This window comes from Bradyrhizobium sp. SMVTL-02 (assembly GCF_051853005.1).
Taxonomy (GTDB): domain Bacteria; phylum Pseudomonadota; class Alphaproteobacteria; order Rhizobiales; family Xanthobacteraceae; genus Bradyrhizobium.
Map to the genome: position 1 here is coordinate 1,585,536 of NZ_CP182469.1, position 56,090 is coordinate 1,641,625.

The following is a 56,090-nucleotide window of genomic DNA, read 5'->3' on the forward strand; positions in this document are numbered from 1 at the left end:
GCATACGGATCGTGACATGTCATTTGCAACGCGGGACGGTCGCGATTGGAAACCCGAGTACCTGATTTCCATTGATCCCAAGAAGTGCATCGGCTGCGGCCGTTGCTACAAAGTGTGCGGGCGCGAGGTTATGATGCTGAAGGGCATCAACGAGGCCGGCGAGATCGTCGATCTAGAAGACGATGATGACGAGATCGAAAAGAAGGTCATGGTGCTGAAGGATGATGGAGCGTGCATCGGCTGTGGCGCCTGTGCACGGGTGTGCCCGGCTAGCTGCCAGACCCACGCTCCAGCCCCTTGAATGTAGCCCTCGCAACAGGCGAAGTGATGATAGCTTGGGCTTTCCGAAGTGGGTCAAGCGCTGTTAGGGCGGAAGGCTATTAGCGGCAGTACGAGTGACATTCTCTCCCGCCGCCAGAGCGGCTTGGATCAATCTAACGAAGGGCGGGGATCGGCGCCGTTGTCCGCGGCGATTCGGTGGAGGAAACTCGGCGCTTGGGTAGTTGATGCCAAGCTTCGAGGCATTTCAACTCCAGCTACTCGATTCCCTGTTCACGGGCCTTCGTCATCGCAGCAATGCGAAACCGCTCGTGGATAGCGACGGGATTGCCGAGCACATCGGCCTCCGCCTTGTTGAAAGCGGCGAGAACGATCTCCGCTTCCGCGCGTGTCAGCGGGACGCGGCCAGCCATGTGGGTGGCCTCCGGTACCGTGGCCAAAATCGTTCGGCGATATGGGTGATGCTTGACTTCGATGAGTTCGCTAGCTTCGAGCCTGCCTCCAAGGATAATTGCGAGCCCCACAACTTCGAGCTTGCGGCCGTCCTGAGTGGTCTTAATCAGTGTTGCCATTTTTATTCGGTCTCCTGCGCGGCAAACTAGATATAGCCACTCGATTCCAGAGGTCGCCTCAAGCACGCTCAGAGTTGAAAGCGCCGTGAGACGACTGGGTTGGAAGCGTGAGGTGTCTCGGGGCAGATCCCCAATGTGAAGTTCCCTTGAGCCGCAGCAAAATCGGGTAGCTTTGATGAGGAGCACCAACGCGAATCCCGTCTCATCAAACCGACCCCGTTTTGGCGCCGTGCCCCATCTTCGGACTCACTCCTCCGACGCGGCAGGAACACCGGCGTGGCGAAGCCTGGACGTTGACGGGCATTGTCGTTGTCGGGCCACTCCAGCCGTCCTCAGTGATGATTGAAAGACCCTATTCCGCACCAGGGCCTCTTGCATACAAGAAGACATCGCAATTTCCGTCTCGCACTTGGCTGGCACAGCGTAAAATGCCATCGTCGCGCGAACGAGCTTGGCCGCACGAGAGCAGCGAAGAAATGTCACGCGAAACGCTAGACAGGACGGTTCTCGTTGCGATTCTTCACGGGCTTCATCTTCGCGAGACCTTCCTCGTATGAGATCTCGGCATAACCGGCGTCGATATTTTTGGCGGCATCGAGCAGATAATCGAGCTTGCCTCCAGTATCCAGCTTCTTAATGTCGTTCTTGTCGACACTGGCGAGATCCATCATCTCCTTCCAGACCGTCGATTCGTCACATGGCAGCACGCGGAATGCGATATCGTCGATTTTGGTGCGATATTTCGCCAATAAGTCGATGTTGTTGCAGAAAATGAAATAGCTACCCGTTTGGCTCAATGCGCCATCCAGCACTTTTGCCACATCGGCAAGATAAGCAAAAGAATGCAGGTAGCCGGCCAAGACCGGGATCGTTGTCTCTCCGTTGTTTGCGATAGTCAATACTTGCTCGAGCGAATAGTCGGGCGGACGCTTCTCGTCGGCAAGCTGAGCTTGGAATTTTAGGGCGATATCGCCGCGGAAGCCGAAGCGGCCGGGCTTTGTGGTTTCCCCTTTAAACACCGCGTTTAGTAGACGGCCTTCCTTGTCGAGCCGACCGAAAGCGGTGTTGTCAATGGACGTCATGAACCCTCCTATCGTTTGATGTGGCCGGTGCAGATGCCGCGCCGCGTGAAATCGCCTTGCCGTGCATGCAAATTGTTTGCCGGCTCCCCACGTGTGCAGCGAGCACGAAAAACGCAGCCTTTCATCTGTGGTTAGGCGTGTTTGCCGGGTCGCGGCAGAGCTGTCCCAGTCTGCAAAGTCTCGTGTCGGAAGCCCTACACACCTTGAGCCGCGATCAGCCGGCAAAAGACGAGCGCAGTCAGGAGTACGTTTCTTGGCATGGGACTTGCCAATAATTTCGCTAAATCAGCGCAGAGGGAAAGCGATGATCGATCTGACAGAGACCGCGCAAAATGCGGTGAAGAGCGCGATCTGCACGGCAGCTCAGCCGGTGACCGGCTTGCGGATAATGGTCGAAGGGGGCGGCTGCGCCGGGTTCAAATACACGATGGGGCTTGCCGAGGCACCGAAGCCCGACGACACTGTGATCGAGCGGGGCGGCATCAAGCTGTTTATCGCTAAGGACAGTTGCGCGCAGCTTGCCGGAACCACGATCGATTTCGTGGTGTCGCTCAAGAGCTCCGGTTTCACCTTTGACAATCCAAACGCAAAATCGAACTGCTCATGTGGAAGGTCATTTAGCTAGGGCCGATTTGCGAGGAAGACTGCGCAGGGAGCCGACAAATGCGCATGGAAACTGAACAATCCAAACAACTGAGAGCTGACGAGCCTTGCGGGCGTGAGCGGATCGTCCGTGCCGTGCTCGACGAAATCCGGCCTAACCTGAAGCGTGACGGCGGAGATTGCGAGCTTATCGGGATCGAGGGCAATAAGATCATGGTCAAGCTCACAGGTGCTTGCGTGTTCTGCAAGCTCGCAAATGTGACCCTGGAAGGCATTCGGGCGCGATTGATCGAACGGCTAGGCGAGTTCGTTCGTCTGGTCCCTGTCGCGGGATCTGCCAGAAATCAAAACTAAGGAAGACGAAGCGTGCGACCGATCTATCTCGACAACAATGCAACGACACGCACGGATCCCTCTGTCGTCGCGGCGATGCTCCCGTTTTTTTCTGAGCAGTTCGGCAATGCCTCCTCAGCGCATGCGGTGGGCAGGAAAGTCACGGAAAGCATGAGGTCGGCTCGCCGGAGCGTGCAGACGCTGATCGGTGCCGCCTTTGATCACGAGATCGTCTTTACTTCAGGCGGTACCGAATCGGACAATACCGCGATCCTCTCGGCGCTTGCTGTGCAGGAGGAACGCGACGAGATCGTCACCACGGCTGTGGAACATCCAGCGGTCCTCTCGCTTGCAGATGAGCTCGGCCGTCGCGGCAACAAGTGTCATCTAATTCCTGTCGATCGCACCGGCCGACTGGACATTGATGCTTATCGCCGTGCGTTGTCTCCGCGTACCGCGGTTGCTTCGGTTATGTGGGCCAATAATGAGACCGGCACGATCTTTCCGATTGAGGTCCTCGCCAAGATGGCGCGCTCTATCGGCGCGCTCTTCCACACTGATGCGGTGCAGGCTGTGGGTCGAATTCCAATCGACGTGACATCGACCGAGGTGGACATGCTGTCGCTTTCTGGTCACAAGCTGCACGGTCCTAAGGGGATTGGCGCGCTCTATGTGCGCAAAGATACAAAATTTAGGCGGCTGATCTTTGGCGGACCTCAGGAGCGTCGCCGACGTTCTGGCACCGAGAATGTGCCCGGCATCGTTGGGCTGGGTAAGGCTGCGGAACTCGTCGCGGTGGAGCTCGGACGGGAGCGGATCGAAATTGCCGCGCTGCGCGATCGATTGGAGCGGGGAGTCCTTGCTCTCGGCAACTGCGTGGTGCTTGGCGACCAAGAGAACCGCTTGCCAAACACATCAAGCATTGCCTTTGAACATATGGACGCTGAAGCAATCACTCATCATTTGAATCGCGCTGGCGTTGCCGTGTCACTGGGATCAGCCTGCAGATCCGGTTCTATGGCGCCATCGCATGTGCTGCGCGCGATGAACGTACCACCGAGCCGGTTGCGCGGCGCGATCCGCTTCTCACTGTCTCGCGAGACCACCAGAGAGGAGGTCGATCATGCCGTTGTCGCGCTCCGAAAGATTATTACGAAACTGAGAGAGGCATCTCCTGGGTGGTTGGAACGTGCAAGAGGCAACTCTCAATGCAATGAGTCTATTGGATGAAAGTAATTATTCGTCGTTCCCCCGAAATTGGTCTTTCGATTTACGTCCCCAAGAAGGATCTTGAAGAGGCGATTGTTGAATCCGAGTACGAGACGCTGTGGGGCGGCTGGATCAGAATTGCCAATGGCTGGGTGCTCGATCTGCCGCAGATGAAGAGCGATACAACGTTGCCGATTACGGTCAACGCAAAGAAGCGTGGCGAGGACCGAGAGGAAGCATGAACGTTCCCGATTCATGCGTCGAGTTCGTTCATCTCCCGGCTGCCAAAGCCACGCTCCGCGAGGTCAGCAAGGGGCTCCGTAGCGGCAATGTTGTTCCCTATCTCGGGGCCGGCTTAGCGGAGTTGTCGAACCCGATCGTGCCGATGAATCCGGAGGACCTAGCGGCATTCTTCGCTGCCAAGGTGGCGTTGCCAAGGCGCGCGCGAGGGAACGCCTGGGCATCCGCGCAGTACATCGAAAGCACAAGGCACCGTACGACGCTGACAGCGATGATGGCGGCCGCCTTTAGCAGTTCGGTCGAACCAACGCAGCTGCACCAATATATTGCAATGCTTCGGCTGCCGCTTATCGTCGACAGCTGGTACGATGACGCGATGAGAAATGCCCTGGCTGGGCATAGCAATTGGGGCGAGATTCAAGGAATCAGCCGCGCCGGTCTCAATGAGTATCGCTGGTATCGCTTCTATGATGCTGCAGGTGCCGCAGTCGATTGCTCTTCGGCAAGAAACTGGCAAACCATCCTCTACAAGCCGCACGGCAGCGTCGCCCCGGCCAAGAATTTTCTCGTCTCAGATGCCGATTATGTTGAGGTGCTAACCGAAATCGACATACAGACGCCGATTCCGGACGAGGTGATGGTCCGCCGGACCGGCCGCAGTTTCCTATTTCTTGGCTGCCGCTTCAATGACCAGCTTCTGCGGACCTATGCGCGACAGGTGTCAAAGCGTTCATCCGATGTACACTATGCGGTCGTCGAGCCTGGCACGCTCTCCAAGAACGAATGCCGTTTCCTGCTCGAGCAGGGCGTGACGCCAATCGCAATTCCGCTCGTTCAGGCGGTGGAGATCCTCTCGGCCAGTTAGTGGACGCATCGCCGCTATTATTGTTTCAAAAGTTCGCAACGAAGCGCCGCGCATCGCGGCCACGTGGTGAGGCATCCTTTCAGCAAAAATAGAGGCGAATGAGAGCATGGCTCGTCGCATCTCTGCTCGTGCCCGCCGCAAGTTGTGTTCGCCACAAAGCATGTCGGCTTTCCAACATGCCTCGGCAACACTCTATCCATTCTTCGTATAACTCATTGAACACGGCCACAAAAATCGCCTGCCGTGCCATGGCACACCGGTTGCTAAGACTTGGAAAGGTCAAGCTTTTCAAGCCGGAAGGGAGAACTGGGCATATGGATGCTCCAAGGCAACCGGAAGCATCGAGCAGCGCTAACGAGATCGGCGAGATCACGCAACCGATTGCCGAGCAAAAGGGCTGCGGCACGAGTAGCCGCAGCGGCACCGCTGGTTGCAGTTCGCGAGCGGACCGTGGCGATATGCTAGCCGAGACATGGGAGAAAGTAAAAAAGCACCCATGCTACAGTGAGCAAGCGCATCATCACTACGCCCGCATGCATGTTGGCGTCGCACCGGCCTGTAATATCCAGTGCAATTATTGCAACCGCAAATATGATTGTGCCAATGAATCGCGCCCCGGTGTAATCAGCGAGAGGCTGACGCCCGAGCAGGCCGCTAGGAAGGTAGTGGCGGTTGCTTCTACCATTCCGCAGATGACCGTGGTCGGAATCGCCGGTCCTGGCGACCCGCTCGCCAACCCCGAAAGGACCTTCAAGACGTTCGAGCTTGTACATGAGGTAGCACCCGACCTCAAGCTGTGTCTGTCAACGAACGGTCTGGCGTTACCCGATCACATCGACATCATCGAAAAACGAAACGTCGATCACGTCACAATTACGATCAATATGGTCGACCCCAAAATCGGCGCAGAGATCTATCCCTGGATCTTCTACAAGCACAAACGCTACACCGGCATCCAAGCTGCAAAAATCCTCAGCGATCGCCAGCTCGAGGGACTGGCCATGCTCGCTGAGCGCGGCATCCTCTGCAAAATCAACTCGGTCATGATCCCCGGGATAAATGATCAGCACCTCATCGAGGTCAACAAAGCGGTGAAACGGCGCGGTGCTTTCCTGCACAACATCGTGCCGTTGATTTCCTCGCCCGAACACGGAACCGTTTTCGGGCTGAATGGCCAGCGTGGCCCAACCCCGCGGGAGCTGAAGGCGCTGCAGGATAGCTGCGAGGGTGAGATGCACATGATGCGCCATTGCCGTCAATGCCGAGCCGACGCGGTCGGCCTTCTGGGGGAAGACCGCAGGGCGGAGTTCACCACGGAGAAAATTATGCAGATGGATGTCAAATACGATGTCGAGAGCCGCCAGGGTTATCAGGCCAAGATCGAGGAGGAGCGCTCCGCAACGACCATTGTCGAGCACGCAGACCTTGCGAAACGCGCAGATAACGGTAGCGATATTAAAGTGCTGGTGGCAGTCGCGACCAAGGGCTCAGGTCTGATCAACGAGCACTTTGGTCATGCCAAGGAATTCCAAGTCTATGAGGTCTCCACGGGCGGCGCGAAATTCGTCGGCTATCGCCCCGTCGATCTGTACTGCCAAGGCGGCTACGCAGAGGAAAGAAGCCTCGAAACGATCATCCGCAGCATCAACGATTGCCGAGCGGTATTCATCGCCAAGATCGGCGGCTGCCCCAGGGCCGAATTGACCAGGGCCGGCGTCGAGCCGGTCGATCTATACGCTTATGAGCCAATCGATAAGTCGACGAGCGATTGGTTTGTAGCCTATCTCGATCGCCTCAACAGCGGCGCGATCAAACATGAAGAGCACGGCGATCCAGCGATCTGCCGAAGCACGCTGATCTCCGCGGCGTGAGATCGGAGAAATAATGCCATTCAAGATCATTGCATCTCAGTGCACGGGCTGCTCGGCATGCGAACCAGAATGTCCGAACGTCGCAATCGCAGAGAAGGGCGGGACGTTTGTGATTGATCCCCAAAAATGTACCGAATGCATCGGCCATTTCGATGAGCCGCAATGCTTGGCGGTCTGTCCAGTCGACAACACTTGTGTCATCGACACCGCGTTTGCGCGCTACCAGGTGCCCGCATGAGCAGGAGACAGGATATGAAGCGCAGGATTGTTAAAGCTATAGTACGGGCTGTCCGCATAATTCTCCAGTCCGACGGCCTCGCCGGCTGCGACTCCTGCCTTGCGATTAGCCCTGGCGGATGTTCCGGGCTCGCCTGTCAAATGAGCTTGCTCCAAAAGCCGCGGATCTTTGACCCTGGGGCCGAGCGCGAACACGTCAGACCCCTCAAGCGCCGGAACGGACGGCTGCCGCGGCGCGGCGGTGCGACCCCGATGAGCTGAAGCGGACTTGGCCGGTACCACTCAAGCGCAAGGAAGTCTCCAGCGCGAACAATTGATTAGAAGAGTCTGCCAGCGATGCCAGATGCTCCGTTCAGCCCACAATCCGAAATCAATGAGGCGCTTCTCACCAGCACCTTGCTCGGACATGGGTTGCCTAGCGAAGCTGAGCATCACTTGTGGGAGGCCAGCCTCTTCTATCATCTCGATGACATTGCCGAAAACCACTTGCGCCAGGCGGAAGCGCTCGCGCCAGGGCACGCGGCAGTCCTGATTGGCCTCTTTCGATTTTATTTCTACAAGGCGCGTCTTGGCGAGGCGCTGCAGGTCGCTCAGCGCTGCATAACTAAGGCGGCGGAGGTGAATAGTCTTTCGTCCGACTGGCGGCTGGTGCGAGCCGGTGACGCGGAGTTCGGCCGACATGAAAGCATTCTGCCGCGCTTCTTTTTATTTTCACTGAAAGGATATGCCTATTTACAAATGCGCCTCGGTCAAATCGAGGAGGGGCGGACAGCTGTTCAAAAGCTTCTTGAGCTCGATCCCAGCGATAAGATTGGTGCCAAGGTTCTCCTGCATGTGCTCGAACGCATGGGGCAATACGATGAGTGGTGACATCGACGAGGCCCGAAATTGGCAGGACGACCCGGTTGATTGTACGTGCTGCGCGCATGTCGATCTGAAGACCTCTGGCCGCTGTCAGCCAAAACAGGCTTGCGTCAACGACCGCTATGCTCAACGGATTGATCGTTTCTTCGACTGGAATCCAGAACTTGCGGACAGCTACCTCGCTCACCCGTATTTTGAGGTGCGCGCGATAGCGGCGAAACTGGCCAGCCTCGTTCTTTTGCCTCCATTACTCGCCGATGAGGATGGAACTGTGCGTTCAAGCGCTGTCCGTCGCCTACCCGGACGCGACGTCCTGCAACTGCGCAATGATCCCTGTGATGAAGTCAGGATGAGGGTCGCAACTCGGCTCGAAGGAGACGAACTACTGCTGATGGCTTCGGATAACTACTATTACGTCCGCCTTGTGGTAGCGCGGCGGATCGCGCCATCGCTGCTCGGCGGTTTGATCCACGATGAGGAAGCCGAGGTTCGCCGTGTGGTAGCACGGCGCATTCCGGAAGAATGGCTGCTTCGCATGGTCGATGACCGTGACGCGTCGGTGCGGCTGACGATAGCCCAACGGCTGTCTGCGCAGTTATTGTCGCTTCTGCGCCACGACCAAGACTGGCGTATCAGGCACGAGGTGGCGAGTCGGATCGCAACCTCTGAGCTCATAGGCCTTATCGATGACCCATACAGCCTAGTGCGGGACGTCGCGCGCTCCCGGCTTGTCCTCGAGGCAGAACGAGGACCGCGGGCATCAGCATGAGCAGTGGGGTTCCTGATAACGACCTGGTCGAGCTGATCAGCGCACCCGCTTTCGACTTCGGCGAGAAGGTGCGGGCCAATCGCACCATCCGCAATGACGGCACATATGCCGGTAAAGAAATCGGCGACGTCCTGGCCAAGAAGGGCGAGGTCGGCTACGTCGTATCCATCGGCACCTTCCTGCAGCAGTTCTACATCTACGGAGTCGAATTCATCGAAAGCGGCAACAGAGTTGGCATGAAGCGCAAGGAGCTCGATCGGGTCGTGACAGGCGGCGAAGGCCTGCTGTCGCGCAAGAGCTAAATCACAATGATCGAAGCCGAACCGCCAAAATATCAGCGAGGCCAGCGCGTTAAGGCGATGTTCGATCTCGTCAATGACGGGTCCTTTTCAGATGCTCCAGCTGAAGGGGTCCTGGTCAGTCTCGGCGCAATCGGCGAGATCGTCCGAGTTCGCCGGCACACTGAGGCGAACCTGCCGATCTATCTCGTCGAGTTCGGTAACAAATTGGTCGTCGGCTGCCTCGAAAGAGAAATCGGCCTGATCGAGGAAGAGGACGCATGATCGTCGACTTAGGCATAAATTCAGCGCGACCGGCGCACCCTAATGAGGTTGATCGCAGGCGAATCGAGCGCGCGCTGAAGTCTAGAGAGCGCTACCGGTATGTTTCAGCGAGTATCACAGCAGTTGGCGGCGGCTACTTGGTCGAAAGCCCATGCTGCTCGCGAAACATCGACTTCCAAGGGGGCCTCATTGAAGTGGCCCTGCTGCACCACGACAGCGCAAGCGCCTGCTGGCAGGTGTTCCGAAAGGATCATAAACAATGCGTCTGGAAGCTGCACTCGACGCACCGGCGCTTGGCAGCGGTTACCGATCTCTTGAATGCGGATCCAGAACGTGAGTTCTGGCAATAAGGAGCCGATCGATGGCTTTGGGGGCAGGTGAAATCGCGAAGATCGAGCAGGAACTCGCGTCATTCGATGATGTATCTCAAGCCTGCGCAGCTTTGCGACAGAGATACCCGCATTTGGCTTGGATCCGCTGCGACTCGTCCGACCTCACCGAAACACCCTTTTGTAGCATCAGGCAATTCGACGTGCATTTACTCGATAGCGCTGATCTTTGTATGCGGATCACGGACGATCCGACGCGCGCGACCGGCATCGTTCTGGCCACGAAGGTGGCCGGGCCGTGACCGGATCGCGCCTCGCGTACTGCGACATTAGAGACGAAGCGCTGGGTTCAAAGGGACTTGGTTGCCTGTTTCCGTTGTCATTACCCTGGCCGAAATCGCGGCAGTCGACCGCGTTTTGCACTCACAAATGCTCTTCAATGGCGCGGTCACCGATACCGAGGGGCACCACCATTGGCCTTCTCGTCGGATGACCGCCGCTGGAGTTGGTTTGGCGCTTGCATGGAGCCGTGCGAGAGCAGGAGTGAACGACCATCATGATGGCTAGACCGGCGATTGAGGCTTTGATCCGCGAAGCGTTTCCGGACGCGGATGTGATTGTGACTGAGGTCGCAGGTACTGGGCGCCATTGCGGGGCACGAATCGTGTCGCAGGTCTTTCTCGGCAAGAGTCGCATCGAACAGCATCAGATGATCTATGACGCGCTAAAGGGAAAGATAACCGACATGGTCCAGGCGCTCGTGCTCGAAACCGCCGTTCCAAAGAGCTACTTGCAAGGAAAGGATCAATGAGCAATTTAACCGAAAAATGCATAAGCACGTTGGTGCTGGAGAGGCCATCACAACGGTTTCGAACCGGCCGATTATCCTGCCGCTCTACGTTAATACGGGAACTCTCGGTGACTGCGAGATTGCTCGTAAGATGCCCAGAGAGGGGAAAGCTCGCCACTTCTGACGATGGTGGAATTATGGTGACAGCAGTATGAGCAGCAATATGAAAGAGTTTGAAATCCCGCAGCTCTACCGCCATCACGTTTTTGCCTGTCATACTGAGCGCCCGCCCGACCATCCACATGGCAGCTGTGGGGCGGCGGGCGGTGGACCGTTGTGGGAGCGGCTGGGCAAAGCGATCGAGACGAGAGGCCTCACCGATGTCGGCTTCACGACAGCTGGCTGTCTCGGCTTCTGCAGCTCCGGTCCACTGATGGTCGTCTATCCTGACGGTGTCTGGTATCGTCCGCGCACCCCGGAAGACATTGACGAGATTGTTGACTCCCATCTGAAAAATGGCCACCGCGTCGACCGCCTCGTGATCGTGCTCACGCGAAGTTAGCAGTCCCACCCGTGTGGTATGAAGGCGACGCCGCTGAGTTGGCGGGGGAGGAGCCCCCCTCTTCGCACCTCAGCGGCGACGGCTTGTTGTGACCGATGCCGCATTGTTCCGCTGTCCAGAAATGCTGCTTTCATTCGGTCTTACAAGGCGGCAACGCCTCTGTACGTGTGCAGCCCTGAAATTCCTGCCTCGCGCTTGCGCCTAGGAGCGACAGTACCGGCTCCCGGTCAAATCCGGCACATTTCAGATTATTGGCCGCGATCAGTGGACGCCGGATCAGCAACCGGTCCTCAAGCATTAAAGTGATCGCGTCCATTGCATTGATCGCCGCCGGGTCAACCGCACCAGATTTCACCCGCGGCGCGACGGGATTGAACCATGAACGAACGGGCAGGTTATTAAAAAAAGGAAGCAGAGTTGGCGCGGTCCAGAGCTCGGTCATCAAGTTCTTTGCAATGACCTGATGACCCGCCGACTCCAGGGCACGAATCTGGCGCGCGTTCGTGCTGCAACCGGGCTTCTCCCAAAACAGAACAGTAGCCATGCCGAAATCCCTATTCCGTTGCGCTGAGCTAGATCAATGGCGCTGTTATCCATCCTTTTGCGGACGCGCCAGGTTTGCGGTCATTACCACCGCTGTTATGTCCCACTGGGATCATCGCGTCGTGTTTGTCTAGGCGATCAAAAATGAGACATCTTCGACACTCGGCGAATTGACCGATTGGGCCAAGTCTGGCCGCTTTTCAGCCGAGAGCGCCAAGGAGCGCGATACGGGGCTGAGCGAGTTGGCGGCGCTAAACTTGGCTTGAGATGCCAAACTGCAATGCCGCGCGCGTTGATCTTGTGCCCGGCGACGACGAGGCGCACCGCCGGTCAACTGCTTTGGTTGCCTCGAGACCGATCTGCATGTTGCCGTTTCCTATAATCCTCGCTGGACAGGCAAGTTTTGTTCCGCATTAAGGTTTGGTTCGCATCAGAATTCCACCTTATGCGATCGGCTTTGTCCTGCTTCTACCTTCTACGGGATCAGCCGGTCGGCGGCGCCTGGCCGCCCGGAACTCGACGGTTCTTTGAGCGCGATCAGCATCTAACTGACGCGCCGCGAATGGCACGCCAGTTGCAAACCGGATGCTGCAGCATCGAGTGAGGGCTTGGCATACCGGCGCCTCTGCCGAAACCTCGCGAGCTAGGCCGGCATCGAAGCTGAGAGCTTAACGCGATGGAGTTGTTGGTGAGTGTAGAAGATAGGCCAATCGGTGCGATGTCAGCTCCGTCAGGCTGCTTCCGCGTGGACGGACGGCAGGCCGGAATTGAATTCTACAACGTTCTAACTGGCTGCGATCCGGCGGACGCTGACGTAAGAGACGACCGAGAGTTTGACCGGCATGTGCTCGCCTCCGTCCTTAGTGCCGCTGTGATGGACGGCGGACCACTCCCCGACCGAGCGGGCCTGACCGCGGAGGACCTCAACGAACTGCTCGCGCAATGTTTCTCATCGCCGCGCGTATGCACTGTCGTTTCAATGGAAAATGCCGGTTCAACCAGCGATGAGGAGATCATGGTGCGTGACCTTCTGCTTGCACAGCGATCGACGGAAGGCGAGATCAGCCGCTGGTTGGCGGCCATGATCGCACGGCGAGCGATGGAGCCGAATCATTTGTGGGAAGATCTCGGATTGCGCGAGCGGCCCGAGTTATCGCGCCTATTGGCGCGCCACTTTGCGCCGTTGGCAGCGCAAAATACCAAAAACATGCGCTGGAAGCGTTTCTTTTATCGCAGATTGTGCGAGGACGATGGATTGGTCATGTGCACGACGCCTGTGTGTACGCAATGCAATGATTTCAATGACTGTTTCGGTGAGGAGGGGGGCGAGAGCCGGATGGCGCAGCGCCGCCGCGACTATCTGCGCGGAGTCGAAGTCATGTCGCAGCCGCTATCAATTCGCAAGGGCGAGTGATTATGGACGGGCTCGCCAACAATCTCGAAGGAGCCCGGAAGGCTGCACAGCCTGAACTCGCGCGACGGCATTGCGCCGGATATTCGGCAAAATCGTGCATGCACCGACTGCGTGAGGCGGGTATGCGGCCGACGCGCCGGCGCGTACAGCTGGCTCAGTTACTCTTCGCAAGGGGCCACCGCCACGTCACCGCCGAAATGCTCTTCAATGAGGCGATCGAAGCCCACATCGAAGTCGCGGTGGCGACGGTATACAACACACTAAGCCAGTTCACGCAAGCTGGCTTGTTGCGCCGAATCATGCCCAACCGTTCAAGATCGTTTTTTGATACTGACACCCGCATACATCCGCATTTCTATCTCGTCGGCGAGGACACCTTGATCGATATCCCCGAAAAGCTTCTGTTCGAGCAGGTGCCGCGGGCCTTACCGGGGTATGAGATTTCACGGCTCGACATCATCGTCCACATCCGCCGTAGGGGCCCGGACATCTGATGCGTCGAACCCGGTACATTGTCGGATTTGCGACCTAGCAGTTGCTGCCCCTAAGTACTTCAATTGCAGGAGTTCTGCGTCATCCATCCCGCTGGCACAGCCGTTGCTCACGATAGAGCGGGGAGGCGGAATCTGCGCATGGCTTTTGGAACGACCGTATCTGGCAGGTTGCAGACAAGACAGATAGTCCTAAACGACACTACGTTGCGCGACGGTGAGCAGGCTCCTGGCGTGGCCTTCACTACAGCGGAAAAGCTATCCATTGCACGTGTACTAGCAAAGGCCGGGATCACTGAGATTGAGGCCGGCACGCCGGCGATGGGCCATGAAGAAGTAAGCGCGATCCGCGCAATTGTCGAAGCCGGCTTGGCCGCGACAATCATTGGCTGGTGCAGGCTGAAAACGTCAGATGTCGACGCCGCAATCGATTCCGGCGTCACCATGGTGAATGTCTCGGTTCCATCCTCCGACCTGCAACTAGCTGCCAAGCTCGGCATCGGTCGAGGAGCCGTGCTCGAGCAGTTGAAGCGGGTCGCGGGCTACGCTCGCGGCAGGGGGCTCGATGTTGCAGTCGGAGGCGAAGACTCCTCGCGAGCAGATGCCGACTTCCTGGTCGAGCTGATCGCTGCGGCAAAAAGTGCTGGCGCCCGACGCTTTCGTGTCGCCGATACGCTCAGCGTGCTCGATCCCGATGCAAGCTTTGCGTTGGTATCGGAGCTGTGTGCAACCACCGATCTCGAGATCGAATTCCACGGCCACGACGATCTGGGCCTCGCGACGGCTAACACGCTCGCTGCCATCAAGGCCGGCGCAACTCATGCCTCAGTTACCGTGATCGGTCTCGGCGAGCGTGCTGGCAATGCGCCGCTAGAAGAAATCGCTGTCGCGCTTAAACAGCTGTATGGATGTGATACAGGCGTCGTGCTTTCGGAACTCGAGAATGTTGCGGCCCTCGTCGCGGGGGCCGCCGCCCGCACCATTCCGCTCAATAAGGCGATCGTCGGCGAGCATGTCTTTACCCACGAATCCGGCATCCATGTCGATGGTCTGCGGAAGGATCAGCGCAGCTATCAGGCACTCGATCCACGACTGCTCGGTCGCTCAAACCGCTTTGTGATCGGTAAACACTCAGGGCTCTCTGCGATCACCGCGCTGCTGTCCGAATTACAGCTTTCGGTCAGCGACGAGGATATTAGGACGATCCTTGCGCGCGTCCGGAGGCATGCCGTCGAGCACAAGGGCGGGGTTGCGCCCGAGACTCTTATGACGATCTGGCGCGAGGTTCGCGAGCGCTCGATGCTCAACGGAACGTAAGGTCGGCATGTCCCAAAATCCGCCATCAGTTCTTGAGGTAAGCCAGCACGCCAGGTTATTCGTCTTGATGACGAGCATGCTGGCCATACCCGGCATTGCGCAATGCTAGATATGCGGAGGAAAACGATGGCAAGCGGAATCCTGTTTCAATTGAACAAGGCCGCTGCGGCCGAAGAGTTTTTTGAACTTCTGGGTGTCAAGTACGATCCTAAGATCGTCAATGTGGCGCGGCTCCACATCCTGCGGCGCATGGGGCAGTATCTCGCAGACGAAGACTTGACTGCTGCAACCGATGCGGAAGTCGCAGAACGTTGTAAAGCCGTGCTGGAACGGGCCTACGCCGATTTCGTGACCTCCTCTCCAATCGATCAACGTGTGTTCAAAGTCCTCAAGGATGCTGTTGTACCACGGCCGAAGAAAAGGCCCCTCGTGCAATTGGACGACTTGAAGTGACGGCACTTTACCTCACCTCGCGTTCGTTCGCTGCTTCCTCCCTTCATCCCGGGAGGGCAGGCATGCGGAGCGCGGGAGCCCAGATTCGATCAAAAGGTGTTGTGGTTGCGAACATTCGGTTTGCGACATCATGCTGAGACTTCTTGTCGTGAATAAGTTCGGCTGCGACGACCATCGGAATGGTTCTGGTCCTCTGTTCGATTTCCGACGCGTGGCGGGCTTATCTTTGTCAGGCATCGGGCCGCTGTCGGACGAAGGGCGTGCCGCAGATTTAGTAAGTCTTTGTATTAACGCGAATGCGATTGCGCGCTCGGTTGGTACGACACTTGCTGTATCGCAGCAAAGCCTTGGAGAAGCGCATGCACATCGTAGTCTGCACTAAGCAAGTTCCTGTTTTCGCGCAGATGCGAGTGCACCGTGTGAACAAGATTGTCACGCGACAGACGGTAAGGCCCAACCTCCAAGACCCGTTTGCACTGGAATGCGGTCTCTGTCGCTCGGCGTCAGTGCCGCATGCCTATTTGGGCCTCGGTCACGCAGCAAGGCTTTTCTAATCGAAGTTCGGCAAGCAACCCGGCCGCGGCGCTTAGAGGGGTGATTGATCCTCGCTGGCCAGAGGAACTCGAAAGCCGGTCTCGGGTGTTGGCGCGTGGCTAGTACAGCAAGGAAAACCGATACATGAGCACCACCTCCAAAAGCCGCGCTCCGGCTGCTGCTTCTGGCCGCGCCGCTACCAAAAAGGAGTTGCCCGAGCGCTTTAAGGCCTACAAGCACGTCTGGGTCTTCATAGAGCAGGAACGCGGAATCGTGCACCCGGTGTCGTGGGAACTCATGGGGGCCGGCCGTAGGCTTGCCGACAAGCTCAAGGTGGATCTCGCGGCAGTCATCATCGGACCAGAAGGCGAGGCGACACAGCAGGCGGTTGCCGAGTCTTTCTGTTATGGTGCTAACCTCGTTTACATGGTCTCCGATAATCTGTTATCCGACTATCGCAACGAATCCTACACGAAGGCTCTGACCGACCTCGTTAACGGCTACAAGCCGGAGATCTTGCTCTTGGGCGCCACTACGCTCGGCCGGGATCTCGCAGGCTCCGTCGCAACCACGCTGCTCACGGGACTTACTGCGGATTGCACGGAGCTCGACGTCGACGCCGACGGATCGCTCGCTGCGACGCGACCTACCTTCGGTGGCTCTCTACTCTGCACGATCTATACGCTGAACTTCCGTCCCCAGATGGCGACCGTCCGCCCACGCGTGATGCCGATGCCAAAGCGCATCGCGCGCCCGGCCGGTCGCATTATCACGCACTCACTCGGTCTGGTCGAACACGACATCGTCACAAAAGTTCTCGATTTCCTGCCCGACCGCAACTCAGCAAAATCCAACCTCGCTTATGCAGACGCTGTCGTAGCGGGCGGCCTTGGGCTCGGATCAGCCGAGAATTTTCAGCTGGTACATCAACTGGCGACCGCGCTTGGTGCCGAATACGGCAGTTCGCGGCCACTGGTGCAGAAGGGCTGGGTCACCTCCGATCGCCAAATTGGTCAGACGGGCAAGACGATCCGACCAAAACTCTATATCGCCGCCGGCATCTCGGGAGCGATCCAGCACCGAGTTGGCGTCGAGGGGGCCGATCTTATTGTTGCTATCAACACTGATAAGAACGCGCCAATTTTTGACTTTGCTCATATAGGCATTGTTACCGATGCCATTCATTTCTTGCCGCCCCTCATCGCTGCCTTCCGCGAGCGGCTGTCGCCGCATTCCCGCGATCGGATAGCAGGTTAAAGGAGTAAGACCATGATCGAGGAAAAATTCGATGCCATCGTGGTTGGCGCAGGCATGGCCGGCAATGCGGCCGCGCTCACCATGGCCGAGGGTGGCATGAAGGTGCTGCAGCTCGAACGCGGTGAGTATTCGGGCTCTAAGAATGTGCAGGGGGCGATCCTCTATGCCGACATGCTCGAGAAGCTGGTCCCCAATTTCCGTGAAGACGCTCCGCTTGAGCGACACTTGGTCGAGCAGCGCTTCTGGATGATGGATGACCGCTCGCACACCGGCTTGCATTACCGATCCGAGGATTTCAACGAGGAGAAACCGAACCGTTACACCATTATCCGAGCCCAGTTCGACAAATGGTTTTCGCAGAAGGTTCGCGAAGCCGGGGTCACAGTATTATGCGAGACCACGGTCACCGACCTTGCACGAGGCGCTTCTGGCAAGGTCATCGGCGTCAAGACCGATCGCCGCGATGGGGAGATCCACGGCGAGGTCGTTGTGTTGGCGGAGGGCGTGAACGGGATGCTCGGTACGCGGGCTGGCCTGCGTGAGCGACCGAAGCCCGAGAAGGTTGCGCTTGCAGTTAAGGAAATGCACTTCTTGCCGCGCGAGACCATTGAGGCGCGTTTCAATCTCAGGGGTGACGAAGGCGTAGTGATTGAGGCCGTAGGCACCATTTCTCGCGGCATGACCGGCATGGGCTTCATTTACGCCAACAAGGAATGCATCTCACTGGGTATCGGCTGCCTAGTCGCCGATTTCCAGCGCACCGGCGAGACGCCTTACGGCCTGCTCGATCGTTTCAAGCGTCATCCTTCGGTCGCCCCATTGATAGAAGGCTCGGAGGTGAAAGAATACTCCGCGCATCTTATTCCAGAGGGAGGCTTCAAAGCGATACCGCAACTCTACGGCAAGGGCTGGGTAGTGATCGGCGACGCCGCTCAACTTAACAACACAATTCATCGGGAAGGATCAAACCTCGCGATGACCTCGGGCCGGATCGCGGCGGAAGCAATTCTTAAGATTAAGTCGCGGAATCAACCGATGATCCCGCAGAACCTCTCGCTGTACAAGAAGAAGCTCGATGAGTCCTTCGTGATCAAGGATCTAAGGAAGTACAAGGATATGCCGGCGCTGATGCACACTCACTCGCAAAACTTCTTCCTGACCTATCCGCAGCTCGTCTCCAAGGCTATGCAGAATTTTCTGCGTGTCGATGGCACGCCTAAGATCGACAAGGAAAAGCTCACACTCAAGTTGTTCACAAACGCGCGCTCGCGGAGCGGCCTGTTTGGCGACGCCTTCCGCCTTGTGCGCGCATGGCGATGAATGGAAGAACGGGATTTCAGAAACGGAGACCTAATTATGTCAATCGAGCTATCCACGCGTGTCGAGGACAAGCTTTTCAACAACCGCTATCTCGTCGATACCGGCCGCCCCCATATCAAGGTGCGCCCCCATGCCAAACCATCGCCGCAGCTTTTGTCAATGCTGAAGGCTTGCCCCGCGCGTTGCTATGAGCTCAGCGAAGATGGCCAGGTTGAGGCTACCGTCGATGGCTGCATCGAATGCGGTACTTGCCGAATAATCTGCGAGGAGAGCGGCGACATTGAATGGAGCTATCCTCGAGGCGGCTACGGCGTGCTGTTCAAGTTCGGCTAAGGAAAAATGAAGGGTGTCAGGTCGAGATCGGCAAAATCCGATCGAATGCGCAGAGGCGTGAAACTGTCCGAAGAATGAGCCTGATCGGGGTTTGGCGAACAGCAGACCCCGGCCCACCATTAGAGCAGAGCATTTAGATCGCCGTAGAGGATTTCGATGAGGACCGAACATCTCGCCTCCTATGTTCTAAGGGGTGGGGAAGAGGGGCGGGCACGTCTTGCAGTACTCGCCCGCGTGCTGGCGGAGCCGACACGCTTGCTGCTCGATGGATCCGAACCGCTCGACGGGTGCACGGCCATCGATGCAGGTTGCGGAGGTGGGGATGTCACGTTCGATTTGGCAGATAGGGTTGGCAGTGCCGGTCGAGTCGTAGGTTTAGATCTCGACGAAGACAACATCCTCCTGGCGCGGACGGAAGCTAAACGCCGTGGTATCCAAAATGTGGAATTCTGCCGCGCAAACATCACGCATCATTGGCCGGTGCGCGGGGTGTCACTGGTGACCGTGCGGTTCGTGCTTACCCATCTCGCCAATCCGGCCGATGCGCTCGAGCAAGCATACGAGTCTCTTCGACCTGGAGGTGTGGTTGTCGTGCAGGATATCGACTGTGACGGCGAGTTCTGCGATCCGCCATTGGCAGCATTTCGTCGCAAAGGCGAGCTCTTCATTGAAGCTGTTCGCCGGCGAGGTGGAGATCCCTTAATTGGCCGCAAACTCGTCGGGCTCCTCGAAGCCGCCGGTTTTTCTGACGTTGATTCCTCAATGGTTCAGCCATACGGTCGCAGCGGTGACGTCAAACGGGTTCCATTGCTGACTTTCACCGCATTTCGAGAGGCGCTCATTCAACTAGGACTTACCAGCGTCCAGGAGGTCGGGGCAATTACGGCTGAGCTCGAAGCCTTCCTCGACCGGTCTGATACGACTGTCGGCCTGCCGCGTATCTTCCAAGCCTGGGGACGGAGGCAGTGAAGGTTCAGTTTGTTGCTTGGCATTTCGAGCTTGACTCAAAATTATCTGAGAACGCATGACGATGGTTCGTCAACCCGTGACGCGTACTGCTGGACCGCCGCCGAGCTCACGACGAGGGATCAGCAGCGAAAACAGGCACTGCGAACATCACGTCAGGGGGCTCTTACCACCAGCGCATTGGCACAAATTGAAGCACGCCAGGACGAAAGCGTGAAGAGGATGATGAACAAGGATTTTGCTGCCCTGCGCACTCACCGTAACCGCATCCATCGATATCGCCGTTTACTAAAAGCCAAGCCAAATGGGCCCGAGCGCCAGTATCTCGAGCGACGTTTGGGCGAGGAGCGTTGTGCTTTCGATGCCTTGATGGCCTGTAGTTTTCCGCTAGTGTTCGAAATGCCACATGTGGATGACCGAGAGTCGTCTATTTCAGCGGCGTCGGAGAGCGCTATCCTGTGACCAAAGTCGCCAAGGCCGCGGCCACCTCAATGCCGTTGTCTTCTGCGGCGCTTGTCATTTGTCGAAGGCCAGACATTGTGACGTTCACGAGCTGTTCGTCTTAGCGAGCTGGGTACCCGCGGCAAGCTAACTTACGACCTCATAGATGTCTGAGTGTAGCTTACGGCGCCTCACAGGCAATTGGAGATGCTGCAGTGATACGGGCGCCGAGATACGGGAGCCCAACTGTACGGGAATTGGCGGTTTTGTGCCTCAAGAAGCAGTATGCCGAGCTACGGCTGAAGCGGCTGCAAGCGTCGCCGCTCCCCAAGAGTCTCGCCTCCTAGCCATTCTGTGTCGAAATGGTCGACCCGGCAGTGATAAGTGCCTGACGTGAGTCGGCGGTCATCGCTTCGCGAATAAGAGGATAATCCCATCCGGAGAGGGGTTGAATCGGACGTTGCGTCAAGTTGTACATGGGGTGCGAGAAACGCGTTTCAGAAGACGTAACCAAAATGACACGAACCTTCCTTGCTACTATACTGTGTTCCGCATTGGGCTTGATCGAAATGGGCGGAGTCGCGCTCGCTGGCACAATCGGACGCTACGACTGCACCATAGTCGCTTCAAGTCGATATCCAGTGGGTGATCGCAATGAACACGACGTTATCAGCTTCCAATATACGTGCACTGGGGTTGATGGGATATTCAAAGAAGCCGTAGTGACAGCAATCTCTGTCGTTGAGCTTGATAACGAGGAGGGAAACTTTTTGGCTTCGTTCAGTCTTCACCGCTCGCCCGACGGTTTTGCAGCCGAGCAGCTTTTGGAAGGAATTGGGGATATCGTCCTGGAGGACGACAAAGCCGTTGGAGTCGAGGCCTACGGTAAGACCTCGTTTAAATTCGCATCGGGGACCTTGGACTGTCTCACAGACAAGACGGTCAACTTCAAAGCAAAGCCAGCTGGTTTTGGCCAATTCAAGCTTGAGTTTACCGACTGATTGTTCGTCGACTGAAGCCCTCAGTGCTCAGCGCAAAGTAGGTGGCAAACCGTTGACCAACTGGACCGTCGCCCCGACGCTTCAGGGTGCAGAGTTGCTATAGGACAAATGCTTCCCGCTCTTAAAAAGAGAGCCGCAGCGGCTTAGTGGTATATGTGACATCCATGTTCCTCGCATTGATCTGCTGAGATATGCATACCTAGGACTGAGGCGACAATTGTCCAAGGTTGTTCCGCGACACGGCTCATGTGTAGCAGTTCAGAGTAAGCTATCGACCCACAGTTCATTCTGTGCGCGTCACGAGGGAAGCGAATGTATGGCCTGCTCTGCTGCAATGTGCCGATTTGCGCGCCCTTTAGCATCAAGGTGGCCACGACTGTGTGTAGGTCTACGACGATCGCATTCAACCAGCTCGTCGATTGCAGCAAAGCGGGAGTCGTGCTCTGCCCCTACGAACCGGGTGCCCTTGGCGCGACCGCTGGGGCTCAATTCGTTTAAAGGAAAGAAATTCTGTAGCCTGAGGCGCTTTTCTCGGTGTGCTGTGTAAGGAGCTATGCAGGATTTTGGGTGACGAGGCGATCAGGCGGCGTGGTTTGCCGGCATGTGGATGACCTCGATGCCGTCGTTGAATCTGACACCTGCGATGAGCTTCGGCAACTGATTTGTGCCTTTGAGCCGCCGCCACTTTTTTGATGCGGCGATAACCAGCTTGAACACCATCAGCCTGGCGGTCGTTGAGGACAGCGATCCTTTCGTTCGCACGGTTCTGTGTCGCACGGTCGCGAACACGCTTTCGATGGGGTTGGTCGTGCGCAAGTGATCCCAATGCTCGGCAGGAAAGTCGTAGAAGGCCAGCAGCGCGTCGCGGTCCTTTGCGAGGCATTCGACCGCCCGGCCGTACTTGGTGCGGTATTTCTCGGCGAAGACGTCGATCGCCACTTCGGCGGCCGCCCGGTTTGGCGCCCAATAGACTTCGCGCAGGTCCTTCTTCATGTTGGCCTGCACCGAGAGCGGGACCTTGTCCAGGACGTTGACGGTCTTGTGCACCCAGCAGCGCTGGTGCCGCGTGCCGGGAAACACCTCGTCAAGCGCCTTCCAGAAGCCGAGCGCGCCGTCACCAACGGCAATTTCCGGGGCGATTTGCAACCCGCGTTGCTTCACGTCGATCAGGAGCTCACGCCAGCTCTGCGCGCTCTCCCGGACACCGACCTGAAAGCCGATCAACTCCTTCTTGCCTTCCGGCGTCGCGCCGATCAGCACCAGCATGCACTCGCCGTGGTCTTCCATGCGTGCCTGCAGGAAGACGCCATCGGCCCACACATACACGTACCGCCGCGCCGAGAGATCGCGCTTCTGCCAACGCTCATACTCGCCCTGCCATTCGGCCGTCAGCCGGGAAATCACCGCCGGCGACAGGTTCGGCGCGTCCTTACCCAGCAGGGCCGTCAGCGCCTCCTGGAAATCGCCCGTCGAGATGCCACGCAGGTACAACACCGGCAACAGCGCATCCAGGCTCCTGGTCCGCCGCGCCCATAGTGGCAGAATCGCCGAGCTGAAGCGGATCCGCTCGCCATCGCCGGCTGCACCGCGGTCCCGGATCTTCGCCCGTGCGACCTCGACCGGTCCGATGCCGGTCGCAATCGTTCGAGCCGGGCCGTAACCATGCCGCACGACACGGGCGCGCCCGTCGGCAAGCTTCAAATCTTTCACCGTGGCAAGAAACGTCTCGACTTCGATCTCCACGGCCTGCGCCAGAAGCTGCCGAGCACCAGCTCGCAAAATATTGGTCAGTGGATCGTCGATCTCGTCGGGCTGACGAAGGGCAACAATATTGCTAGTCTCGTTCATGGCGTATCGCTCTCCTTGAGAGGTTCTGGCAGGCTCGACACCCGCCTCGATACGCCGCCTATCTCATTCCGTCATCACCCAGCTTCACGCATAGCTCCTGTGTAAGCGCTACTCGCTCCTGCGCGTCGAGCAAACCGAAATCGAGCCAGAGCTGCAGGTCTCAATCTTCAGCAAGTAGCTGAACAAGCCCTCTGGGTCGCATTAATAAACCCACTATGCGTCATTATCATCCGGCGAGGCACCGCCATGCCAGAACGGTGAGCCGGTCCAAGCACGCGTGGTTAGGCGAGAACCGTACCGACCGCTTTGTTCAGTGTCGTGCGTCCGATTCCGACCATAGGCGCCGATGTCAGGAGTGACCGAATTGTCGCGAGATTGACATTGTGCCTGAAAGGCAACACGCGGGTTCGCGTATCTCACTGGCCCAAATCCTGCACCGCACAAAACCGCGACGGCTGAAGCTTACGAAACGGAGGCCCGTTTTGAGACTTTGCGTATCGAAGCGACGGTGCGGATGTGACTCTACCACTGACGAAAAATGGCGGCAATTTCCCCCAAAGTCCGCAGGTCGCAAAGCTGATAGCCGCGATAAGTTCAGCCGAAGCCTCGATGACCTCGTTCAAGATCAATTGGTCGGAGATCTGGCTCGCGCAAGGTCTCATTTGCGAGCTGAAGGCCGTCGATTCGAGCTTGATCCCTTGCTAGCGGGCGCACCGAGTTGGCGGCGCCGATCATACCGCGCGCGGTAATGCGACTGTGGCTGGATCGGGAGGCATCGGTGGGGGATCAATTGGATTTGGCATCATTCAAACTGCATCCCGAGCGGGAAGCTGTCCTCGGCGAAGTGCATGCGCGGCCGTTTACCGGTCTAGTTTCGTCGCTCGGCATGGTGCGTTTTGTATTTCTCGCGAAGGGCGACGATGCTGCAAGCGATCGCCGCCGGTTCATCGACTTCTGTCGGGAGCACAAGGTAACCCCGCCCGAGCCGTCCGCGAAACATCATCAGATCCGGTTCGGGCCGGTGGTGCTACGCTGGGAGCAGCATTCAGAATTTGCGACCTTCACTTGGATCTGGAGCACCACGAACAGTCCAGCCGCTCGTCAATTCGGCGATGTCCATAACTCCGTTCAATCACTAGTCCGGGCACTGTCGCAGGCTGGAGAATTGCTCGTCGCGATCAAGCTAGAGGCAGAGCGGGGCACTTGTCCGGCCGAGCGCGCAGAGCAGCTTTTTGATAAGAGTAGCCTGGCAATGGTCAACGTCAAAGGTGGGGCCGGCGTTGTGGCCTCCGACTTTCGCGCTGATGATAAGGGTTTCACCAGAATCCTGGTCTATGATCGCGGATTGACGCCGCACGATCTCGGCGCGCTGGTACAGCGTCTGTTAGAAATCGAGACCTACCGCTCCCTAGCGTTGCTTGGTCTTTCGACCGCGCTGGAGCTTGCGCCATCGGTTGATCGAATCGATCACCGTCTCGTCGAGGTGCTCGAGGAGATGCAGGGCGCCGAAGGGCTAAAAGTCAACAACCATCTCCTTGAGGAGCTGACAGTGCTGGCAGTCTCTTTCGAAAAGGACGTGGCCGGCAGCTTGTTCCGTTTTGGTGCCAGCAGGGCGTACAACGAGCTGGTCCAATCGCGATTGTCGATCATTGAAGGCGAGGGCGTGGCGGATTATCCGACTTGGTCAGCTTTTCTCGCGCGCCGTATGGCGCCTGCTATACGAACCTGCGCAACGATGGAGGAACGTCAGGCGAATCTATCGGACAAACTGGCACGCGCCGCGGATCTGTTGCGAACACGAGTAGACGTTGAAATCGAGCAACAGAATCGCGACCTTTTGCGCTCGATAAACGAACGAACGAGGCAACAGCTTCGCCTTCAGTCGACGGTCGAGGGATTGTCAGTCGGGGCAATCGGATATTATGTGGTCAGCCTATTTGCCTATCTTGCCAAAGGCGCTCAGGATGTCGGACTTCACGTGGAGCCCACGTCCGTAACCGCGGCTTTCGTGCCGATCGCCGTCGGCGTGATTTGGCTGGTCAGTTACAATGTTCGCAAACGGCATCTCAGGCCTGACGACGCATCGTCCAGGGCTGGCGAGTAGGTTTTCTTGAGACAACATCGTTGGGGCGTCGTCCCGAGGAAAAGGCGGCAACAGCAATGTTGTGTGGCCTGCTCGTGCGTACGGGCCGTATTGTCGTGAACACAACAGGCGCGCTGCTTTCGCCGGGCCGAGCGCGTGGCCGATACTACTCAAACCATAACGCCGAACAGCACTGCGACAACCAACCAAGATGTACGTCGCAATGGTTTTTTCTCAAGGAGACGTCTTGGCATTAGGACTCAATGCATGCAACTTTGCTCTCTTCCGAGCTTCATCCTGATAAGGGCTGCTTGCCTAAATGATGCCTCCCTGTGGCACATTGCTTGCTCAGCCAAACCCAACATCACCAGGCCCCCCATGGTGGTGTTGGGGCGGACTCGACGCATCCCAGGTCCAGGCGTCGGGGCCGCCCCGCTGTGCCTTGGAGCAGGCCGAGACGCACGTGCTGCACAACTCGGGCAGGGAACTTCGTTTCGCTGCGCTGTATTGGATTCCGGCCCGTTAGGATGGTCTAAATCGGACTTTACGCGACATTGAGCGCAGCGTGCTCGTCTGAGCATGCTCAGCCTCGTCAGTTGTCACACCAGATGCGTTGCCCGCAGCGACTGCCTGCCGAGGCGATCCCCGCGCGTGCGGGGAATTCTTGTCCGTTCGCATAAGCACCGGGACCATCCCGCGTCTGCGGGGAACTCGTCTGGCAGTTTCTGCTTTCCAACGCCTTCTTTACCAAACAAAGTGGCTCATCGCGGTAATGGTTTCAAGAGCAGCATGCCATAGCCAAAAGCGCGGTGGCGCCCGACGCCCCTGGCGAGTAACGCCTTGAAAGCGACCGAATCGCTGAATTCGATTTCGTCGTCGGCGGCGCTCTCCGTCTGGTAACGGCGCATAGCGGACCGCGGTGCGGAACGTTTTGCTGTCGCCAACTGTAGCTTAGCCCGGTCCTTTAGCGCGTAAAGCCATTGGCGTCGCGCTGCTCGCTTTGCGGTGCTATTCTAAGCCGTGAGTTCATCGAATAGCGATTCGAAGAAATCTCCCTCAACGCTGCGATCGAACGCGACAAGAAAAGGCGAGATCTCGGCTTCGCACGCAGTATGAGCGACTTTCTGATTATCGAGTGTGCCTTGGAACAGGACAAGTAGCGCCGTCTTCAAGACTCTGACCCGCATGGTCGCTGCATCCTGGACACGCTCCTTAGCCAAGCTTGTCGCTAACGTGTTGGCCCGTGCTCCGAAAAAGGCCAACGCAGAGGCGGGTAGAGGAATGCGACGTTCGTAGAAGCCAGAGTCCCCCCTTGTTCGCGGGCCGTTACCGTCAGTACGAAAGTGTGGCCTCCCATGCCGTCCTCCGGTCGCCACCGCTGGAGAGGGGGGCTTTGTATTTCTGATGATCGAGCAGGTCGGCCACGCGCTTATAGTTAAATCCAGCGCCATCAACCGCGAGCGCCTTCTTAACAGCGCGTCGCTGGTCGATGGGCGTCCAGGGATCTCCGGTCATCCATTTGTGTCCTTAGGAAACGCGATCCGCGCAGCTTTACTTCTTGCGCGAAGTGCAACGATGGAACCATCTTGTCGGACGAGTCTTACTCGCCGGCACACTTCAACATAGAACGGGTCTAGCTGCTTTGGTACAATCGGCGAGACTCGATCCCAAGGTTCTATCCACACAAGGTCGATACCGTTCACATCGGCAAACCACGGATTGTCGTTTAGAACGTCACTGCGTTCTTGTAAGAGGCGCCGGAGATCACGTTTCACACGCGCGCCAAGCCCTCCATTTGGAGCAAGACCAACCGAGGCACGTGAAGCATAACCGCCATTCATACGATTGATCCCGTAGTTTCCTGCGCCAAGATATCCTTGCATCGTCTGCAATGTCAGCAATGCATAGAACCAATGTTCGGGCCTAGCGATTGCCATCCGCTGTGCCTTGACGTCGTGATTTTTCGAAGTGGCGAGTATGTCAAGCGCGTCAGGAGTTTCGCTACGCTGCCTTAGGATATCGAGCGTTCCTTCCGGAACTGAGGGTTGTAGAAGGCCCGGCTTTGAAATGTCTTCGACCACTAAGCTCCAGGGCTCATCGCTGGTAAACGTCTCAGTGAGGCCACGCAGTAAGCGCGCCCAAACAGAAGTTTCAAGTACTGGGGTGTCGATCTTCGCTTTCAGGTGTGCAAGTGCGCCCACTTGCACGAGGAATGCATGCAAGGCCTGTCGTTGATGAGGTCGAACAGCGGGCATGTCCTCGACAACGTCTCTCATTAACGCGGAATAGAGCGATGGCAGCGAAAGATGCGCTGGTCCCCTGTCGATCGTTGTCGTGAGAAGCGGCTCTTCTAGGCAGTTCAGGGGCATCGAGAAGTTTCACTTGGGCTCGAACAAAGAGTGCACGCCGATGATGGGATGGAGACAGAAGTGAATCTATCGCCGCAGGGCGTGAATGGTTCGGCAGTCCAGACTTCGAATGCAAAATTGGTGGTCTGGTTCCAGAATCATTGCTGTTAAAAACAAAGCCCTTCGAGACGTCCAGAATCCGAGATGTTTTCGTGTGTTACCGCGGCGATTTTTGCATGCCCGAGAACTGTCGCTATTGCGACGTCCAACGTGTGCCATTGAACATGTTCATACAATCTGACGCTGCTTGCGATTCAAGCCAAAAGCGTAACGCGACTAAATGTTCAAATTCCATGGGACGATACGATCCAACTTCCACTGACCTCTTGATGCTGCGCCGCGGACGATACAATTCGGCGAGAACTGCTTTCGCCTGCGAATCGGTTTTCTGTTCGTGCGCTGTGATTTGATCGGTTCAAGAGTCTAACAAATTGGAATCTCTCCTGTTGTGGGCGCACGGAGCCCCTGGCCTGCTTCTTGCTCTTCCCGTCGTCGATATCTCATCAATCGGAACAGTCGGTAGGGAGCCTCATGGCCGCGGCGACGGAAACGTTTTATAGCGTGATCAGACGGCAGGGCATCACCCGTCGAAACTTCCATAAATTCTGCAGCCTGACGGCGACGAGCCTTGGGCTTGGGCCTCTAGCGGCGAGCCGCATTGCAAACGCGCTTGAAACAAAGCCGCGCATACCGGTGATCTGGATGCATGGCCTTGAATGTACCTGCTGCTCGGAGAGCTTCATCCGCTCAGCCCATCCCCTGGTGAAGGATACGATGCTGTCCATGATCTCGCTCGATTATGACGACACCATCATGGCCGCTGCTGGCCATCAGGCGGAAGCGATCCTCGAAGAGACCCGAGCCAAATACAAGGGTCAGTATCTTCTAGCGGTGGAGGGCAATCCGCCGTTGAACGAGGACGGCATGTTCTGCATCCAGAGCGGCAAGCCGTTTGTAGAGAAGTTGAGGATGATGGCCGAGGATGCGATGGCCATCATTGCCTGGGGCTCCTGCGCTTCATGGGGGTGCGTTCAAGCCGCGGCGCCCAATCCGACCCAGGCAACGCCCATTGACAAAGTCATCACCAGCAAGCCCATCATCAAGGTACCGGGCTGCCCGCCGATCGCGGAAGTGATGACGGGCGTGGTGACCTTCATTACCACCTTTGGCAAGCCCCCCGAGCTCGACCGGCAGGGTCGGCCAAAAATGTTCTACTCGCAGCGGATCCACGATAAATGCTACCGGCGAGCACATTTTGACGCAGGTCAGTTCGTCGAGGAATGGGATGATGAGGCGGCGCACAAAGGATATTGCCTCTACAAGATTGGCTGCAAGGGGCCGACCACATACAACGCCTGTTCGTCAGTGCGCTGGAACGGCGGTATCTCTTTTCCGATCCAGTCGGGCCACGGCTGCATCGGCTGCTCAGAAGATGGCTTCTGGGACAAGGGCTCGTTCTACGACCGCCTGACCAACATCAAGCAACACGGAATTGAGAAGAATGCCGACCAGATCGGCATGACAGCGGCGGGCGCGGTCGGCGCAGTAGTCGCGGCACATGCGACGGTGACGGCGCTGAAGCGCTTCGCCGGCAAACGCAAGGCTGTAACCCGAGGCCACTGAGGGTTCTGAGGTAAGAAAAGAGTGGGCCTCCGAACATCGAAAGGCGTCATGCCTAGCAATTCTGGCAAGCGTATTGTCGTCGATCCGCTGACCCGGATCGAAGGTCACATGCGGGTCGAGGTCAATGTCGACTCCGACAACGTGATCCGCAATGCAGTCTCCTCGGGCACGATGTGGCGGGGCATTGAGATCATTCTGAAGGGGCGCGATCCGCGCGATGCCTGGGCCTTCACCGAGCGGATCTGCGGTGTTTGTACCGGAACGCATGCGCTCACTTCGGTCCGTGCGGTCGAGAACGCGCTAAGCATCTCCATTCCGGACAATGCCAACTCAATCCGAAACATCATGCAGCTCTGTCTCCAGGTGCACGATCATCTGGTCCATTTCTATCACCTGCATGCGCTGGACTGGGTTGATGTGGTCGCGGCACTGAAGGCCGATCCAAAGGCGACCTCGGCGCTGGCGCAATCGATCTCGTCCTGGCCGTTGTCCTCTCCCGGCTATTTCAAGGACCTCCTAATCCGGTTGACGAAGTTCGTCGAGTCCGGTCAGCTAGGACCATTCAAAAACGGCTATTGGGGCCACGTCGCCTACAAGCTGCCGCCCGAAGCGAACTTGATGGTGGTCGCGCATTATTTGGAGGCGCTCGATTTTCAGAAGGACATCGTCAAGATTCACGCCGTGTATGGCGGCAAGAACCCCCATCCGAACTGGCTGGTTGGCGGCGTGGCCTGCGCGATCAATATCGATGGCACCGGTGCGGTGGGCGCCATCAACATGGAGCGGCTGAACCTCGTCTCCTCTGTCATTGATCGTTGCATTGAGTTCACCGAAAAGGTCTATCTGCCCGACATCGTTGCGATCGGCTCCTATTATAAGGACTGGCTCTATGGCGGCGGGCTCTCTGGCAGAAGCGTGATGGCCTATGGCGACATTCCGGAGGATGCCAACGACTATTCTGCAAAGAACCTGAAACTTCCGCATGGCGTGATCATCAACGGCAATCTCAACGAGGTACTGCCCGTCGACCATTCCGATCCCGAGCAGATACAGGAGTTCGTCACTCATTCCTGGTACAAATATTCTGACGAATCTAGGGGCCGGCATCCCTGGGACGGCATCACCGAACCCAATTACGTGCTCGGTCCAAATGCCAGGGGCACCAAGACCGACATCAAGGAGCTCGACGAAGGCGGCAAGTATTCCTGGATCAAGGCTCCGCGATGGCGCGGAAATGCAGTCGAGGTCGGGCCACTGGCCCGCTACATCATCGGCTGCGCGCAGAGCAAGCCGGAATTCAAGGAACCGACCGAAAAGCTGCTCAAGACGCTAGGCCTACCGTTCTCCGCATTCTTTTCGACGCTCGGCCGCACCGCGGCACGCGCGCTGGAATGCGAATGGGCGGCGCACCAGATGCGCTACTTTCAAGATAAGCTGGTCGCGCGCATCAAAGCCGGCGACTCCTCGACGGTTAATACCGACAAGTGGAAGCCGCAGAGCTGGCCGAAGGAGGCCAAGGGCTACGGCTTCACCGAGGCGCCTCGTGGCGCGCTCGCGCACTGGATCAAGATCAAGGAGACTAAGATCGACAACTACCAGTGTGTGGTGCCGACCACCTGGAATGGGTCGCCAAGGGATGCCAAGGGCAACGGCGGCGCCTTCGAAGCGTCGCTCATGGACACTCCGATGGCGAATCCGGAACAGCCGCTCGAGATCCTCCGCACGATCCACTCCTTCGATCCCTGCCTTGCATGCTCGACCCACGTGATGAGCCCGGATGGCCCGGAAATGGCGACCGTCAAGGTTAGGTAATGGGGGAGGAATGGTATGATTGATGTAGTCGCGCATCCGGCAGAAACCGAGCCGGCCCCCGTCCCGATCGCGATCGATGCCGCCGGCGAACACGCCGCCGCTCGGCCGACCGTCTATGTCTACGAAGCGCCGGTGCGGATCTGCCATTGGGTGAATGCGTTGTCGATCCTGGTGCTTATTGTGAGTGGTTATCTGATCGGCACACCGCTGCCGACGGTAGCAGCGTCCGGCAACTTCGTGATGGGCTACATCAGGTGTGCCCATCTCGCGGCGGCGCAGGTGCTCGCGGTATTCTTTCTTGCGCGCATCCTGTGGGCCTTCGCCGGCAACTACCGCTCCCGGCAGATATTCTACGTTCCGGTGCATCGAAAGCAGTTCTGGAAAGGAGTGCTGCACGAGATCCGCTGGTACGCCTTCCTCGAGCGCGAGCCGAAGATGTATGCCGGACACAATCCGCTGGCGCAGACCGCAATTTTCACTGGCTTCACGTTGGTCGTGGCGTTCATGATTGTCACAGGCTTTGCTCTCTATTCGGAAGGCGTCGGGAGCGACAGCTGGCAGCACCAGCTGTTTGGCCAAGTGTTCGCGATCTGGCCCAACAGCCAGGATGTGCACACTTGGCACCATCTGGGCATGTGGGCGCTGATAATATTCTTGATCTTCCACATTTATGCCGTCGTTCGCGAAGACGTCATGTCGCGACAGAGCATCATCTCCTCGATGATCTCGGGTGCGCGTCAGTGCCAGGACCCGGAGGGGAGCAGGCTTATGCCGTCGTGTTTACAGCCAAATCGTGTGCTGGTGCTCGGTATCGGTAATATTCTTTGGGCAGATGAAGGCTTTGGGGTGCGAGCGGTGGAAGAATTCCATCGCCGCTATGTCGTGCCCCATAACGTCATCATCCTCGACGGGGGCACGCAGGGGCTCCAGCTTGTGAATTATTTTCAAGAATCGGACTGCGTGCTCGTATTCGATGCGATCGATTATGGCCTGGAGCCTGGACAGTTGAAGCTACTGCGCGACGAGGACGTGCCGCGCTTCAAAGGTGCTAGAAAGATGAGCCTGCACCATACCGGTTTTCAGGAAGTTATCGGTGCGTGTGACCTGCTCGGACATTGCCCGAAACACCTCGTGTTAATCGGCTGCCAGCCGCTTGATCTCGAGGACTGGGGCGGGCCTCTGACGCCGGGCGTGCGTCATCAGATCGGTCCTGCGGTCGAGCTTGCCAGGTCCATTTTAGCAGCCTGGGGCGTGCAGGTGACGCCACGCGGCACACCGTTACGAGAATCCGAGGGGCTGCTCGCCAATGGTATCGATCACCTGCATTACGAAATGAGAGCGCGGTCCTGATGACCAGCGAGGGTCGGAGACATGTCGGATGTGTCTTGGTTTGCCAATGACGATTATCGAGACCGACGGCATCTCTGCGCTCTGCGAGTTTCGCGGTAAACAGCGACGTGTCTCGATGCTGTTGCTCTCCGGTCCGTCTCTCCACAGCAAGGTGCTCGTCCACGTCGACACTGCGATCCGCTTCTTGGATGATGAGGAAGCGCAACTAATTGGCAACGCTATTGAAGGCATCAGCGCAGCGCTCAACGGCGAAGATTGCGAGCGCTTCTTCGCCGACCTAATCGACTGCGAGCCGACGTTGCCTGAGCATCTCTGGCTCGACGAATGCCTGTGGTCTCCTTCCACATCCCATGACAAACCGCGTGACAAGCACCGGTGAGACTACCGAAGCTTAAAGACAAGTCTCTGATCGAAGGTGAGCTGTTCATGACAACGAGTGTTCCATCTGAAAACTCGGCTTCGTCGCATAACTGATCTAGCTCGGATCTGGAGGACTGATGGAATTTGAGCAGGGAACGCCGGATCTCTCACGACGAAGACCCTGCCGGTCGTTCTCAGGCCGCGGCGATCAGCCGGGTACGACGGCATGTCCACGCCGATCAGCCGACCTCGCAGAAGCGACCCGGCCGCAATCGTAGGAACTATCTTCGTCAGTTACCAAAGATCACAAGGTCTCGGACTATGAAGGCGAGTTTCCGGACGGCGGCTGAAGACAAGGAACAACCAATGCGGACCCAGGAGAGTCCAGACCCGGCTGCCGGGGTCCGGAGTGCCGCGGGCGCTTTGGTAAAACTTGCAATGCTCGACAGTGCCGAGCTTGCAAAGAGCTGCTCAAATGCGGTCGAGCTCTTATCGAAGATAGCTGACGCCATAGGGAGCCAGAAGGCAGACGCGCCGACGCGGTTATTCCGGCTTGGCGATCTGAGCGATCTCGAACGCAAGCTCATCGCTGACGTGATCGGCGAAGGCGAAGTGGCTGGCGTCGTCGCCCTACCGGATGGGTCACTGGCACAGGTCCAGGAAGCGGTGCTTGCAGGCCTCTGGCGTGTGCGGATCAACACCGACTCTCTACACGAATATCTTGAGGTCGGCGCGATTCCGGAAATCATCAAGCGCGCGGCCGCGGACCTGACGACCGCGGACATTGAGATTGGCCAGCCGCCGGAGGGCGCCATGAACGTGCTGCCGCTGCTAGCCGAGATACGCGAGCATGCGCGCGCCTGGCGGCCCGGCAACCACTCGCAGATCATCAATTTTACGCTTCTACCGATAAGCCCGGTCGACATGAACTTTCTGCATGAGACGATCAGAAACGGACCAATCCAGCTCGTCGCGCAGGGTTACGGCACTTGCCGCGTGCTTGCGACCGGAATCCGCAATGTCTGGTCGGTCCAGTTCTTCAATGCAACGGACACGATGATCCTCGACACGCTCGAGGTCGGCGGTGTGCCGGCGGCTGCGGTCGCGGCCAATGAGGATTTCGAGGACTCAGCGGACCGGCTTACAGAAATCATCGAGGCCTATTTCAAATGAGCGGATTTGAGAAGTGTAGCTTACGCCAGGATCTCACAGAGGGCACGCGGCTAGAATGCGCCATCTGCTGGACCGTTTACGACCCCGTCGATGGCGATGCTGTGGCGCGGATCGCGCCCGGCACGCCGTTTGCGGCATTACCGGAAGATTGGTGCTGCCCGAATTGCGACGCCCCGAAATCGAAACTCATGGCGATGGCCGTCGCGCCGGTGGCGGCGGAAGATCGGCTGGCCGAGCTGAGGCTGCTGGCCAACTGTAAGGAAGCCGTCTATTGCCGTGCACCCGCGATAGGCGCGATTGATGGACGTAACCCTCTGTGCGGTGTCCTGACGGATCTGCGCGCATGAGCCTGGCTTTTCGTAACGAAATCGACATCGCAGTGTGGCTCGCCGGGGGCGCGATCGCCGACATCGTGATCCTGCCGCGCAGCCGGCCGCCCGTCATGCCCCTGTTTGCGGGCAAGCAGGCATCGTCGCTGCACTCGGTGCTGCCCCGGCTGTTCTCGCTTTGCTCAGTTGCCCACCAGGCGGCCTATCTGTCGGCGATCGAAGCCGCCCGGGGTGAAGACGCCGCCGCAGATACGGTGCAGCACCGCGTCGCCGCGGTCATCGTGGAACGATTGGCGGAATTGTTACGAGGCCTGTTTGTGGGGCAGCTCGCGCTCGACGGCACCAGCGCCGCGGCCATCCGCGTCCTGATGCATGCAGCCACGGTCCTTGCCCGCGTTGCCAGCAACGCCGCGCCGGGGAATGTGCGCCTCGAGGCGGTGTCGCAGATCAAGTCTGCGCTCAGTATGCTCGGGATCATTCGCGAAGATCAACCTCCGGGGCAACGCAGTGCGCTGGCGGCGCATCTGGCGAACTTCGATGGTGAGGCGTTGCTGCTTCCGGCCGTCGAGCAATCATTCCTGTCGGCTGCTGATGACCTGGACGTTCTTGGGCGGTTACTCACTGAGGGTGCAAGTTTTTCCAATGCGCCCGAACTTCACGGTCGGATTCCGGAGACCGGCGTCTGGGCCCGCTGGGCCGGCGCCGAGCCGATTCTGCCGCTGGCCGCGGGTCCAGCCGAGCGCCTCAAGGCGCGGATCGCCGAAGTGGTCCGCCTCTTCGCCTGGATCGATGACGGTGAGGGTGAGTTCGAAGGTTGCGCTATCGCGAGCTATGGCCTCGGCACCCGGAGGGGCGGGGCCGCGGTCGAATGCGCACGCGGCCGGCTTTACCATGCCGTCGAACTCGACGACGACGACCGTATCGTGCGCTTCGACTACTTGGCGCCGACCGAATGGAACTTTCACGCCCGCGGACCACTAGTCCGGAGTCTCACGGGCTCGCTGCCCGCCGCCGGCCCGCACGGACAGAATGCGGTTCGCTCGCTCATCGGGTCGTTTGACCCCTGCGTCGGCTTCAACCTCAACTTCCACGAGGTCGGCCATGCATGAGATGGCACTGTGCGAAGGCATCATCGGGATCGTCGAGGAGGAGGCGCGCAAACGCTCGTTCTCGAAGGTGAAGGCCGTTTGCCTCGAGATCGGCGTGCTCAGCCAAGTCGCACCGGAGGCGATGAAATTCTGCTTTGAGGCTGTTGCCGCGCAGACCATTGCGCAAGGCGCAAGGCTCGAAATCTACGAGATGCCGGGGATCGCCTGGTGTATGGCCTGTTCGCAGAGCGCCGAAATCAAGCAACGTTACGAGCCGTGTCCATCCTGCGGTAGCTATCGATTGCAGGTGACCGGCGGTGAGGAAATGCGCGTGAAGGAATTGGAGGTCGACTGATGTGTACGGTTTGCGGCTGCAGTGACGGAAAGCCTGTCGTCGAGCATGCGCATGATCACCATCGTAAGCATGGCAATGACGGCATTCAATACCATCATGGTTACGAGCATCGTCATCATCACGACCATCAAGCCAGCGCGCACCACGATCATATGCCTGACAACGCCGGATTTCTCGATTGCAGCGCGAACCCGGCGGGTCAGCAGATCGCCCGCATGAGCAGTGACCGTATCATCCAGGTCGAGCGCGACATTCTCGGCAAGAACGATCGCCTTGCCGCCGACAACCGCGCCCGCTTCCGCGCCGACGACGTGCTTGCCTTCAACCTTGTCTCGAGCCCCGGTGCCGGCAAGACTTCGCTGTTGGTCCGCGCCGTATCCGAGTTGAAGGGCAGCTTTCCGATCGGTGTGATCGAAGGTGATCAGCAGACGTCCCACGACGCGGAGCGCATTCGCGCCACAGGCCTGCCGGCCATTCAGGTCAATACCGGAAAGGGCTGTCACCTCGATGCCGCCGCGGTCGGTGAGGCCTATGAGCGGCTACCTTCGCTGGGCGGCGGCATTCTCTTTATCGAGAACGTCGGTAACCTCGTCTGTCCGGCGGCGTTTGATCTCGGCGAAGCCTGCAAGATCGTCGTGTTCTCGACCACCGAGGGCGAGGACAAGCCGCTGAAATATCCCGATATGTTCGCGGCTTCATCGTTGATGCTGATCAACAAGATCGATCTTGCGACAGTGCTCGATTTCGATCTCGCCAGAACCATCGAATATGCGCAGCGGGTCAACTCGAAAATCGAGATTCTGACGGTGTCGGCGCGCACGGGCGATGGTTTTCCGGCTTTCTATGACTGGATCCGCAAGCAGGCGTTCAGGACGAAGCCGGCCGCGAGGACTGCGGTATAATGACGATGGTCGGCGAAGCCACAGCGCGGTACGGACGGCGGCTGCGCCTGCATGTGCGTGGCGCCGTGCAGGGCGTCGGCTTTCGCCCCTATATCTACGGTCTCGCCGTGCGCTACCGTCTCGGCGGCTTCGTCGCCAATGATCCGCATGGGGTCGTCATAGAGGTCGAGGGCGAGCGCGCGTGCGATTTCGTGACCGCGCTGCCCGCCGAAAAGCCGCCGCTGGCGCGGATTGACGAGATTTCGGTGCAGCCGATCAGCGCAGTGGCGAGCGAGGAGTTCTGCATCCGGGCCAGCGAGCAGGGCAGGCTGTCGACGCGAATCGTCGCCGACGCCGCAACCTGCCCGGAGTGCCTGGGCGAGCTGTTCGATCCGGCCAGCCGCTTCCACCTTTATCCCTTTGTCAACTGCACCCATTGCGGTCCACGCTATACGATCGCCGAGCAGCTGCCCTATGACCGTCCGGCTACCGCAATGAAGCGGTTTGCGATGTGTGAGGCCTGTGCCGCGGAATATGCCGATCCCAACAGCCGCCGGTTCCACGCCCAGGCGATTGCCTGCCCCCAATGCGGCCCGAGGCTTAGCCACGCCGTCGCGGAGATCGCCGCCGCCATTGCCAAGGGCATGATCGTCGCCGTCAAGGGGCTCGGCGGCTATCAGCTCGTCTGTGATGCCCGCGACGAGGAGGCCGTAGAGCGCCTGCGCCAGCGCAAGCAGCGCGATCAAAAGCCCTTCGCCGTCATGGTCGGATCGCTGGACGCGGTTACCGAGATCGCCGTAGCCGACGCTGCCGAGCTGGCGCTACTCCAGACGTTAGCACGGCCGATTGTGCTGATGACATCCCGTCATCGTCTCGCGTTTGCGATCGCGCCGGAGCTGTCGCGGGTCGGCGTCATGCTGCCGGTCGCGCCATTGCACCATTTGATTTTCGATGCGCTGAACGTGGGCCATTCGCGAGACGCCGAAAGCTGGGCGATGGTCACAACTAGCGCCAATGTCGGCGGCGAGCCACTGCTGATTGACAACGACCAGGCCACGCAGCGCCTTGCCGGCATCGCCGATCTCGTCGTCACCCACGACCGCGACATCGTCACGCGCGCCGACGATTCCGTCGTATCGGTCGTGGCGGGCCGCACGCAGTTCATCCGTCGCGCCCGCGGTTACGTCCCCGAGCCGGTTCACCTCGCGCGATCCGTGCCGTCGATCCTTGCGGTTGGCGGCGCCCTCAAGTCGACCGTGACGGTTACGCGCGGCAACGAGGCCTTCGTCTCCCAGCACATCGGCGATCTCGATACTGCGGAAGGCATCCGCTTCTTCGGGGAAACCGTGCGTCATCTACTTACCACACTGGATATCGAGCCGGTCGTCGTGGCCCATGACATGCATCCGAACTTGGCTTCGACCCGCTTCGCCGAAGCGAGCGGGACAAGGCTCGTCGCAGTGCAGCATCACCACGCTCATGCGGCCTCCGTGATGGCGGAACACGGTATCGAAGGGCCGATCCTGGCGCTGGTGCTCGACGGTTTCGGCTATGGCAGCGACGGCGGCAATTGGGGGGGCGAACTCCTGCTGTGCGAGCGCGCGCACTTCCGGCGCCTGGGTCATCTCGCACCGCTCAAGTTGCCCGGTGGGGACCGCGCAGCGCGCGAGCCGTGGCGAATGGCTGCGAGCGTATTACATAGCTTGCATCGCGGCGACCAGATATCGGGCCGCTTTGCGGCGCAGCCGCATGCGGCACGTCTCTCTGCCTTGCTCGAGCGCGACCTGCCGGCGACAACAAGCGCCGGCCGGCTGTTCGATGCGGCGGCAGGGCTGCTCGGGCTCTCCGTGGTGCAGAGCTACGAGGGCGAGGCGGCTATGAAGCTCGAATCACGGGTTCGCCGGCCCCGCGTTGCGGAAGACGGCTGGGTAGTTGAGAACGGCCAGCTCTCCCTTTCCCCGTTGCTCGAACAACTAGCTAGCGATGGGCTCGATCCGACTGAAAGCGCAGAGCTCTTCCATGGCACCTTTGCCGCCGCCTGCGTCGAATGGATCGTTCGCTCGGCGCGGCAGACCGGTATCACGACCGTGGTCTTGAGCGGCGGCTGCTTCCTCAACGCGATCCTGTCTGCCGAGATTGAGCGGGGTTGCCTCGCCGCGCATGTTGCGCTGCTGCTACCCCGCCAGGTGCCGCCGAATGACGGAGGCCTGAGCCTGGGGCAGGCCTGGATTGCCGCGCTGCGGCTCATGGAACACAAGAGCTAAGGAGCCGCCTGATGTGTCTCGCCATACCAGCAGAGGTGACAAAAATCTTGCCAGATGAGATGGCTGTTGTCTCCATGGACGGTGTCAGCAAGGAGATTTCGATCGCCCTGATCGAGGATCTCGCCGTCGGTGACTACGTCATCATTCATGTCGGCTATGCTCTCGCCAAGATCGATCCTGAGGAAGCCAGGCGCACATTGGACTTGTTGCGCGAGCTCAGCGCCGAGGGAGAGGGGGCCGTGCATTGAAATACGCCAATGAGTTTCGCGACAGGGAGATTGCGCTGGGACTGGCGAAGGCGATCCACGCGGAGACCGATCCGGAAAGACCCTATCGCTTCATGGAATTTTGCGGCGGGCATACGCACGTGATCTCTCGCTACGGTCTCGAGGACGTGCTGCCGACCAACGTGCAGATGATCCACGGTCCAGGTTGCCCGGTCTGCGTGCTGCCGGCCGGGCGTATCGATATGGCAATCCGTCTGGCGATGCGGCCCGAGGTCATCCTGTGCGTCTATGGTGACCTGATGCGCGTGCCGGGTTCGCAAGGCGCCTCGCTGCTAAAGGCAAAGGCCCGCGGCGCTGATGTCCGCATGGTATATTCCACCATCGATGCGATCCGGATCGCAGAGGAGAATTCCGCGCACGAGGTCGTATTCTTCGCCATCGGCTTCGAGACCACGGCACCGCCGACGGCCATCATGATACGTCAGGCCGAAAAGAAGCAGCTTTCGAACTTCAGCGTGTTCTGCAACCACGTGCTGACGCCACCGGCGATGAAGAACATTCTGGAAAGCTCCGATATTGGCGATAAAGGGCGGGTCGAGATCGACGGTTTCGTAGGACCAGCCCATGTCTCGACCATCATCGGCACTGAGCCTTACGAGTTCTTCGCGAAGGAGTTCAGCAAGCCGGTCGTGATCTCCGGTTTCGAGCCGCTCGACATGATGCAGTCCATCCTGATGCTGGTCAGGCAAATCAATGAGCATCGCCAGGAAGTGGAAAACCAGTATCACCGCGCGGTGACCCGCGACGGAAATCTGCGCGCCAAGGAGGAGATTTCCGAGATTTTCGAGCTACGAGACTGGTTCGAATGGCGCGGACTCGGTCAAGTTCCCTACAGCGGGCTGAAGTTGAAGCGCGCTTATGCCATATACGAGGCAGAGATCCGCTTCGAGATGCAAGAGTTGTGCGTTGCCGACAATCGGGCCTGTGAATGCGGCGCCATCCTGCGCGGGTTAAAAAAGCCGGTGGATTGCAGGTTGTTCGGGACGCTCTGCACGCCAGAAATGCCGATCGGAGCCTGCATGGTCTCGTCCGAAGGCGCCTGCGCCGCGCATTGGACCTACGGTCGTTTCCGCGATCATCGGCAGAGGCGGGTTTCATGAGAAGCGATCAGCGCAAGCTCGACATCAAGAACGGCTGCATTGACCTGTCTCACGGTTCGGGCGGCCGCGCGATGGCGCAGCTGATTTCGGGACTGTTCCACGAGGCCTTCGGCAATGAATGGCTAGCGCGCGGCAATGATCAGTCGGCCTTCGACGTCCGCGCGGGGCGGCTGGCGATGTCGACGGATGCTTACGTCGTCTCGCCACTATTCTTCCCAGGCGGCAATATCGGTTCGCTGGCCGTCCACGGAACGGTCAACGACATCGCAATGGCCGGGGCGCGGCCGCTTTACCTGTCCGCGAGTTTCATAATAGAGGAGGGGTTTCTCTTCTCCGACCTCAAGATGATCGCCGAGTCCATGGGAAAAGCAGCGCGATCGGCCGGCGTCCACATCATCACCGGCGATACCAAGGTGGTTGAACGAGGCAAAGCCGACGGCTTATTCATCTCGACCGCCGGCGTTGGTCTTGTGCCTGACGGGCTCGATCTCTCCGCAGAGAACGCGCGCGTCGGAGACCGCGTGCTGATCTCGGGTACGCTCGGCGACCATGGCATCGCCATCATGTCCAAGCGGCAGAACCTGGCCTTTGAAACCGAAATCACCTCGGATTCGGCGGCGCTTCACGACCTCGTCGTGAAGATGGTTGAGGCCGGAGGCCGCGGCATCCGCCTGATGCGCGATCCCACGCGCGGCGGCCTTGCCGCAGCCCTGAACGAGATCGCCCAGCAGTCCGACCTCGGCTTTCGCTTGCTGGAAGAGACGATTCCGGTGAAGCCAGGCGTAAAGGCTGCCTGCGAGCTCTTGGGGCTCGATCCGCTCCATGTGGCCAATGAAGGCAAGCTGGTTGCGGTCGTGGCACCCGAGGTTGCGGATGCCGTGCTCGGAGCGATGCGGGCCCATCCGCTCGGCTACGATGCCGCCGACATCGGCGAGGCGATCGCTGATGACCATCATTTCGTGCAGATGGCGACCAGCTTTGGCGGGGGCTGCATCGTCGACTGGCTGTCGGGCGAGCAACTACCACGCATCTGCTGAGTTCTCGGGCATACAAAGATCGGAACGCTGCGGTCACACAAATGGCTAGAGCATGTTGTTTTTTACCGGAATCGGGATTGAACGAAGCCGCTGGCGCGGCATGTAGGGAGGCATAGCAAGGATTGCCTCCTGTCTGAGAGGATTGCGGGTTTTCGAAGCCCAACCCTTTAGACAGGAGGTTTTCCGATGGCTGAGATCAGCCCACTTCGCCGCCGCATGATCGAGGACATGACGGTCCGCAATCTGTCACCGGCGACGCAGCAATCCTACCTCAACGCCGTAGCGAAGTTGAGCCGATATTTCGGTCGTTCTCCTGACCGCCTCGACCTGGAGGATATCCGTGCTTTCCAGGTTCATCTGGTTGCGACGGGGATGTCCTGGCCGGCGCTGAACCAGATCGTCTGCGCACTGCGGTTTTTCTACGGTGTGACGCTGGGTCATGACACCGTTCCGGAGCGCATCGCCTATGCGCGTAAACCGCGCAAACTGCCGGTGGTGCTGAGCGCCGACGAGGTCGTGCGCTTCCTGGAAGCAATCCCAAGCCTCAAGAGCCGTACCGCGCTGACCACCGTCTATGCCGCAGGCTTGCGCGTATCGGAAGTGGTCCTCTTGAAGGTTGTCGACATTGATAGCCAGCGGATGTTGATCCGGGTCGAGCACGGCAAGGGCGGCAAGGACCGTTACGTTATGCTCTCGCCGCAGCTTTTGAGGATTCTGCGGACGTATTGGCGGCTCACTCGGCCCAAACGATGGCTATTTCCCGGCCGCGACGACGAGCGTCCGCTCGTCCCTAACGTGCTGCACGCCGCCTGCCGTTCAGCCTGTACGGCGGCCGGCTTGAGCAAGTCGGTGACAGTGCATACGCTGCGGCACACATTCGCGACCCATCTCCTGGAGAACGGGGCCGACGTGCGCATCATCCAGGTGCTGCTCGGCCATGCCAGTCTGCAGAGCACGGCGCGCTATACCCAAGTCGCCACAAAGACCATCAGCAATACGCCAAGTCCGCTTGACCGGCTCCGCCTGGAGGTCGTGCCGCCCGGCTGAGCGGACCTGATGACTCCAGTTCTGGAAGTGGCGGATATCTTCCGCCGCCACGGCGAAGCGTTTCGGCAAGCTCGTGCCGGACATCTGGGTCGCGTCGAGCGGCGCGTCATGGGCGCGATCACGGCATGCCGGACGGCTGTGCTTGGCGGCCACATCGAGCAATGCGACGACTGCGGTGCCACCCGGATCGCCTACAACTCCTGTCGCAATCGGCATTGCCCGAAGTGCCAAGGCTCGGCGCGCGCGCAATGGCTTGCCGAGCGACAATCCGAACTCCTTCCCGTGCCATACTTCCACGTCGTCTTCACCTTGCCGGCGCCGGCCAGAGAGATTGCTTTCCAGAACAAGGCGGTGGTCTATGCCATTCTGTTCCGCTGCGCGGCCGAGACGCTCACCACCATCGCGGCCGACCCCAAGCATCTCGGCGCTCAGCTCGGTCTGACCGCCGTCCTCCATACTTGGGGTCAAACCCTGCAACACCATCCGCATATCCACTGCGTCGTGCCTGGTGGTGGACCTTCACTCGACGGCACACACTGGGTCGCTTGCCGGCCCGGCTTCTTCCTGCCGGTGCGCGTCCTCTCCAGGCTGTTCCGCCGCCTGTTTCTGCAAGAGCTGCAAGCTGCCTTCGCGGCTGGCCAGTTGGGCTTCTTTGGCGATCTCGCCCGTCTCGCCGATCCCGCCGCATTCGCCGAGCGCCTCGCTCAACTTCGATGGACCGACTGGGTCGTCTATGCCAAGCCGCCATTCGGTGGGCCCGAACAGGTGCTGGCTTATCTCGGCCGCTATACGCATCGCGTCGCCATCGCCAACAGTAGGCTGATCTCGCTTGCCGACGGCAAGGTGAGCTTTGCCTGGAAGGACTATCGGCAGAATCGTAAAACCAAAGTGATGACGCTTAAGGCCGATGAGTTCATTCGTCGCTTTCTCCTGCACACCCTGCCGGACAGCTTCCACCGCATCCGCCACTATGGTTTCCTCGCCAATGGCGGACGCAACGATAAAATCGCTTTCTGCCGTCAACTCCTTGCTGTCCGCAACGCTCCGACTGATCAAGAAGCCGGCGCCGATCCCCTCACCAAATGCGAGATCCCCGTCTGCCCGCATTGTGGCGGCACCATGCGGCGCGTCGATATCGTCCCGCGAGCCTGCGCGCGCGACCAGCCGTTTCATTGTGATACGTCATGACCAGCGTCTGTACCATCCACCCCTTCCGTAATCACCTTCTTGGTGGCAACGTCCGAAGTCGCCGTGGCCGCGCTCGTCACCGAACACCCCGCCAATCGTTCGGTAGCGCATCCCAGCGCTGCAAATCGCTCGCTGGATCGCGCCCTTGGCCCGATCAATCGGGCCCCTCACATCCGATGAATGACTCGCGGACGCGCGGCGACCACAGGCGAGCGTTCCCCGCAGCCGCACCCGCTGCACTATTCCCATAGCGCCCACAACTCCGCAGCTTCGTTCAATCCGGCTTCTATGAGGTCGCACGCACCACAGAGCGCGCGGCTCGCGCCTGCCACGCGACCTCACAGAACCCTCAAGATTCCCAGCGGGACCGATTTCTGATTCAAACTCCATGCTGGAGAACGGGGGCCAGCATGGATGACACGACCCTTTTCGGAAGACATTCGTGAACGGGCTCTGGCGCGGGCTGACGCAGGGGAGACAGTTCGTTCGATTGCGGAGGCGCTTCAGATCAGCCCCTCCTGTGTAACGAAGTGGAAGAATCTGAGACGGGAGACGGGAGGCGTTTCGCCCGGCAAGATCGGTGGTCACAAGAAGCCGGTTCTGTCCGGTGCCAATGCCGACTGGCTACGCAAGCGCGTTCGCTCGGGGCCATTCACCTTGCGGAAGCTGACACAGGAGCTGGCGGCGCGCGGGATCAAGACAGATGTGCGAGCGGTGTGGACGTTTGTGCATGCCGAAGGGCTGAGCTTCAAAAAAAACGATCCTACCGGCCGAACAAGATCGCCCCGACGTCGCCCGTAAACGGACACGTTGGAAGGCCCATCAAGGCAAAATTGACGCTTCGCGCCTGATCTTTATCGACGAGACTTGGATCAAGACCAACATGGCGCCACTGCGCGGCTGGGGGCCGAGTGGACAGCGTCTCCAAGCATCCGCGCCTTTCGGTCACTGGAAGACCATGACTTTCATCGCAGCGCTGCGGCACGACCAGATCAGCGCACCTTGGGTCATCGACGGCCCCATCAATGGCGAACTCTTCACCCTCTATGTCGAGAAGGTGTTGGCGCCAACTCTGGCAAAAGGCGAGGTCGTCATCCTCGACAATCTCGGCAGTCACAAGGGCAAATCCGCCCGTAATGCCATCCGCGCCACGGGAGCGCATCTGCTCTTCCTGCCGCCCTACAGTCCCGATCTCAATCCGATCGAACAGGTCTTCGCCAAGCTCAAACATCTGATGCGAGCCGCAGAGCCGCGCGATGTCGAGGCAACCTGGCGCAAGGTCGGCGAACTCCTCGACCTCTTTTCTGCGCAGGAGTGCGCCAACTATCTCAAAAACTCAGGCTATGTTTCCGTGTAAAAACAGCATGCTCTAGGGTACGTTGACCGGTGGCATGGATTCGGTCGCGCGCGGCACGAAAGCGTCTTGGTGCCGGCCCCGTGCGGCCAACATGATTGCAAACGCCACAATGAGAAGTAGGAGCCTACGCATTCGAAAAAGTTGTTCCGGAAACTGTATCGCGATTAAAGCTCATAGCATTCTGCATTGAATGAAGGCTGAATAATATTGACCAGCATAGGCTCGATGTCACATTGGAGAGCTCCTGCATGTTCTCAGAATCGATTTTCTTTGCTTGCGCCGCAAGGCGGCAAACCCTCTCCAGATCACGCCGAAAAACTGCACGTCCTCCTAGCAGCTGCAGGATTATTGCGCCAGATTCGACTAATGATTGATGTGTCAGGCGATCGACGGTCAAATCACGACCGACGCTTTCCCTCTTGCTGTGCAAATGAGGGCTGTATAATGAATAATTGTGATGACTTGATTTCCAGTAGCCTGCTGGCGCTGACCGTGACGGGCCTCGCGCTACTCTGCTCGAGCCTGCTCGCCTTTGTCTTCATTTGAAGTCAACGTATCGCGCCTTGTGGCTTCAGATGAGCGCCGGCAGCCGGTGGCTAATCTTATTGACTAGGATCAACAAACACAGTCGGATCGTTTAGCTTAGAGAAAATTAAATCAGACAAGAGGGTCCTATGCGCTATTTTCTCTTGTTTGCTACCATGCTCGCAGTCCCCATCTTGGTTTGCTCTGAGGCAAGCTCGATCGCCGCTTCGCGGGATCGTTCGGGACACGTACCAACGGCTCGACAAGACGTTTATTGTCTGCAGGGGCGCATTTGGGGATACCCAGGCAATTGCCAGTTCTCGAGCTATAGCCAATGCATGGCGACTGCATCCGGTACGGACGCTTATTGCGGTATTAATCCAGTCTATGCTTTCGAGCGACGCAGATCGCAATCACGCTGACGGTTCCGTAAGGGTTGGGTGTCAAGGCGCCCGCTGCGGGAGTGCTGAAACCTTATCGACCAAAGCGGGCGTGCGCGATCGGATGCTCGTGAAGGATTGCCGCGATCAGGATGTTCTCGTAGGACGGTCGATAAAATACGCTATCAGCCGAGCATGCGGGGGCCCTCAATCAAGAGCGCCAACAAATCACCCAAGACGCTGCGGATCTATCTCGGAGCGTCATCCGCGACATTGTCCGCAAGATTTAGAACAACGGCGGGCGCCAAGCGGCGTTCGCTTGCGCGGCGGGGCGAGAGCGGCTCTTCCAGAGATCGACTATCTGTTTTCAACATGTTGGCTTGATTTCCACACACCTGCGGAAGCGGCGAACGTCAGATTTTTCGGGCTGAAAGGCCTCAACCAGAACCGGCAGTGCGCCCGCAGGATCGCTGTTGCCGCACACGAAAACATCAGCGGCCGCGTAGGACCTCTCAGGCCAAGTATGTAACGTAATGTGCGATTCAGCCAACAAAGCTATTGCGGAGACGCCGTGGCCCGGACAAAACTTATGAACATGAAGGTGGAGTAATGTCGCCCTCGCCGCACGGATGGCTTTTCGGATTGCATCCTCCGCAATGGTGGGATCGTCGAGATTCTTCGCTCCCCACAGGTCGATAATCATATGCGTTGCACCGGAGGACAGAGCCGGTGGGACTTCCTTCTCGCTATCAGGGGCTTCCTTCTCGCCATCAATAATCACTAAGAAGTCTCCATTGAACGATCGGCCCATTAAGCTGAGCTGTTCGAGATTTAGATGACGAGGTGATGAGGCGCACTCGGCACTCTGATGGGTTTCAATGCTCTCGTTGAATCGGACAACTCCGACCTACGGGACCTGATTTTTGCCTTCGAGCCGCCTCCGGTCGTTGAGCGGCGATAACAGCTTGGACACCATCGACCTGGCGTGGTTGGTAACTAGGAGCTCTTCGTCCGCAGGGTCCTGCATTACTCGGTGGCAATCACGCTCTCGATGGATAAATGGTCCGCAAGAGATCCATATCGGGCAAGAAACGCCAGCTGTGCGTCGCGATCCTCGACCAGGTATTTCGAAAGCCGGCCGTACTTGGCGTATTGCTTCTCGGCGAAAGCATCGATCGCCGCTTCGGCGGATCCTCGGGGGCGCGCATTAGACGTGCTGATCGTTCTTCGTGGTGGCCCGCACCGAGAGTGGGACGTTGTGCAGGACGTTCACGGCCTTGCACACCCCGCATCCGTTGTGCCTGTGCCGGGAAAGTCCTCGTCGAGCGTCTTGTAGAAGTCGAGCGCGACGTCGCCGACATTGGCCAAACTCGTTGTATTTATGACGCCGCCTCGAGTGCATTGCCAAGCCACGCCTCCCTTGGGGGAGGCCGGGGTGTGGCCCTGCGGCCAAAAGTGCAACCAAGGCGGATGGCGCGGGTGAGAAGAGGTTTGGCCGCGCCTTGCAATTTGCGCTCAGTACCCATGCCGGAAACGGCGAGGCAGGTATTTGTGCTGTTGGAGACAGCGATGCGGGGAGGGCGTTTGAGGCCAAGCACCCGACGAGTTTTCTGGTCGCCTCTCGGGAACGCAGGCGTATCGGCGCTGCCGCCATAGACAGACGGAGCGTAGGGAGCACTGAAGCATTTTTGGCCGCAGCCACCACGGACGTGCTCGCAAACATATGCTCCGGACCAACTCCACAGGGCCAATGGCAGCTGTATAGCTGGCTCAAGTTCAGCCGAATAGGCTGCGCCGCTTGCGGCCAGCGCAATCGTTGTCGCTCCCCCAAAACGAACTCCAGATTGCATCAAACACTCCGCGCGTATTCCCGATCCATAACCGGCACCTTCGAGCTGGCATCAGTGATGGCGCCGCGAACGAAGCAAGCAGCGTGCCGCTTGGAATTCACGGGTCTCCGGTTGCTTTGTGCCGCCTGCATACGTCGAGTTGTGGACAATGGTCTTAAAGCTGACAATCACTCTGTAGCGCCCGACAGTGGGCTTTCGCGGCAGGAAGCCGCTTTTCTCGCTGCAGGAGCAGAAGGAGACGTTGGCCTCGAGAATTCTCGATCGTATCGAAGCACGGCCCTGTCTTGGTTCTTGTACGGTCGATGTGATCGCTTGGGCGCCGCAGGCGGACTGCAGCCCATCGAGCGTCAAGTCTGCCCTTACGAGAGAGCAGGAAACCATAGACCTTGCCCCTACAATGCAAGAAATGAGACCCCGGAACCAATCTCCGGGCGCCTTGATTCGCGGGTGTCCAGCGGACTATCGCGTGTCTACTACAAGTTCGGGTAGATGCTAACACCAACTTGGATCCCTAACGTCCGGCCCTGTTCCCCGTCTGATCATCGAGGAAAACGTGGACGCAAAGGACGAGAAGATAACAAAACAAATGGGCACAGTGGCACGCGGCATAAGCAGAGTGGCTACGCAATGTGCGCCCCGTTCAGGATCCTCGGTCTTCTGATAAGGACCGCACACGGCGACGAATGGCGGGAAGCGTATGCCTACGGAAAATCTGTCAGGCAAAGATCTGCTGGTCGAACATCAACAGATCGATCCGATCACTGCGATCGATCGCCTCGCAAGCTCGGATCCGGAGAGGGTAGCGCTGAGGTACGGCGCATACGCACTCACCTACAAGGCGCTGCGATTTAGATCAGATGCCCTCGCTAGGACGTTGCGAGAGCAGGGCGCTCGCGGCGCGGTGGTCGGCTATTGGGGTGAGCGAGATCTCGACTGGGCGACAGCGGTAGTCGCAATTTTGAAGGCTGGATCAACGTACCTGCCGCTCGATCCATCGTTACCGACTGCCCGTACATCATTCATGATCGAGCAAAGTCGCTGCGCTCTGATTATTGGTTCAGGCCAGCTGGATTCGCTGAGCTTATTCCAGGCCGGTAGCGAGGCCACCACGCAATTCGTCTCAATCGAGGCGGCGTTGCGGGAGGGCCGAACTTCGTCTCTTGTGCCATCATCGACCGAGGATGGACTCGCGTACGTTCTGTTTACGTCTGGTTCGACCGGCCAACCCAAAGGCGCAATGATCGAGCGCTCGGCCTTAAACAATCATTTGATGGCAAAGATTGAGGCTCTAACCCTCACTCGGACGGATTGCATCGCGCAGACGGCGTCGCACTGCTTTGACATCTCGCTGTGGCAGCTTCTGGCAGGGCTTTGCGTCGGAGGCTGTATCGCGATCGTTGACGATGCGACAGTGAAATCACCAGTATCTCTTCTTGATGCACTTCAAGAATACCGCTTAACGGTTGTTCAATTCGTTCCGTCGATGCTTGCAGTATTTGTTGAATATCTGCAGTCGCTTGCGGCGGCTGAGCGAGCTCTGGACGGTTTGCGGATTATTTCTACCGTCGGAGAACCTTTAACACCCGGACTTGCGCGCGCGTGGCTTGCCTTATATCCCCGGGTTTCCATTCTTAACCACTACGGGCCGACCGAGTGCGCGGACGGTGTTACGCATCATTTGCTTTCCGTCCCGCCTGCTTTAGCTGACACTTATGTACCGATCGGCAAGCCGATTTCTAACCTTGAGGTTTATGTCGCGGACGGACCGCGGCTGTGCAACACGGGAGAGGTCGGCGAAATCTGTGTTAGCGGCGTTGGAGTTGCTGCTGGCTACGTCAACGACCAGGACCGCACCAAGGACTGTTTTGAGCTAAACCCCTTCTCAAACGCCCCTTCGTTCCGGCGCTTATACAGGACAGGTGATCTCGGGCGCGTTCGTTCGGATGGCCTCCTGGAATGTCTCGGTCGACAGGACCGCCAAGTCAAGATTCGCGGGCACAGAATCGAGCTGGGAGAAATCGAGGCCCGCCTCTCCGCCCATCCATTGGTACGTGGCGCCGTCGCGGTGGCCGCCGTCTGCGCAGGCGTAAAGCTTACGGCGAGAGACATAGCCACGACCGAAGGGGAAACAGGATCGAGGCGACTCATCGCGTATGTGTTAGCCCCGGCTGAAGTGGGGGAGGGCGAGCTTCAGAACTTTCTTGCCGAAGCGCTTCCCACCTACATGCTCCCAGAAAGAATCATTCACGTCGGCAGTATACCACTGACCAGAAACGGAAAAGTCGATTTTGGAGCGTTGCCGGACCCGAGCAGTGTTCGCCCTCCATTGCCGACGCCATTCGAGGAGCCGCAAACAGAGCTTGAGGCCCAGCTGGGTCAAATGTGGTCCGCCATTCTGGGTATTGAGAACATTGGCGTCAATGACAACTTCATAAGCCTCGGCGGAGACTCTCTTAGGGCAATGCTCATCTTGGGCCGGTTGCAGACCCTGCTCGGTGTAAGAACGGATTTCAGGCTGGTCGTGAATGGAACAATCCGATCGCTTGCAGCGTCGATCTCGGGCCGCGTCGAACCGCAACCGTGCACAGCCCCGATGTACGGTAAGCTTACGCGATCGCCCCTGACGCGTGTTCAGGAGCACCTATGGTTTCTCTCGCAGCTCGATCCATCCGCCAGGAACTACATCATTCAGGGTGGGCTGCGAATACGCGGCATCATCGATCTGGCCGCGTTCAATCGCGCGTGGACCGATGTCGTTCACTCACATCAGGCACTTTCGGCACGCTTCATCGACGAGGATGGTCCGGTTCAGCTTTTCGATACTCCGCCATGCGCACGTCTTGAATTGACTGATGCAAGTCATCTCACCACCCACGAAGCTGAAGAGCTGATCGCAGAATTCCGGCGAAAAGAGCTGAACGGCAGCTTTGATCTCAGTCAAGGCCATCTGTTTCGCGCGCGCATGATCCGTTTTAGCCCAGACAACCATCTCATACTGATCACCGCTCACGAAATCATTATCGATGCCTGGTCGATATCCGTTTTGCTCAGGGACCTTCGTCAAAGCTATGCCGATGCCGCCGCGTTCTTGCCAGAGAACCGCGCGTCTCTCTCGACCTACGCTGTCTGGGAAAAACAACAGACTACTCCAGAGTCGCTCGCCAACCAACGTAGCTATTGGCGTAGTCAGATTGGTGATGATCCGCCGGTACTTTCGCTTGGGACGGGACGAGTGCGGCCGCAGACAAATTCCTATCGCGGCGGCTCGCATGCGGTGGTGCTTGGCAGCGAGCTCTCCAAGCGGGTACGCGAGTTTGCACGCCAACATGGGTGCACCACCTCGACGACACTGCTTGCATGCTTCAAGCTGCTGCTCCGGATGTATAGTGGTCAGGACGATATTATCGTTGGCATACCGCACGTCGTGAGGGATCAACCTGGCAGCGCCGAAATTGTGGGCTTTTTCCTGAATATGCTGCCAATCCGAACCGCGATCGATGTCGGCCAGTCCTTTGCGGTTCATGCCTTGCGCATCCAGGGCCTGGTTAGCAATGCCATCGCAAATTCGGCATATCCATTCGGCTGGATGGTAAGGGATAGCCGTCTACATCGCGAAGCCGGACGATCACCGATTTTCCAGGTCATGTTCAACATGTACTCCGAGGCCGCAGAGCCACCTGGCCAACATGGGTTGAATCTGACATTCCGCGAGTATGAGACCGGCTACGTAAAATTCGATCTGACATTGTACGCCCAAGATCAGGGCGATGAAATTGCTCTTCAGCTAGCGTATGCGGAAGACCTATTTTCGAGCGATCTGATCGTCCGCATGGCTGACAATCTGCGCTGCCTGATCGCAACCTGCATTGAGAAGTCGCTCGCGCCCATTAAGGATCTGAGCTGCCTCAGTTCGTCAGACGTCATTATGCTGGACTCGCTGAATGGCTCGGCGCAGCCATATGAGACTGAAGGTTCGCTTGTCGAGGCGTTCGAGCAAATCAGCGTCTCTCATCGGAGCCAGGTGGCATATTTTGGTGATTTCGGCGAGATCACATTCGGTGGCCTGCGGGAGCGCGTAACAGCTATCAGGTCGCTACTGCGAGGTGTGGGTGTGGGGGCTGGCGATATGATCGCCATGCTGGTCGACCGATCGCCTGACGTGGCTGCTGTTATTCTTGCTGCACGAGCCTTGCAGGCCATTGTTGTCCCTATACCGCCTGATTATCCGCGTGATCGAATCGAAAATATCCTGCGAGATAGTCAGCCAAAACTATTCGTTCAGGCGAACACCGCTGAACTTGGCTTTGACTTGTCGTCGGTCTGTCTCTCGACCCTAAAAGTATCCAGCGTGCCCGCGCGCGATTGTGAGTACAGCGACAAACCATCAGATCCAGGAATTGCAAGCCTTATATACACTTCGTCCTCAACCGGGAAGCCGAAGGGGGTTCTTATACCGGAATCGGCAATTCTCAATCGATTGAATTGGATGTGGCGACGCTTTCCCTTCGATAGCACCGACGTCATGGTTGTCCAGAAGTCCGCATCACTCATTGCGTCCGCTTGGGAGTACTTTGGCGGGCTTCTGAAGGGAGTGCCCACGCTGATCCTTACCCAAGAGCAGTTGCTGGATCCAGATCTGTTGCTATGCGCGTTGGTGAGACATCGCGTGACTCGCTTATTTGCCTCGCCACCCCTCCTGTCCGGTGTCATTGCTTCCCAAGAACGGCACCCGCGATCGACCGCCTTGCGGCTGGTGACAAGCAGCGCCGAACCGATGCCTTCCTCGCTTCCCGTTCGCTGGCATGCGCATTTTCCCGACGTTCCGTTGTGGAACTTCTACGGTGCGACGGAATGTGCATCTAATGCAGCGGTTTATGAAACATCGGATGCCTACGACGCCTCGTCGCTTGTTCCCGTTGGACGCCCAATCGACAACGTCAAACTCTACGTGCTTGATGCCCAGCTAAATAGAGTCCCTGTCGGGGCTTCCGGTGAACTCTGCATCGCGGGTCGCTGCGTGACCAGCGGGTACTGGCGCGATCAAGATCGGACCAACCGCTGTTTCGTGCCGAATCCTTATGATGACGGCCAATACAGCGTCCTTTATCGAAGTGGCGATATCGCACGCATCTCAACCAGCGGCCTGCTCGAGATTTGCGGCCGATCGGACAGCCAGGTCAAAGTACGAGGCTTTCGCATCGAGCTGGAGGAGGTTGAAGCAGCTCTTGAAGTTCATCCGGCAATCGCAAAGTCCGCCGTGGTGGCAGAGGGGATCGACAACCATCGTCGCTTGATCGCGATCGTGGTTCCGGCTCGCGACGGTCTAAGCCCTGGAGATATTGTCACCCACCTGCGCCACACATTGCCGTCCTACATGATACCAGCAGCCTTCCGTTTGGTTGACAGCATCCCCCTTACGGCAAGCGGGAAGATAGATCGTTTCCGCCTGTCGTCCATTTCTTACCGCGATGTCGAAGCAGTTCCATCTGCTGAGGCCCGCACGAGGAAGGAGCGTATTCTTGCTGGGATTTGGCAGGACCTCTTAGGCGCCAAGTGGGTCGCAGTCGATCGGAGCTTCTTCGATATCGGCGGAAATTCTCTTCTCAGCGTGCGCTGCGTCACGCTAGCGCGCAAAGCCGGGCTGAATCTCACTGTCGACCGAATCTATCGAACACCGACCATCAGGGAGTTGGCGGCAGACGAGGCGGCGGATACACTCCATACCGTCCCTTCGTCAAATGGTTCACTGCCAATTACGCCGGCAATCTCATCTTGGAACCGTCTAGCCGGCTTCGATGAGCATTTCAACATCGGCGATCTGTTCTTCTTGCCTGCCGGCGTCCTGAACATCAGAACGCTGGAGCGCGCCCTTGCCCATGTCATAGATCGGCACGAAGGCCTTAGACTCCGTATCGCTCGAGTTGCGGATGGCCTACGCCTGACAATCGGAACTTCCGTGGCCGAACGCCTCGTGGAAGAAATCGATCTTGTCGGTATGCCCGGCCCAGAGCAGCGTAGGACAATCGAGAGCATCTCAGCAAGACGTCAGCATACCTTTCGGTTTGACGGCCAGACGCCTCTTCTTAACATCACGGCATTCCGCACAGGAAAAAGCGGTGATTGCTATCTGCTGGTTCTGATGCATCATTTTGCAGCGGACGGAATAGGCTATCGACTGTTCCTTGAAGCATTGGATACGGCGTACAATGCCGTTGCCTCGGGTCATGCCGTGAGTGGTCCCGAAAACATACAAATGCTCTCTCCATGGTGGAAGCGCCTTGAGCACTATGCGAACAACGAAGCGCCAGCCGAACTCAAGTACTGGGAGTGGATTGACTACCATCAGTTCAATTTTCAAGTCAGCGACACGTCGTCAGGCAGCGCGACCTTTTCGAAGGTGACAGCGAGAGAACTACACCATGCGAGGCTTGAAGGTTGCATAGATGAAGCGAACAGCCGATCTCTTTGGGAAGATCAGGCCAAGTACCATCTCGAGATTGACAAAGAAGCGACAGCTGATCTCTTCCACATCACAGCCAGACTGGCACATTGTCAGGACGTTGATGTGTTTCTTGCCGCCATATCTGGCGCTTTTGGAAGCGTTTTCGGCAACTACTCGCTCTGGATTGATAGCCTTACCTCAATCCGTGATCGGCTGTTTGACAATCTCGATCCATCTCAGATCATCGGCAATATCAGCGAGCTTGTTCCGCTTCCCTTGATTCTGACCGGCACGGAGCAGCGCTCCGATCGTGCTCGTTCAATATACCGGCAGCGCAGTGCCCTGCCGTGCGGGGGATTGGGGTTTCGGTCCATGAAATTCCTAAACCGAGATCCAGCCGTGCGGAGCCGGATCGACCGGCTGCCCTTGCCCAGAATTGGTTTGAATTATCGAGCTGGTGTGCAGCGCCATTTTCCACGGCGTTTCCTAGCCAACGAACCCTCTAAACTGTGGATCGGCGAAGACATGGATGAAGCATCCGTGATTCACCTCTTCTGGTTCGACGTCGGATATCAAGCCGGCCATTTGCAGATTGAAACGAGGTATGATTCAACCCAAGTCGGTTACGAGCTGACCCGAGATCTTTGCACGGCGTTGCAACAGGAGCTGTTGCAGACGATTGGCGAATTCGGAAGAGCTCGCGACATTTTCACATGAATGAACCCGATACGGAATTCGCCGTCGAGAGCGATTGCGATGTGAGGCCAAAGAAAAAGCAGCACATCGATCTATTAGACCCCAACCTCTCGCGCCTCATCCTTCGGCTCGCTATTCCGTCTGTCGTCGGCTTATCGATCAATTCGTTACAGCAGATCGTCAACGCAATCTTTGTTGGCGCACTTGGCGGGCAGGCTATCGCTGCCGTCAGCATGGCCTTGCCAATCGTGGTCCTACTAGCAGCAGTCGGACAAGGGATCGGTGTCGGAACGGCATCGTTCATATCTCGTCATCTTGGCGCTGGTGATTACCTGGAGGCGAGTCGAGGCGCGAGTACCGCACTTGCGCTGGCCGTTCCGATCGGTATCACGGTCACTATTGCTCTGCTTCTAAACCTACGAGAGATCTTCGTAGCCCTCGGGGCGACCCCAACCATCATGCCGATGGCGCTCGATTACGCGACGACGCTTTTGTTCGGATACACTCTGATGCTACTGAACATCGTCAATGGATTCATCGTCAGAGCTGAAGGCAATACACGCTTCAGCATGTGGACGATGATTACCGCCTTCATACTGAACGCTGTGCTTGATCCGGTCTTCATATTCCTACTGGACTTCGGTGTGCGAGGCGCAGCCCTCGCTACGCTGGCATCTCAGATCGCTGCTATTAGCCTCTATATCGCTCATTATGCGAAGCTTCGCGGAATGATCCTCGTAAGGATGTCATACATCTCATCGGGGGTTGATCGAATCCGGCAGCTCGCGTTGATTGGGGCGCCGGCGTCCGTGACCAGTATTTTATCTGCTATTGCCGTTATGCTCATGAACAGAGCCGCTGCGCCGTTCGGGGACGAGTCCATCGCGGCGGTAGGAATAGCCGTGCGAATCTTGACGATCGGCGCACTGCCTATTACCGGCTTCTGTATAGGGTCTCAAGCTATCCTCGGTTTCGGCTGGGGCGCACGCAACTTTGCACGCGTATTGAAGGCCGCGAAGTTCATGCTTTGTATAACTGTTGCGTTTTCCATTGCGTATTCTGCGGCCGTTGTGATTTTTGCGCGACCTTTGGTCAGGCTGTTCAGCGATAGCGATAAGATCACGGAAATTGCCGTCTCGACCTGCATCATCTTTCATCTGTTTTTTGGACTTTTTGGCATTGAGAGTTTCGTGACGACGATGCTGCAGTCGTTCGGGAGAGCACGCCTCAGTGCGGTTGTGTCCTTCGCGAGGCAGGGATATCTCTTCATACCGGCCGTACTGTTGCTCCCGGTCATATCGGGTTTCAAAGGAGTGTTGGCCAGTCAAGCAATCGCTGAACTGGGCGCCGGCATGATCGCACTATTTGT

At 58.2% G+C, this 56,090-nt stretch carries 55 protein-coding genes and 1 pseudogene (2 of these 56 cut by a window edge); 48 read left to right on the forward strand and 8 right to left on the reverse strand.

Annotated elements, in window-relative coordinates; genetic code table 11:
• Both ACNJYB_RS07460 and fdxB read left to right on the forward strand, forming a co-directional pair.
• Positions 1–15, forward strand: partial view of a CCE_0567 family metalloprotein gene (locus tag ACNJYB_RS07460; protein ID WP_439373359.1) — the end only. It extends 195 nt beyond the left edge of the window; only the last 15 of its 210 coding nucleotides appear in the window; the start codon falls outside the window, past its left edge; its stop codon occupies positions 13–15.
• Between the two features lies 1 nt (position 16).
• Positions 17–301: a ferredoxin III, nif-specific gene (gene fdxB / locus ACNJYB_RS07465; protein ID WP_439373360.1), complete on the forward strand. Its 285-nt coding sequence runs from the start codon at positions 17–19 to the stop codon at positions 299–301.
• 235 nt (positions 302–536) lie between these two features.
• On the opposite strand, the gene ACNJYB_RS07470 is transcribed toward fdxB, so the two are convergent.
• Both ACNJYB_RS07470 and ACNJYB_RS07475 read right to left on the reverse strand, forming a co-directional pair.
• On the reverse strand, positions 537–851 hold the full coding sequence (locus tag ACNJYB_RS07470) for a hypothetical protein (protein WP_439373361.1): 315 nt from the start codon (positions 849–851) through the stop codon (positions 537–539).
• A gap of 491 nt (positions 852–1,342) precedes the next feature.
• Entirely contained in the window at positions 1,343–1,933 is a 591-nt protein-coding gene (locus tag ACNJYB_RS07475; protein ID WP_439373362.1) for a hypothetical protein, read from the reverse strand.
• 304 nt (positions 1,934–2,237) lie between these two features.
• Here ACNJYB_RS07475 and ACNJYB_RS07480 point away from each other — a divergent pair, with 304 nt between their 5' ends.
• From ACNJYB_RS07480 to ACNJYB_RS07550, 15 genes are all read left to right on the forward strand, one after another.
• Positions 2,238–2,558 carry a HesB/IscA family protein gene (locus tag ACNJYB_RS07480; protein ID WP_439373363.1) on the forward strand — a complete coding sequence of 107 codons (321 nt, stop codon included), beginning with the start codon at positions 2,238–2,240 and terminating at the stop codon, positions 2,556–2,558.
• Positions 2,559–2,596: 38 nt separating this feature from the next.
• Complete coding sequence (locus ACNJYB_RS07485; protein WP_439373364.1) at positions 2,597–2,890, forward strand: NifU family protein; 294 nt, start codon at positions 2,597–2,599, stop codon at positions 2,888–2,890.
• A gap of 12 nt (positions 2,891–2,902) precedes the next feature.
• Positions 2,903–4,099 carry a cysteine desulfurase NifS gene (nifS, locus tag ACNJYB_RS07490; protein ID WP_439373365.1) on the forward strand — a complete coding sequence of 399 codons (1,197 nt, stop codon included), beginning with the start codon at positions 2,903–2,905 and terminating at the stop codon, positions 4,097–4,099.
• Entirely contained in the window at positions 4,096–4,320 is a 225-nt protein-coding gene (gene nifT, locus ACNJYB_RS07495; protein WP_439373366.1) for a putative nitrogen fixation protein NifT, read from the forward strand. The genes nifS and nifT overlap by 4 nt, the downstream gene beginning before the upstream one ends.
• The gene (locus ACNJYB_RS07500; RefSeq protein ID WP_439373367.1) at positions 4,317–5,183 is read left to right on the forward strand and encodes an SIR2 family NAD-dependent protein deacylase; all 867 of its coding nucleotides are present in this window, start codon (positions 4,317–4,319) and stop codon (positions 5,181–5,183) included. Before nifT ends, ACNJYB_RS07500 begins: the two co-directional genes overlap by 4 nt.
• Before the next feature lie 314 nt (positions 5,184–5,497).
• Positions 5,498–7,054, forward strand: coding sequence for a nitrogenase cofactor biosynthesis protein NifB (nifB, locus tag ACNJYB_RS07505; protein WP_439375494.1), 1,557 nt, complete (start codon positions 5,498–5,500; stop codon positions 7,052–7,054).
• A gap of 13 nt (positions 7,055–7,067) precedes the next feature.
• On the forward strand, positions 7,068–7,292 hold the full coding sequence (locus tag ACNJYB_RS07510; protein ID WP_439373368.1) for a 4Fe-4S binding protein: 225 nt from the start codon (positions 7,068–7,070) through the stop codon (positions 7,290–7,292).
• Between the two features lie 335 nt (positions 7,293–7,627).
• Entirely contained in the window at positions 7,628–8,161 is a 534-nt protein-coding gene (locus ACNJYB_RS07515; protein ID WP_439373369.1) for a hypothetical protein, read from the forward strand.
• Positions 8,151–8,924, forward strand: a complete 774-nt coding sequence (locus ACNJYB_RS07520; RefSeq protein WP_439373370.1) for a 4Fe4S-binding leucine-rich repeat protein — start codon at positions 8,151–8,153, stop codon at positions 8,922–8,924. The genes ACNJYB_RS07515 and ACNJYB_RS07520 overlap by 11 nt, the downstream gene beginning before the upstream one ends.
• Positions 8,921–9,226, forward strand: coding sequence for a nitrogen fixation protein NifZ (locus ACNJYB_RS07525; protein ID WP_439373371.1), 306 nt, complete (start codon positions 8,921–8,923; stop codon positions 9,224–9,226). The genes ACNJYB_RS07520 and ACNJYB_RS07525 overlap by 4 nt, the downstream gene beginning before the upstream one ends.
• A gap of 6 nt (positions 9,227–9,232) precedes the next feature.
• Entirely contained in the window at positions 9,233–9,487 is a 255-nt protein-coding gene (locus ACNJYB_RS07530) for a nitrogen fixation protein NifZ (RefSeq protein WP_439373372.1), read from the forward strand.
• Positions 9,484–9,837 (forward strand): DUF3024 domain-containing protein, encoded by a 354-nt coding sequence (locus ACNJYB_RS07535; protein ID WP_439373373.1) that lies wholly within the window; start codon positions 9,484–9,486, stop codon positions 9,835–9,837. The genes ACNJYB_RS07530 and ACNJYB_RS07535 overlap by 4 nt, the downstream gene beginning before the upstream one ends.
• Positions 9,838–9,848: 11 nt before the next feature.
• Positions 9,849–10,118: a hypothetical protein gene (locus ACNJYB_RS07540; RefSeq protein WP_439373374.1), complete on the forward strand. Its 270-nt coding sequence runs from the start codon at positions 9,849–9,851 to the stop codon at positions 10,116–10,118.
• A 251-nt stretch (positions 10,119–10,369) separates the two neighbouring features.
• A complete protein-coding gene (locus tag ACNJYB_RS07545; RefSeq protein ID WP_439375495.1) occupies positions 10,370–10,627 on the forward strand; it encodes a BolA/IbaG family iron-sulfur metabolism protein in 258 nt (85 codons plus the stop codon).
• Positions 10,628–10,817: 190 nt separating this feature from the next.
• A complete protein-coding gene (locus ACNJYB_RS07550; protein ID WP_439373375.1) occupies positions 10,818–11,168 on the forward strand; it encodes a (2Fe-2S) ferredoxin domain-containing protein in 351 nt (116 codons plus the stop codon).
• A gap of 130 nt (positions 11,169–11,298) precedes the next feature.
• Here ACNJYB_RS07550 and ACNJYB_RS07555 read toward each other — a convergent pair whose 3' ends face one another.
• On the reverse strand, positions 11,299–11,712 hold the full coding sequence (locus tag ACNJYB_RS07555) for an ArsC/Spx/MgsR family protein (protein WP_439373376.1): 414 nt from the start codon (positions 11,710–11,712) through the stop codon (positions 11,299–11,301).
• Between the two features lie 717 nt (positions 11,713–12,429).
• On the opposite strand from ACNJYB_RS07555, the gene ACNJYB_RS07560 reads away from it, so the two are divergent.
• The 10 genes from ACNJYB_RS07560 (at position 12,430) to ACNJYB_RS07605 (ending at position 21,238) form a co-directional block, all read left to right on the forward strand.
• Positions 12,430–13,125 carry a nitrogen fixation protein NifQ gene (locus ACNJYB_RS07560; protein ID WP_439375496.1) on the forward strand — a complete coding sequence of 232 codons (696 nt, stop codon included), beginning with the start codon at positions 12,430–12,432 and terminating at the stop codon, positions 13,123–13,125.
• Positions 13,126–13,127: 2 nt separating this feature from the next.
• Positions 13,128–13,619, forward strand: a complete 492-nt coding sequence (gene irrA / locus ACNJYB_RS07565) for an iron response transcriptional regulator IrrA (protein ID WP_439373377.1) — start codon at positions 13,128–13,130, stop codon at positions 13,617–13,619.
• Positions 13,620–13,757: 138 nt separating this feature from the next.
• Positions 13,758–14,933, forward strand: coding sequence for a homocitrate synthase (gene nifV / locus ACNJYB_RS07570; protein ID WP_439373378.1), 1,176 nt, complete (start codon positions 13,758–13,760; stop codon positions 14,931–14,933).
• Positions 14,934–15,059: 126 nt separating this feature from the next.
• The gene (gene nifW, locus ACNJYB_RS07575) at positions 15,060–15,386 is read left to right on the forward strand and encodes a nitrogenase stabilizing/protective protein NifW (RefSeq protein WP_439373379.1); all 327 of its coding nucleotides are present in this window, start codon (positions 15,060–15,062) and stop codon (positions 15,384–15,386) included.
• Between the two features lie 678 nt (positions 15,387–16,064).
• Positions 16,065–17,177 (forward strand): electron transfer flavoprotein subunit alpha/FixB family protein, encoded by a 1,113-nt coding sequence (locus ACNJYB_RS07580; protein ID WP_439373380.1) that lies wholly within the window; start codon positions 16,065–16,067, stop codon positions 17,175–17,177.
• Positions 17,178–17,189: 12 nt separating this feature from the next.
• The gene (locus ACNJYB_RS07585; RefSeq protein ID WP_439373381.1) at positions 17,190–18,497 is read left to right on the forward strand and encodes an FAD-dependent oxidoreductase; all 1,308 of its coding nucleotides are present in this window, start codon (positions 17,190–17,192) and stop codon (positions 18,495–18,497) included.
• 36 nt (positions 18,498–18,533) lie between these two features.
• The gene (locus ACNJYB_RS07590) at positions 18,534–18,830 is read left to right on the forward strand and encodes a ferredoxin family protein (protein ID WP_439373382.1); all 297 of its coding nucleotides are present in this window, start codon (positions 18,534–18,536) and stop codon (positions 18,828–18,830) included.
• 156 nt (positions 18,831–18,986) lie between these two features.
• On the forward strand, positions 18,987–19,799 hold the full coding sequence (locus tag ACNJYB_RS07595; RefSeq protein ID WP_439373383.1) for a class I SAM-dependent methyltransferase: 813 nt from the start codon (positions 18,987–18,989) through the stop codon (positions 19,797–19,799).
• Positions 19,800–19,808: 9 nt separating this feature from the next.
• Positions 19,809–20,258 carry a hypothetical protein gene (locus ACNJYB_RS07600; RefSeq protein WP_439373384.1) on the forward strand — a complete coding sequence of 150 codons (450 nt, stop codon included), beginning with the start codon at positions 19,809–19,811 and terminating at the stop codon, positions 20,256–20,258.
• 494 nt (positions 20,259–20,752) lie between these two features.
• The gene (locus ACNJYB_RS07605; protein WP_439373385.1) at positions 20,753–21,238 is read left to right on the forward strand and encodes a hypothetical protein; all 486 of its coding nucleotides are present in this window, start codon (positions 20,753–20,755) and stop codon (positions 21,236–21,238) included.
• Positions 21,239–21,817: 579 nt separating this feature from the next.
• Here the strand turns inward: ACNJYB_RS07605 and ACNJYB_RS07610 are convergent.
• Positions 21,818–23,086 carry an IS256 family transposase gene (locus tag ACNJYB_RS07610; RefSeq protein WP_439370872.1) on the reverse strand — a complete coding sequence of 423 codons (1,269 nt, stop codon included), beginning with the start codon at positions 23,084–23,086 and terminating at the stop codon, positions 21,818–21,820.
• Positions 23,087–23,834: 748 nt separating this feature from the next.
• Between ACNJYB_RS07610 and ACNJYB_RS07615 the strand changes: the two genes are divergently transcribed.
• Positions 23,835–25,190: a DUF3422 family protein gene (locus tag ACNJYB_RS07615; RefSeq protein ID WP_439375497.1), complete on the forward strand. Its 1,356-nt coding sequence runs from the start codon at positions 23,835–23,837 to the stop codon at positions 25,188–25,190.
• 740 nt (positions 25,191–25,930) lie between these two features.
• On the opposite strand, the gene ACNJYB_RS07620 is transcribed toward ACNJYB_RS07615, so the two are convergent.
• From ACNJYB_RS07620 to casA, 3 genes are all read right to left on the reverse strand, one after another.
• Positions 25,931–26,077: a type I-E CRISPR-associated protein Cas6/Cse3/CasE gene (locus ACNJYB_RS07620; RefSeq protein ID WP_439373386.1), complete on the reverse strand. Its 147-nt coding sequence runs from the start codon at positions 26,075–26,077 to the stop codon at positions 25,931–25,933.
• Between the two features lie 424 nt (positions 26,078–26,501).
• Positions 26,502–26,684, reverse strand: coding sequence for a hypothetical protein (locus tag ACNJYB_RS07625; RefSeq protein WP_439373387.1), 183 nt, complete (start codon positions 26,682–26,684; stop codon positions 26,502–26,504).
• On the reverse strand, positions 26,681–27,538 hold the full coding sequence (casA, locus tag ACNJYB_RS07630; protein ID WP_439373388.1) for a type I-E CRISPR-associated protein Cse1/CasA: 858 nt from the start codon (positions 27,536–27,538) through the stop codon (positions 26,681–26,683). Before casA ends, ACNJYB_RS07625 begins: the two co-directional genes overlap by 4 nt.
• Before the next feature lie 570 nt (positions 27,539–28,108).
• Here casA and ACNJYB_RS07635 point away from each other — a divergent pair.
• From ACNJYB_RS07635 to ACNJYB_RS07720, 18 genes and pseudogenes are all read left to right on the forward strand, one after another.
• Positions 28,109–29,200: a hydrogenase small subunit gene (locus ACNJYB_RS07635; protein ID WP_439373389.1), complete on the forward strand. Its 1,092-nt coding sequence runs from the start codon at positions 28,109–28,111 to the stop codon at positions 29,198–29,200.
• Positions 29,201–29,248: 48 nt separating this feature from the next.
• Complete coding sequence (locus tag ACNJYB_RS07640; protein WP_439373390.1) at positions 29,249–31,012, forward strand: nickel-dependent hydrogenase large subunit; 1,764 nt, start codon at positions 29,249–29,251, stop codon at positions 31,010–31,012.
• Between the two features lie 15 nt (positions 31,013–31,027).
• Positions 31,028–31,762, forward strand: a pseudogene (gene cybH / locus ACNJYB_RS07645) (Ni/Fe-hydrogenase, b-type cytochrome subunit); the annotation flags it as partial.
• An 18-nt stretch (positions 31,763–31,780) separates the two neighbouring features.
• Positions 31,781–32,362, forward strand: coding sequence for a HyaD/HybD family hydrogenase maturation endopeptidase (locus ACNJYB_RS07650; RefSeq protein ID WP_439375498.1), 582 nt, complete (start codon positions 31,781–31,783; stop codon positions 32,360–32,362).
• 28 nt (positions 32,363–32,390) lie between these two features.
• Positions 32,391–32,741: a HypC/HybG/HupF family hydrogenase formation chaperone gene (locus ACNJYB_RS07655; RefSeq protein WP_439373391.1), complete on the forward strand. Its 351-nt coding sequence runs from the start codon at positions 32,391–32,393 to the stop codon at positions 32,739–32,741.
• Positions 32,742–33,043: 302 nt separating this feature from the next.
• The gene (locus tag ACNJYB_RS07660; protein ID WP_439373392.1) at positions 33,044–33,895 is read left to right on the forward strand and encodes a hydrogenase expression/formation C-terminal domain-containing protein; all 852 of its coding nucleotides are present in this window, start codon (positions 33,044–33,046) and stop codon (positions 33,893–33,895) included.
• Complete coding sequence (locus tag ACNJYB_RS07665; protein WP_439373393.1) at positions 33,892–34,242, forward strand: rubredoxin; 351 nt, start codon at positions 33,892–33,894, stop codon at positions 34,240–34,242. The genes ACNJYB_RS07660 and ACNJYB_RS07665 overlap by 4 nt, the downstream gene beginning before the upstream one ends.
• Positions 34,239–35,333, forward strand: coding sequence for a hypothetical protein (locus ACNJYB_RS07670; protein WP_439373394.1), 1,095 nt, complete (start codon positions 34,239–34,241; stop codon positions 35,331–35,333). Before ACNJYB_RS07665 ends, ACNJYB_RS07670 begins: the two co-directional genes overlap by 4 nt.
• On the forward strand, positions 35,326–35,667 hold the full coding sequence (hypA, locus tag ACNJYB_RS07675; protein WP_439373395.1) for a hydrogenase maturation nickel metallochaperone HypA: 342 nt from the start codon (positions 35,326–35,328) through the stop codon (positions 35,665–35,667). Before ACNJYB_RS07670 ends, hypA begins: the two co-directional genes overlap by 8 nt.
• Positions 35,667–36,569, forward strand: coding sequence for a hydrogenase nickel incorporation protein HypB (gene hypB / locus ACNJYB_RS07680; protein ID WP_439373396.1), 903 nt, complete (start codon positions 35,667–35,669; stop codon positions 36,567–36,569). The genes hypA and hypB overlap by 1 nt, the downstream gene beginning before the upstream one ends.
• Positions 36,569–38,812: a carbamoyltransferase HypF gene (gene hypF, locus ACNJYB_RS07685; protein ID WP_439373397.1), complete on the forward strand. Its 2,244-nt coding sequence runs from the start codon at positions 36,569–36,571 to the stop codon at positions 38,810–38,812. The genes hypB and hypF overlap by 1 nt, the downstream gene beginning before the upstream one ends.
• Positions 38,813–38,823: 11 nt before the next feature.
• Complete coding sequence (locus ACNJYB_RS07690) at positions 38,824–39,060, forward strand: HypC/HybG/HupF family hydrogenase formation chaperone (RefSeq protein WP_439373398.1); 237 nt, start codon at positions 38,824–38,826, stop codon at positions 39,058–39,060.
• A complete protein-coding gene (gene hypD, locus ACNJYB_RS07695; RefSeq protein WP_439373399.1) occupies positions 39,057–40,199 on the forward strand; it encodes a hydrogenase formation protein HypD in 1,143 nt (380 codons plus the stop codon). Before ACNJYB_RS07690 ends, hypD begins: the two co-directional genes overlap by 4 nt.
• Positions 40,196–41,236: a hydrogenase expression/formation protein HypE gene (gene hypE / locus ACNJYB_RS07700; protein ID WP_439373400.1), complete on the forward strand. Its 1,041-nt coding sequence runs from the start codon at positions 40,196–40,198 to the stop codon at positions 41,234–41,236. The genes hypD and hypE overlap by 4 nt, the downstream gene beginning before the upstream one ends.
• Positions 41,237–41,422: 186 nt before the next feature.
• Entirely contained in the window at positions 41,423–42,283 is an 861-nt protein-coding gene (locus ACNJYB_RS07705) for a tyrosine-type recombinase/integrase (RefSeq protein WP_439368084.1), read from the forward strand.
• A gap of 6 nt (positions 42,284–42,289) precedes the next feature.
• Complete coding sequence (locus ACNJYB_RS07710) at positions 42,290–43,471, forward strand: IS91 family transposase (RefSeq protein WP_439375460.1); 1,182 nt, start codon at positions 42,290–42,292, stop codon at positions 43,469–43,471.
• A 414-nt stretch (positions 43,472–43,885) separates the two neighbouring features.
• Positions 43,886–44,828 (forward strand): IS630 family transposase gene (locus tag ACNJYB_RS07715; RefSeq protein WP_439373401.1). Its coding sequence is split into 2 segments (ribosomal slippage): positions 43,886–44,221 and positions 44,223–44,828, totalling 942 coding nucleotides; the frame shifts between segments, so codons are not numbered across the junction.
• A 674-nt stretch (positions 44,829–45,502) separates the two neighbouring features.
• The gene (locus ACNJYB_RS07720; protein ID WP_439373402.1) at positions 45,503–45,775 is read left to right on the forward strand and encodes a DUF3551 domain-containing protein; all 273 of its coding nucleotides are present in this window, start codon (positions 45,503–45,505) and stop codon (positions 45,773–45,775) included.
• A gap of 325 nt (positions 45,776–46,100) precedes the next feature.
• Here ACNJYB_RS07720 and speD read toward each other — a convergent pair whose 3' ends face one another.
• Complete coding sequence (gene speD / locus ACNJYB_RS07725; RefSeq protein ID WP_439373403.1) at positions 46,101–46,514, reverse strand: adenosylmethionine decarboxylase; 414 nt, start codon at positions 46,512–46,514, stop codon at positions 46,101–46,103.
• 1,766 nt (positions 46,515–48,280) lie between these two features.
• Here speD and ACNJYB_RS07730 point away from each other — a divergent pair.
• On the forward strand, positions 48,281–54,742 hold the full coding sequence (locus ACNJYB_RS07730; RefSeq protein WP_439373404.1) for an amino acid adenylation domain-containing protein: 6,462 nt from the start codon (positions 48,281–48,283) through the stop codon (positions 54,740–54,742).
• Positions 54,739–56,090, forward strand: the 5' portion of a protein-coding gene (locus ACNJYB_RS07735) for an MATE family efflux transporter (RefSeq protein ID WP_439373405.1). Its footprint extends 70 nt past the window's final position; the window shows 1,352 of its 1,422 coding nt (coding positions 1–1,352); it begins with the start codon at positions 54,739–54,741; its stop codon lies beyond the right edge, outside the window. The genes ACNJYB_RS07730 and ACNJYB_RS07735 overlap by 4 nt, the downstream gene beginning before the upstream one ends.

Excerpts from the sequence above, each read along its gene's own strand:
- fdxB (WP_439373360.1), top strand. The coding sequence starts at position 17 with ATGTCATTTGCAACGCGGGACGGTCGCGATTGGAAACCCGAGTACCTG.
- ACNJYB_RS07470 (WP_439373361.1), bottom strand. The coding sequence starts at position 851 with ATGGCAACACTGATTAAGACCACTCAGGACGGCCGCAAGCTCGAAGTT.
- ACNJYB_RS07475 (WP_439373362.1), bottom strand. The coding sequence starts at position 1,933 with ATGACGTCCATTGACAACACCGCTTTCGGTCGGCTCGACAAGGAAGGC.
- ACNJYB_RS07480 (WP_439373363.1), top strand. The coding sequence starts at position 2,238 with ATGATCGATCTGACAGAGACCGCGCAAAATGCGGTGAAGAGCGCGATC.
- ACNJYB_RS07485 (WP_439373364.1), top strand. The coding sequence starts at position 2,597 with ATGCGCATGGAAACTGAACAATCCAAACAACTGAGAGCTGACGAGCCT.
- nifT (WP_439373366.1), top strand. The coding sequence starts at position 4,096 with ATGAAAGTAATTATTCGTCGTTCCCCCGAAATTGGTCTTTCGATTTAC.
- ACNJYB_RS07500 (WP_439373367.1), top strand. The coding sequence starts at position 4,317 with ATGAACGTTCCCGATTCATGCGTCGAGTTCGTTCATCTCCCGGCTGCC.
- nifB (WP_439375494.1), top strand. The coding sequence starts at position 5,498 with ATGGATGCTCCAAGGCAACCGGAAGCATCGAGCAGCGCTAACGAGATC.
- ACNJYB_RS07510 (WP_439373368.1), top strand. The coding sequence starts at position 7,068 with ATGCCATTCAAGATCATTGCATCTCAGTGCACGGGCTGCTCGGCATGC.
- ACNJYB_RS07515 (WP_439373369.1), top strand. The coding sequence starts at position 7,628 with ATGCCAGATGCTCCGTTCAGCCCACAATCCGAAATCAATGAGGCGCTT.
- ACNJYB_RS07520 (WP_439373370.1), top strand. The coding sequence starts at position 8,151 with ATGAGTGGTGACATCGACGAGGCCCGAAATTGGCAGGACGACCCGGTT.
- ACNJYB_RS07525 (WP_439373371.1), top strand. The coding sequence starts at position 8,921 with ATGAGCAGTGGGGTTCCTGATAACGACCTGGTCGAGCTGATCAGCGCA.
- ACNJYB_RS07530 (WP_439373372.1), top strand. The coding sequence starts at position 9,233 with ATGATCGAAGCCGAACCGCCAAAATATCAGCGAGGCCAGCGCGTTAAG.
- ACNJYB_RS07535 (WP_439373373.1), top strand. The coding sequence starts at position 9,484 with ATGATCGTCGACTTAGGCATAAATTCAGCGCGACCGGCGCACCCTAAT.
- ACNJYB_RS07540 (WP_439373374.1), top strand. The coding sequence starts at position 9,849 with ATGGCTTTGGGGGCAGGTGAAATCGCGAAGATCGAGCAGGAACTCGCG.
- ACNJYB_RS07550 (WP_439373375.1), top strand. The coding sequence starts at position 10,818 with ATGAGCAGCAATATGAAAGAGTTTGAAATCCCGCAGCTCTACCGCCAT.
- ACNJYB_RS07555 (WP_439373376.1), bottom strand. The coding sequence starts at position 11,712 with ATGGCTACTGTTCTGTTTTGGGAGAAGCCCGGTTGCAGCACGAACGCG.
- ACNJYB_RS07560 (WP_439375496.1), top strand. The coding sequence starts at position 12,430 with ATGTCAGCTCCGTCAGGCTGCTTCCGCGTGGACGGACGGCAGGCCGGA.
- irrA (WP_439373377.1), top strand. The coding sequence starts at position 13,128 with ATGGACGGGCTCGCCAACAATCTCGAAGGAGCCCGGAAGGCTGCACAG.
- nifV (WP_439373378.1), top strand. The coding sequence starts at position 13,758 with ATGGCTTTTGGAACGACCGTATCTGGCAGGTTGCAGACAAGACAGATA.
- nifW (WP_439373379.1), top strand. The coding sequence starts at position 15,060 with ATGGCAAGCGGAATCCTGTTTCAATTGAACAAGGCCGCTGCGGCCGAA.
- ACNJYB_RS07580 (WP_439373380.1), top strand. The coding sequence starts at position 16,065 with ATGAGCACCACCTCCAAAAGCCGCGCTCCGGCTGCTGCTTCTGGCCGC.
- ACNJYB_RS07585 (WP_439373381.1), top strand. The coding sequence starts at position 17,190 with ATGATCGAGGAAAAATTCGATGCCATCGTGGTTGGCGCAGGCATGGCC.
- ACNJYB_RS07590 (WP_439373382.1), top strand. The coding sequence starts at position 18,534 with ATGTCAATCGAGCTATCCACGCGTGTCGAGGACAAGCTTTTCAACAAC.
- ACNJYB_RS07595 (WP_439373383.1), top strand. The coding sequence starts at position 18,987 with ATGAGGACCGAACATCTCGCCTCCTATGTTCTAAGGGGTGGGGAAGAG.
- ACNJYB_RS07605 (WP_439373385.1), top strand. The coding sequence starts at position 20,753 with ATGACACGAACCTTCCTTGCTACTATACTGTGTTCCGCATTGGGCTTG.
- ACNJYB_RS07610 (WP_439370872.1), bottom strand. The coding sequence starts at position 23,086 with ATGAACGAGACTAGCAATATTGTTGCCCTTCGTCAGCCCGACGAGATC.
- ACNJYB_RS07615 (WP_439375497.1), top strand. The coding sequence starts at position 23,835 with ATGCGACTGTGGCTGGATCGGGAGGCATCGGTGGGGGATCAATTGGAT.
- ACNJYB_RS07620 (WP_439373386.1), bottom strand. The coding sequence starts at position 26,077 with ATGCGCCGTTACCAGACGGAGAGCGCCGCCGACGACGAAATCGAATTC.
- ACNJYB_RS07625 (WP_439373387.1), bottom strand. The coding sequence starts at position 26,684 with ATGACCGGAGATCCCTGGACGCCCATCGACCAGCGACGCGCTGTTAAG.
- casA (WP_439373388.1), bottom strand. The coding sequence starts at position 27,538 with ATGCCCCTGAACTGCCTAGAAGAGCCGCTTCTCACGACAACGATCGAC.
- ACNJYB_RS07635 (WP_439373389.1), top strand. The coding sequence starts at position 28,109 with ATGGCCGCGGCGACGGAAACGTTTTATAGCGTGATCAGACGGCAGGGC.
- ACNJYB_RS07640 (WP_439373390.1), top strand. The coding sequence starts at position 29,249 with ATGCCTAGCAATTCTGGCAAGCGTATTGTCGTCGATCCGCTGACCCGG.
- ACNJYB_RS07650 (WP_439375498.1), top strand. The coding sequence starts at position 31,781 with ATGCCGTCGTGTTTACAGCCAAATCGTGTGCTGGTGCTCGGTATCGGT.
- ACNJYB_RS07655 (WP_439373391.1), top strand. The coding sequence starts at position 32,391 with ATGTGTCTTGGTTTGCCAATGACGATTATCGAGACCGACGGCATCTCT.
- ACNJYB_RS07660 (WP_439373392.1), top strand. The coding sequence starts at position 33,044 with ATGAAGGCGAGTTTCCGGACGGCGGCTGAAGACAAGGAACAACCAATG.
- ACNJYB_RS07665 (WP_439373393.1), top strand. The coding sequence starts at position 33,892 with ATGAGCGGATTTGAGAAGTGTAGCTTACGCCAGGATCTCACAGAGGGC.
- ACNJYB_RS07670 (WP_439373394.1), top strand. The coding sequence starts at position 34,239 with ATGAGCCTGGCTTTTCGTAACGAAATCGACATCGCAGTGTGGCTCGCC.
- hypA (WP_439373395.1), top strand. The coding sequence starts at position 35,326 with ATGCATGAGATGGCACTGTGCGAAGGCATCATCGGGATCGTCGAGGAG.
- hypB (WP_439373396.1), top strand. The coding sequence starts at position 35,667 with ATGTGTACGGTTTGCGGCTGCAGTGACGGAAAGCCTGTCGTCGAGCAT.
- hypF (WP_439373397.1), top strand. The coding sequence starts at position 36,569 with ATGACGATGGTCGGCGAAGCCACAGCGCGGTACGGACGGCGGCTGCGC.
- ACNJYB_RS07690 (WP_439373398.1), top strand. The coding sequence starts at position 38,824 with ATGTGTCTCGCCATACCAGCAGAGGTGACAAAAATCTTGCCAGATGAG.
- hypE (WP_439373400.1), top strand. The coding sequence starts at position 40,196 with ATGAGAAGCGATCAGCGCAAGCTCGACATCAAGAACGGCTGCATTGAC.
- ACNJYB_RS07705 (WP_439368084.1), top strand. The coding sequence starts at position 41,423 with ATGGCTGAGATCAGCCCACTTCGCCGCCGCATGATCGAGGACATGACG.
- ACNJYB_RS07720 (WP_439373402.1), top strand. The coding sequence starts at position 45,503 with ATGCGCTATTTTCTCTTGTTTGCTACCATGCTCGCAGTCCCCATCTTG.
- ACNJYB_RS07730 (WP_439373404.1), top strand. The coding sequence starts at position 48,281 with ATGCCTACGGAAAATCTGTCAGGCAAAGATCTGCTGGTCGAACATCAA.